Here is a 57671-nt window from a genome sequence, read left to right on the forward strand (position 1 = left end):
ACGACACCTGGTTGGCGATCGAGGACCGGTTGGCCAGCACGACCTGGTGGTTGCCGCGCGCGGACTCGGTGGCCGCCAGCACCGCGTAGTCGTCCCACATCACGCCGACGAACACGCCGACGTCGTGGCCCTGCCCGCCGAACGCAGGCGCCGGGAGCCGCGACGGCGGGTAGCCCGCGTCCTCCAGCGCCGACCAGGCGGTCTCCAGGAACAGCCGCTCCTGCGGGTCCATCGTGCGCGCCTGCGCGGGTGCGATCTGGAAGAACAGCGAGTCGAAGGAGTCCACGTCGGACAGGAACCCGCCCCACCGGCCGTAGCTGCGGCCGGGGGTCCGCGGGTCGGCGGCGTAGAGCGCTTCGGCGTCCCACCGGTCGGCGGGCACCGTGCTCACGCAGTCGAGGCCCTGGGCCAGGTTCGCCCAGAACTCGCCGAGGTCGGCCGCCCGCGGGTACCGGCCGCTGATCCCGATCACCGCGATCGGCTCGTCGGCCTCCGGGCGGGGCCGCACCGGGTCCGCCACCACGGTGGCCGGACGGGCCGCCGAGGGCTGGGCGGTCGACGGCTGGGGGGCCGCCGGCTGGGCGGCCGTGTCGGCCCGCGCCCGCGGGAAGAGCGCGGCCACGGCGTCGGCGTGCTCGGCCAGCACGTGGTCGGCCAACTCGTCGACCGTGCGGCACTCGAAGAAGACCGTGCCGCGCAGGCCGGGGAAGTCCTTGCCCAGCAGCGAGGTGGTCTCCATCATGAGCACCGAGTCCAACCCGTACCCGTCCAGCGCGACTCGGCTGTCCAGCGTGCCCGACGGCAGCTTGAGCACCCCGGACAGCGCGCCGCGCAGGTGCGCCACCAGCCGCTCCCGCTGCGCACCGTCCGCCGTGGTGTCTGCGGCCGCCGCGATCGGGGCGGTGGGCTGGGCGGTGGTCGGGGCCTGCCCGGTCAGCGCCGCGTCGAGCACGGCCGGGTCGCCCCAGGCGGGCACCAGCCACGGGGTGTCGGCGCGCATCGCCAGGTCGTAGCAGGCCATGCCCTGCTCGGCGGTCAGCGCGGCCAGGTGGCTGTGCCGGGTGTACGCGGCCAGTTCGGCCGCGCTGACCAGCCCGTCGACCCCGCCGACCGACCACAGCGGCCAGGCCAGCGACAGCCCGCGGCCCGGCCGCGACCAGGTCTCGCGCAGCTCGGTGTAGCGGTCGGCGAACCGGTTGGCGGTCGCGTAGCTCACCGCGCCGAAGTCGCCGACCAGTGAGGACAGCGAGGAGAACACCACGAACGCGTCGAGGTCGTCCTCGGCGGTCAGCCGGTCGAGCGCGACCAGACCGCGGGTCTTGGCGGCGAGCACCCCGGCGAACCGGGCCCGGTCGCCGTCGGCGCGCCCGTCATCGGCCACGCCCGCCAGGTGGAAGACCGCGTTGAGCGACCCGAACCGCGCCCGCGCGGCGGCCAGCGCGGCCCCGAGCGAGTCGGCGTCGGTCACGTCCGCGCGCAGCGCCAGCACCTCGGTGCCCAGCTCCCGCTGCCACGCGGCGGCGCCCGCGTCCGGCTCGGACCGGTTGATGAGCACCAACCTGGCCCGGTGGGTGCGCACCAGGTGCTCGGCCAGCACCCGGCCGATGGCCCCCCGCCCGCCGGTGACCACGCAGACCGCGCCGTCGCGCACCGGCGACCCGGCACCGGCGAGGTCGGTCACGGGCCGCAGCCCCCGCACCTCGCGGCCGGTCGCCGTGCGCCGGACCTCCACACCGGCGATCCGGTCCGCGGCGGCCAGCTCGGCGGTGATCGCCGCGGCGACCTCGGCCACCGGCGCCGCGGGCAGCTCCAGCACGAGCAGCTCGAACCTGGGCGCCACCGCGGCGGTCGACTTGGCGAAACCGGCCAGCGCCGCCCACTCCGGGCGGTCCGCCCCGTGCGCGGCCACCACGCGCACCCGCCCGGCCAGCCGGCCGGTGCTGGTCGCGTGCAGCACGTCCGACATCGCGAGGGAGACGCGCTCCACGGCATCCGGGTCGAACCCGCCGACCAGGCCGTCGACGAACGCGACGTCCACGTCGTCCGCGCCGAGCCCGACGAGCACGCCCGCGAGCCCGTCGCCCAGCTCGGCGGTGACCACCCGCGAGCGGGTGCCGGAGAGCGCGGGCACCAGGCCGGGCAGGTCACCGACCACCACCAGGGGCACCGCCGACGGGGCGGGCTCAGCCGCGGCGGCGGCCCGCCAGACCGGGGCGTAGAGCAGCGCCCGGCCGGGGTCGGCCGCCGCGTCGGCGACGGGGGCCCTCGGGTCGCGGCCCGCGAAGTCGCGCAGCACCGCCAGCACCGAGCCGCGCTCGTCGGTGATCGTCACGTCGAACCGGCGGACCCCGGCGGTCTCGCCGACCAAGCGGGCGTGCGCGAGGCAGGTGCTGGGCAGCGGGGCCAGCAGTTCCAGCGACCCCAGGCTGAACGGCACCGCCAATTCACCGGCTCGGGGGGCGGTGGTCCGGTCGACCCAGTGGCAGGCGCGCAGGGCGCCGTCGAGCAGCGCGGGCGGCAGGTCGATCCCGGTCCGCGCACCGCTGAGCCGGACCAGCGCCTCGCCAGGACCGGTGCAGATCTCGTCGACCACCTGGAACGACGGGCCGTAGGCGAACCCGGCGGCGGCGTAGTCGGCGTAGGTCGCCGCCCGGTCGCGCAGCGGGGTCAGCCGCTGCTCGATCCGCGCCGGGTCCAGCACCAGCGGGCCGGAGTCCGCAGCGACGGCGACACCGCGGGCGTGCACGACCCGCTCCGCCGCACCGCCGACCGGCGAGCTGTGGACCTCGAAGGCGAGGCTGTCGCCCTGCGGGCGGAAGGACACGAACAGGTCCAGTCCGTCCTCGGTGGGCTCGACCGCCCGGCCCCACACGACCTCGCGCAGGGCGTGGCGGGTGCCCGGGTCGAGCAGCCCGGCGGCGACGCGGACGAACTCCAGCGTCGCCGCGCCCGCGAGCACCGGCCTGCCGTCGATGACGTGGTCGCGCAGCAGCGGGTCGGCCGCGGTGAGGGTCTTGCGCAGCCGTAGTTCGGTCACCGTGGACTCGTTGGCGTCGACCAGCGGGTGCAGCGCGGGGGCCGCGGCCACCGGGTCGGCCTTGAACGGGATCCAGTAGCTCTCGTCGGCGAACGGGTACAGCGGCGCGGCCACCCGGCGGCCGGTGGTCACCGCCCGCCAGTCGACGTCGCCGCCACCGAGCCAGTGCCGGGCCCGCTCGGCCAGGTCGCCGCCGCCCGCTACGTCCGGCAGCGGGCCGCCCTCGGCGAAGCGCGACAGCGCGGCGTGGATGTCCGCGCCGTTGTCGGCCAGCACGGCCAGCCGGGCGCCCATGGCCTCGCGGCCGACCCGGGTGGTGTGCGCGAGGTCGGCCAGCGGCACGTGCTCGGTGCTCAGGAAGCGGGCGGCCGCGGCGGCGTAGGCGCGCAGCCGGTCGTCGTCGCGCGCCGACAGCAGGAACAGCACCGGCTCGTCGGTCCGCTGCCGGGCGGCGGGCAGGTCGTGCCCCGGCTCCGGGGTCGGCGACTCGGCCAGCACCAGGTGCGCGTTGGCGCCGCCCGCGCCGAAGGAGCTGAGCCCGGCCAGGCGCGGACCCCTGGCCGCCCACTCGGCCGCGGTCTGCTGCACGCGGAACGGCGAACGGGTGAAGTCGATGTTCGGGTTGGTCGTGGCCGAGTGCAGCGACGGGACCAGGGTGCGGTGTCGGAACTGCAGCAGCACCTTGGTCAGCCCGGCGATGCCCGCCGCTGACTCCAGGTGGCCGATGTTGGACTTGACCGAACCGATCGGCCAGTGGCCCGGCTCGGCGGAGGCGGACCGGTAGGCGGCGGTCAGGCCGGTCAACTCGATCGGGTCGCCCAGCGCGGTGCCCGTGCCGTGCGCCTCGACGTAGGAGATGTCGGTGGGGCCGACCCCGGCCTCGGCCAGCGCCGAGGTGATCACCCGCTGCTGGGCGCGCGTGCTGGGCACGGTGTAGCCGTTGGTCTTGGCGCCGTGGTTGACGGCGCTGCCCAGGATGACGCCGTGCACCCGGTCGCCGTCGGCCAGCGCGGCGGCCAGCGGCTTGAGCAGCACCGCGCCGACGCCCTCGCCCGGCACGTACCCGTCGCCGCCCTCGCCGAACGCCCGGCAGCGGCCGTCGGAGGACAGGAACCGGCCCTGGGACAGGAACGCGTACTTGTACGGGTGCACCGAGACGTTGACGCCACCGGCGATCGCCAGGTCGGTCTCACCGCGGCGCAGGCTCTGGCAGGCCAGGTGGATCGCGGTCAGCGAGGACGAGCACATGGTGTCCAGCGCGATCGACGGCCCGGACAGGTCCAGCGCGTAGGACACCCGGTTGGCGATGGTGGCGAAGGACGAGCCCGTCAGCGGCCCGCCGTCGCCGAGGACGTCGGCGGCACCGTGGAACTGGTACTCGCCGTACATCACGCCCGCGTACACCCCGACCTGGCGGCCGGACAGGTCCGCGCGCCGGTAGCCCGCGTCCTCCAGCGCGTGCCAGGAGGTGAGCAGGAAGAGCCGCTCCTGCGGGTCCATCACCTCGGCCTGGCGCGGGGAGATGCCGAAGAACAGCGGGTCGAACCGGTCGACGTGGCGCAGGAACCCGCCCCAGCGGGTGTGCGCGCGGCCGGGGGTGGCCGGGTCCGGGTCGTACCAGCGGGTGTGGTCCCACCGGTCGGCCGGGATGTCGGTGACGCAGTCGCGGCCCGCGAGCAGGTTGGCCCAGAACTCGTCGAGGTCGTCGGCCCGCGGGTAGCGGCCCGCCACGCCGATCACCGCGATGGCGCCCTCGGTGGACCGATCGGCCCCGGTCTCCGGGGCGCCCGGGCGGGTGCGGGTGGTGGTGCGGGCGGGCCGGGACGTGGCGGGCGCCTGCTCGGCCGGGGTGCCGACCAGCTCGGCCGCGTGCTGCTCGGCGAAGTGGTCGGCCAGTTCGCCGAGGGTGGCGTACTCGAAGAACAGGGTCTTGGACAGGCCGGTGAACCGCTTGTCCAGCTCCCGGTTCAGCTTGGTGATCATCAGCGAGTCGATGCCGTAGCGCTCGAACGGCGCCTCCTCGGCGATCTCCGCCGGGTCCAGCCGGGTCTGCCCGGCCACCAGCCCGCGCAACATCCCCAGCGCCGTCGCCCGCGCTGACCCGCCGTCCGCGGCGTCCGCAGCGAACTCGGCGGGCTCGGTGCCCGTGGTGCTCCCGGTGGGGACCGCGACCGGCGCGGCCAGCGCCGCGGTGATCCGGGGCAGGTCGCCGTAGGCGGCCACGACCGCGCCCGGGACGCCGAGCACCCGGCCGAGCAGCGCCAGCCCGGCCGCGGTCGGCAGCACGCCGAACCCGGTCGCCGCGGCCACCTCCGCGGCGGCCTCGGCGGTCTGCGCCATGCCGCCCCCGGCCCACATCGGCCAGGCCACGGCGGTGATCCCGCGCTGCTCGGCCACTGCCTCCAGGTAGGCGTTCGCCGTGGCGTAGTCGGCCTGGCCCGCGCTGCCGAAGTGCGCGGCGATGGAGGAGAAGGCGACGAGGAAGTCCAGTTCGTCGTCGGCCGTGGCGGCGGTGAGCGCCCGCAGCCCGTCGACCTTGGGGGCCAGCACGGCGGCGAAGTCCTCGTCGGACTTGCCGAGCGTGAACGCGTCCCGCAGCACACCGGCGGCGTGCACCGCCCCGGTGATGGCCCCGAACTCGGCCCGAACCCCGTCCAGCACGGCGGCCACCGCCGCCGAGTCGGCCACGTCCGCACGACGGTAGGCGAGCCGCCCGTCCAGACCCTCTGGCCGCGCGGACCGGCCGACCAGCACGACGTGCGCGTCGGGGGCCTGCGCCAGCAGCCACGCCGCCACGACCCGGCCGAGCCCACCGGCCCCACCGGTGATCACGTACACCCCGCCCGCGCGGACGCGGACGGCCGCGGTCTCGGGGCCGACGGCCTCGAACGCGGGCACGGCGCGACCGGCCGCGCCGTAGCGGACCTCGACGTCGGTCCCCGGCCCGGCCAGCTCCTCGGCGAGCACCGACGGCGCCACCCCGTCGAGCCCCACGACCTGCACGGCCAGCAGCGGGTTCTCCGCCCGCACGGACCGCGCCAGGCCTGCCAGCGCCCGCCGCCGCGGCAGCGCCTCGCCGGAGTGCCGGTGCGCGAACAGCACCCGCACCGGGCTCGTCGGCCGCAGCCCCAGCAGCCGCCGCACGATCCGCAGCGCCTGCGCGGGCTCCGCCTCGTCGACCACCACGGCCGCGGGCAGCGCCTCGATCTCCGCGTCGAACCCGATCGCCCGCGCGCCCAGCGCCGAAGCCACCTCGGTGTCCGAGGACACCACGAGTGCCTCCGGCGCTCGACCGGCGGCGGTCAGCGGCGCCGGGGTCCAGCCGCGCACCAGCAGCGCCGAGCACGCCGACTCGCGCAGCACCCGCACCGCCAGGTCCCGCATCCTGGCCAGCACGTGCCCGGCGCAGTCCAGCACGGTCACCGACGCGTGCGCGGCCCGCTCGCCGAGCTGTCCCAGCGCCACGTGCACCCGGCAGGGACCGGTCACGGCCCCGTGCACGGTCAGCTCGCCCAGCGCGATCGGCAGGAACCCGGTCGCCGCCTCGCCGTAGTGGTGGGCCAGCAGCACCACCAGCGCGTGCAGGGCGCCGTCGAGCAGGGCCGGGTTCAGCAGCGCCCCGTCCAGCTCCGCCCCCTCGGGCAGCGCCAGGTGCGCCAGCGCCTCGGACCCGCCCAGCGCGACCTCGGTCAGCGCGCGCATCCGCAGCCCGTAGTCGAGCCCGCGCGCGCCGAGCAGCGCGTAGCAGTCGTCGTGGCCGAGGCTGTCGGTGCACCGTGCGGCCACTGCGGCGAGGTCCATCGGGCCTGGCCGCTCCGGGGCGGCGGGGCGCAGTTCACCGGTCGTGTGCACCGCGTCGCCCGCCACGACCTCGAAGCCCACCGCGTCCCCGTCGCGCCACAGCGACACCAAGGCCGTCCGCGGACCATCCGCGTAGGACAGCAGTTGCTCGAATGCCACCCCGCCCAGCGCGACCGGGCCGCCCAGCGACAGCTCGCCCGCCGCCCGCGCCATTTCCAGGTAGCCCACCGCGGGCATCACCGGCGCGCTGTCGACCCGGTGGTCGGCCAGGTAGAACTCCGACCCGGACCGGGTGCCGCGGAAGGCCAGGGTGTCCAGCGTGGAGATGTTCTCGTCGAGCATCGGGTGCGGGCCCGCGGCCACCGCCCGCCGCTCGTCCACCGGGCCGGTCATCCAGCACCGGCGGCCCTCGAACGGGTAGGTCGGCAGCGGCACCCGGCCGCGCTCCTCGTCGGCGTAGTACGCCGCCCAGTCGACCTCGGCGCCCGCGGCCCAGGCCAGCGCCAGCCCCGCCCACGGCCCGTCCGCCACGCCGATCGCCTGCCCGCGCACCGCGTCGCCCGCCGCGCGGACGGCGATCCGGGAGCCGGTGGCGGCGGTCGGCGGCTCCGTGCCCAGGTCCGCGACCGCCGCGGCCAGCGGCAGCACCCCGGCGACGCAGGCGGCGACCCGCGCGGCCACGCCGTCGCCGTGCGCGGCCACCGGCCGCACACCCCAGTGCCGCCACAGCCTGCCCAGCGCGTACTGCAACGCGAACACCTGGCCGCGCGTGCCCTGCCCGTCCGCCCCGGCGGCCAGCGCCGCGGCGTGGTGCTCGGCGAACACCGGCTCGGCGGCGCTCCACCCGGCGGCCAGCTCGGCGGCTCCGGAGACCTGCTCGGTGAAGGTGAACGACACCTCACCCGCCGCCTGGTGCGCAGGCGCGGCGGCCGCGCGCAGCGCCGCGGCCAGCGCGGTCCGGTCGGTGCCGGACACCGCGATCCGGAACTCGTGCGCCCGCCTGCCCACGGCCAGCGTGTAGGCCGCGTCCGGCAGCGGGGTCGTCGCGTCCGCGGCCAGGTGCTCGGCCAGCTCGCCCGCGGCGGTGGCCAGCGCGGTCGGCGTCCGGGCGGACACCACCAGCACCTGCGTCTCCCGGGAGCCGCCGCGCACGGCGGCCGGGGGCGCCTCCTGCAGGACCGCGTGCGCGTTGGTGCCGCCGATGCCGAACGAGCTGACCCCGGCGCGCAGCGGTCCGGCACCGGTCCACGGGCGGGTCTCGGTGCTCACCGCGAACGGGCTCGCGGCGAAGTCGATGGCCGGGTTGGGGGTGTGGAAGTTGACGGTCGGCACCAGCGACCGGTTCTTCAGCATCAGCACGGTCTTGATCACGCCCGCCACCCCGGCGGCGGCGTCGAGGTGGCCGATGTTGGACTTGACCGAGCCGATCGCGCAGAACCCGGTGTCCGCGGTGGCCACGCGGAACGCCCTGGTCAGCGCGGAGACCTCCACCGGGTCACCGAGCCGGGTGGCGGTGCCGTGCGCCTCGACGTGGCCGATGGTGCGCGGGTCCACACCGGACACGGCGTGCGCCTCCCGGATCACCGCGGCCTGTCCGGCGGCGCCCGGGGCGGCGAAGCTGACCTTGCCGGAGCCGTCGTTGTTGGTGGCCGTGCCCTTGATGACCGCGTGCACGGTGTCGCGGTCGGCGATGGCCTCGCGCAGCCGCTTGAGCACCAGCACACCGACACCGTTGCCCAGCACGGTGCCGCTGGCCCCTGCGTCGAAGGTGCGCGCGTACCCGTCCTCGGACAGGATCGCGCCCTCCTCGAAGAGGTATCCCTTGTCCTGCGGCAGCTTGACGGTGACCCCGCCCGCCAGCGCCATGTCGCACTCGCCGTTGACCAGGCCCTGGCAGGCCAGGTGGATGGCCACCAGGGAGGTCGAGCACGCGGTCTGCACCGTGTAGCTGGGCCCGCGCAGGTCGAGCTTGTAGGACAGCCGCGTGGCCAGGAAGTCCTTGTCGTTGCCGACCATGACCGCGAAGTGGTCGGACGTGGCGGTCTGGTCGACGTTGGGCAGCACCTGCTGCTGCAGGTAGGTGTTGATCGCCGCGCCCGCGTAGACGCTGATCAGCCCGTCGAAGCGGGCCGGGTCGTAGCCCGCGTGCTCCAGCGCGGCGTGCCCGGTGGTGAGCAGCACCCGGTGCTGCGGGTCGGTGAACTCCGCCTCGGCGGGGGTGAACTCGAAGTACCCGGTGTCGAACAGGTCGGCGCCCGGGATCACCCCGTGCGCGCGCACGTAGGCCGGGTCGTCCAGCAGCCGCGCGGGCACCCCGGCGGCGGCGAGCTCGTCCCGGCTGAACTGGGTGGTGCCCACCCGGCCCTCGCGCAGCAGGTCCCAGAACGCGTCGAGACCACCGGCGCCCGGGAACGCCCCGGCCATGCCGACGATCGCGATGTCCGTGTCCGCCACGGAGCCGGTGCCCGCGTCGGGCACCGGCTGCTCGCCCGTGTTGCTCACTGCGCTGATCTCTCCTAGTTCTGGGCCTTGGCGTCCTGACCGGGGGCGTCCTGACCGGTGTGCTGACCGGTGTCCTGATCCGCCGCGCGCCCGGCCGCGGCCCGCAGTCCGGCGAGGTCGGTGTCCGGAGCGGTGACCAGCGCGGCCAGCAGCCGCTCGAAGCACCGGACCAGGCGCAGCGCGGTACCGCGGGCGAACACGTCGGTGCTGTACTCCAGGTAGCCGCCCAACCCGGCCGGGGACTCCTGGACGACCAGGTTGAGCTCGTACTTGGTGCTGCCCGGGTCCGAGCGCAGCAGCCGCACGGCGAGGTCGCCGTCGGCGGCGGCGCCGTCGCCCGCCTGCGGAGCGGGCAGCAGGTTGAACATCACCTGGAACACCGGCGGGTGCGCCGGGTCCGGGGTGCCGACCAGGTCCTCGACCAGGTCGGCGAAGGGCAGGTCCCGGTGTTCCTGGGCGTCGGCCAGGCTGTGCCGGGCCTGGTCGAGCAGCTTGGTGAACGGCCGGTCGGCGGCCACGTCGAGGCGCACCGCGAGCAGGTTCGTGAAGTAGCCGACCACCCGGTCCCACGGCCCGTCCGGGCGGTTGGCCACCGCCGAGCCGATGACGAGTTCCCGGTCGTCCGCGCAACCGCCGAGCAGGGCGCCGAACGCGGCCAGCAGGGTCATGTACAGCGTGGCGCCGTGCTCGCGGCCCAGGGTGCGCAGCGCGTCGACCAGCGCGGCCGGGACGCCGAACGCCACGGTGGCGCCCTGGCCGGTGCGCACCGGCGGGCGCGGGTAGTCCGTGCGCAGGGTCGCCGCGGGCGCCAGGCCGCGGAGCTGCCCGCGCCAGTACTGCCGCTGCCGGTCCAGTTCCGCCGGGGTGGTGGTGGCCCGCTGCGCGCGGGCGTGGTCGGTGTGGTCGACGGTCAGCGCCGGCAGTTCCGGCCGCTCGCCCCGGCTCAGCGCCCGGTAGAGCACCAGCAGTTCGCCCAGCACGATGTTGACCGACCAACCGTCGAACACACCCCACGGCCGGGTCAGCACCGCGACGTGCTCGGTGTCGGACCTGGCCAGCAGGTGAACGCGCAGCACGAGGGTGTCCTCGGGGTGGAACGGGCGGCGGCGCTCGGCGGCCAGCCACTCGGCCACCGCCGCGTCGTCGGCGACCGCCAGCACCGGCACGGGCACCTCGCCGACCGGGTTGACCCGCTGGACCAGCTCGCCGCCGCGCTCGGGGTAGCTGGTGCGCAGCACCGGGTGCCGCTCGACCAGCGCCCGCACGGCGGCGGCGAAGGCCGCCCGGTCCAGCTCGCCGTCGACGGCGAAGGCCAACTGCACGTTCTCGTGCGCGCTGCCCAGGTGCGCGGGCCAGGTCCGGAACCACAGGTCCCGCTGCTGCAACGACAGCGGCGCGGTCTCGCCCGCCACGGGCTCCACGTCGACCACGGACCCGGTGGGCTCCGCGGATTCGGCGGATTCGACGGAGTCGACCGCGCGCTCGGCGGCGGGCTCGCGGTCCAACGAGCGTTGCACCGCGTCCGCGAGGTCGGCGACCGTGGCGCCGCTGAGCACCAGCGCCAGCGGTAGGTGCCCACCCAGCTCGTTGCGCACGCGCAGGGTCAGCCGGGTCGCCAGCAGCGAGTGCCCGCCCAGGTCCAGGAACCGGTCCCGCAGCCCGACCCGGCCGACCTCCAGCACCTCGGCCACCAGCCCGCACACCGCCCGCTGGACGCGGGTCTCGGGAGCCCGGTACTCCGCGCCCGCGAGGTCCTCGTCGGCCGGGGCGGGCAGCGCCCGCTTGTCGACCTTGCCGTTCGGGGTCACCGGCAGCTCGTCGAGCACCACGAACACGCTCGGCACCATGTACTCGGGCAGCCGCCCACCCAGGTGCGCGCGCAGCACCCCGGTCAGCTCGTGCTTGCCGTTGTCGGTGGTGCCACCGGCCCACTGCGCGCTCGGCGCCACGTAGGCGATGAGCGAACAGGCCGCTCCCGTGCCCCTGGGCACGACGACGGCGGTGCGCACGGCGGCGTGCTCGTGCAGCACGTTGGTGATCTCGCCCGGCTCCACCCGGAACCCGCGCACCTTGAGCTGGTCGTCGACCCGGCCCAGGTGCTCGATGAGCCCGTCGTGCCGCCACTTGACCAGGTCGCCGGTGCGGTACATGCGGGCGCCTGGGGTGAACGGGTTGGCCACGAACCGCTCGGCGGTCAGCTCCGGGCGGTTGAGGAACCCGCGCGCCACCTGCCCGCCCGCGATGTAGAGCTCACCGGCCACCCCGGTCGGCACCGGCCGCAGGGCGGCGTCGAGCACGTAGGCCTGGGTGTTGTGCACCGGGGCGCCGATCGGCACCCGCACCGCGCCCGGCTCCGGGGTGTACCAGCACCCCAGCGCCGCGCCGACCTCGGTCGGGCCGCAGATGTTGGACAGCGGCACGTCCGGGAACGCGGCGGTGAACCGCTCGGCCAGCTCCGCGGGCAGCGCCTCGCCGGTGGCCTCCAGCCGCTTGAGCGCCCGGCAGTCCCGCACCCCGGGCTCGGCCAGGAACACGGCCAGCATGGAGGGCACGAAGTCGACGTCGGTGACCCGCTCGTCGCGCATGACCTCGACCAGGTAGCCGGGGTCGCGCTGGCCGCCGGGCCGGGCGATGACGACCGCGCCGCCGACCTGCAGCGGCCAGAACAGCTCCTTGATCGAGACGTCGAAGCTGATCGAGGTCTTGAACAGGACCCGCTCGCCGTCGGTCATCCGGTAGAACGTCTGGTCCCAGTGCAGCCAGTTCATGCCGGCCCGGTGGGTGATCGCCACGCCCTTGGGCTTGCCGGTCGTGCCCGAGGTGTAGAGCACGTAGGCCAGGTGGTCCGGGTGCGCGGCCACGCCGGGGTCGGTGTCGGGTTCGGCGGCGGTGTCCGGCAGGTCGGTCAGCACCAGCAGCGGCTTGCCGTCCTCGACCATCCGGGCCACCCGGTCGTCGGGCAGCTCGATGTCCACCGGCAGGTAGGCCGCGCCGGACTTGAGCACGCCGTAGATGGCCGTCATCAGCTCGAACGACCGCGGCATCCGCACCGCGACCAGCGCGTCCGGGCCCGCCCCGCGCGCGATCAGCCAGTGCGCCAGCCGGTTGGCGTCGGCGTTGAGCTCGGCGTAGGTGCGGGTCTCGCCCTCGAACACCAGCGCCGTGCGGTCCGGGGTGCGGGCCACCTGCGCCTCGAACGCCGCGGCCAGGGTCGGCGCGGGCAGCTCCAGGTCGGTGTCGTTCCACTCGTGCAGCAGCCTGCGCAGCTCGTCGGCGGGCAGCACGCCCACCGCGGCCGCCGGGGTGGTGGTGCCGTCGGCGTCGGCCAGCGCGGTGGCGATGCCCGACAGCGCGGTCTCCACGTAGCCCGCGAGGGTCTCGCAGGCCACCGAGGTGTCCACCTGCAGGTCCAGCGACAGCTCGGTGCCGAAGTCGTCCAGCGACACCGACACCGGGTAGTTGATGCCGTCCGCCGCGGCCACGAACCGCACCCCGCCGTCGGTGGTGCCGATCGCCCCGGCCGCGCCGCGGCCGGGCTCGAAGTGGCGGAAGTTGCACACCGAGGTGAACAGCGGCGCGTCGCCGTCGAGCCCGCTGCTGCGCTGGGCCAGGCCGAGCGGGCTCTGCTCGCGCGCCACCAGTTCGCGCAGCGCGGTGTCCACGGCGGACACCAGTTCGGCGACCGTGCGGCGGGACAGGTCCACCCGCACCGGCAGGGTGTTGATGAAGTTGCCCAGCATCCGCTCCACGCCCGGCACGCCCTGCAGGCGCCCGGAGAGCACCGTGCCGAACACGACGTCGAGCCTGCCGCTGGTGGCCGCGACCACCCTGGCCCACGCGGCGTGGAACAGCGCGGCGGGGGTGATCCGGAGCCGCCTGGCCTGCGTCCGCACCCGGTCGGTCAGCTCGGCGGGCAGGGCGCGGCGGAGCTGGTGCACGCCGCGCGTGCCGCCGCGCGCGTCGGTCAGCCCGAACGGCGTGGTGGGCTCGGTGACGTCGCCCAGGGTGGCGCGGAAGTACGCGGCGACCGCCGCCTCGTCGAGGTGGTGGCGGGTGTGCGCGACGAAGTCCCGGTACGGCGGCGGCTCGGGCAGCAGCTCGGCGCGGCCCGCCATGTGCACGGCCAGCTCGCCCATCGTCAGCCGCAGCGACGTGGCGTCCTCGATCAGGTGGTGCGCGTCGAGCAGCAGGTAGCGGCGTTCGGACCCGGTGTCGACGGCGGTGGTCAACCGCAGCAGCGGCGCCCGGTCCAGCGGCAGGTCCGACGGCTCGCGCAGCAGCGCCCGCGCCCCGTCCTCGCCGTCCACCTCGACCCGGCGCACCGGCAGCTCCACCCGGCGGTGGACCACCTGCACCGGCGTGGACAGCCCGGTGGTCAGCACGGCGGTGCGCATCACGTCGTGGCGGGCGATCACGGCGCGCAGCGCGTCGGCGAACCGCAGCGCGGCGGCCTCGTCGTCGGCGGCGTAGAGGGTCCGCACCCGGTACGGGTCGTGCTCCGGGTCGAGCAGGTGGTGGAAGAGGATCCCCTCCTGCGTCGACACCAGCGGGTAGATGTCCTGCACGTTGTCGGCGCCGCCGTCGACGGTGGCCACCACGGCGTCGATGTCGGCCTGCGTCAGCGCCACCAGGGGCAGCAGGTCCGGGGTGATCGGCGCGCCCGCCTCGACGCGGTTCGGCGGGACCTCGTAGTCACCGTGGTCCCCGCCCGCGTCGCCGGAGTCGATCGCCGCGGCCAGCGCGGCCAGCGTCGGCGCGCTGAACACCGCGCGCACCGACACCCGGCGGCCCGCGGCGCGCAGCCGGGCCACCAGCACGGTGATCAGCAGCGAGTGGCCGCTGAGGGCGAAGAAGTTGTCCTCGGCGCTGATCCGCGCCGCGTCGAAGCCGAGCAGCTCCGCCCACAGGTCGGCCAGCAGCCGTTCGGTGTCGGTGCGCGGGGCGACGTGGACGCGCTCGGCGAAGTCCTCGAGGTCCGGGGCGGGCAGCGCCCGGCGGTCCAGCTTGCCGTGCGCGGTCACCGGCAGCGCGTCGAGCACGACGATCGCGCCCGGCACCATGTACTCGGGCAGGCCGCTCCTGAGGTGCGCCAGCAGCGCGACCCGGTCCAGCCCGTCCCCGGCGGGCACCGCGTAGGCCACCAGCCGGTGGTTGCCCGGCTGGTCCTCGCGCACCACCACGGCGGCGGCGCCGACCTCGGGGCGCTCGGTGAGCCGGTGCTCGACCTCGCCCAGCTCGATCCGGAACCCGCGCAGCTTCACCTGGTCGTCGACCCGGCCCAGGTACTCCAGGGTGCCGTCGGGCAGCCACCGGGCCAGGTCGCCGGTGCGGTACAGGCGCGCGCCGGGCTCGTCGTCGAACGGGTTGGGCACGAACCGGTCGCGGGTCAGCTCCGGCTCGTGCAGGTAGCCGCGGGCCAGGCCGTCGCCCGCGATGTGGAGCTGCCCCACGCACCCGATGCCCTGCGGCCGCTGGGCGTCGTCGAGGACGTAGAGCTGGATGTTCTGGATCGGGCGGCCGATCGGCACCAGCTGGGGCGCGGGGTCGGCGGGTACCGCCCAGTGGCTGACGTCGACGGCGGCCTCGGTGGGCCCGTAGAGGTTGTGCAGCGGGGCGGTGTGGCGGGCGTAGTGGCGCGCGCACAGCTCCGGCGGCAGCGCCTCACCGCTGCAGAACACCCGCCGCACGCTCGCGCACCCGGCCCAGCCCGGCTCATCCACGACCGACCGCAACATCGAGGGCACGAAGTGCAGGGTGGTCACACCGAACCGCCGGACCGCGGCGACGACCTCGGCCGGGTCCTTGTGCGCGTCGGCGGGCAGCACGGCCAGCCGGGCGCCGGACACCAGCGGCCAGAAGAACTCCCACACCGACACGTCGAAGCTGTACGGGGTCTTCTGCAACACCACGTCGGCGTCGGTCAGCCCGTACTCGTTCTGCATCCACTCGACGCGGTTGACCGCCGCGCGGTGCTCGATCATCACGCCCTTGGGCCTGCCGGTCGACCCGGAGGTGTGGATGACGTAGGCCAGGTTCCGCGAGTGCAGGTCCGGGTCGTCGACGCGCTCCTCGCGCTGGCCCTCGGCGTCCGCGCCGTCCACCGTTCGGACCGCGCCGCCGCCGTCGACGGTGAGCACGTGCTCGGCGGCCGCGAACGGCTCGACGTCGGTGCCCGGCTGGGTCAGCACGACCCGGACACCGGAGTCCGCGAGCAGGTGGCCGATGCGGGCGGGCGGGTAGGACGGCTCGACCGGCAGGTAGGCGCCACCGGCCTTGAGGATGCCGTAGATCGCGGCGACCATCTCCACCGAGCGGCGCACCGCCAGCCCGACCGGCTGGTCCGGGCCGACCCCCCGGTGTCGCAGGGCGTGCGCGATCCGGTTGGCCCAGGCGTCCAACTCGCCGTAGGTGACCGAGCGCTCGTCGTCGACCAGCGCCACCCGGTCCGGGTGGGCGTCCACCCGGTCCTCGAACAACTGGTGCAGGCACCGGTCGTGCGAGTACGGGCGGCGGGTGTCGTTCCACGCGCGCACGACCCGCTCGCGCTCGGCGTCGTCGAGCACGTCCAGTGCGGACACCCGGGCCGCCGGGTCCGCCGCGACGGCCGCCAGCAGCCGGGTGTAGTGCCCGGTGAACCGATCGATGGTCTCCGGGTCGTACAGGTCGGTGTTGTACTCGACGGTGCCCAGCAGCCCGTCCGGGGTCTCGCGCAGGTCCAGGGTCAGGTCGAACTTGGTCACCTCGGCGTCGACCGGGATCTCCGAGACCCGCACCCCGCCGACCTCGGCCGTGTCGCCGGACTGACCACCCTGCAACACGAACATCGTCTGGAACACGGGGGAGTGGCTCAGGCCGCGCTCCAGGCCGAGCCCGTCGACCACCGCCTCGAACGGCACGTCCTGGTTGTCGTACGCGGCCAGCGCGGTCGCCTTCACCTGCGCGAGCAGGTCGGTGAACACCGGGTCGCCGGTCAGGTCGGCGCGCATCACCAGGGTGTTGGCGAAGAAGCCGACGAGGTCTTCGACGTCGTGCTGGTTGCGGTTGGCCACCACGGTGCCCACCGCGATGTCGGCGCTGCCGGTGCGCCGGTTGAGCAGCACCGCGTACGTCGACAGCAGCGTCATGTACAGCGTCGCACCGTGCTCGCGGGCCACGTCGTGCAGCCGGGTCAGCAGCTCGGCCGGGGCGCGGAAGGTGGACCGGGCGCCGGTGTGGGTCTTGACCGCCGGGCGCTTGCGGTCCGGCGGCAGGGTCAGCCGGGCGTCGACGCCCGCCAGCTGCCTGGTCCAGTAGGCGACCTGCGCGGCGTACGCCCCGTCCGCCAGCCACTCGCCCTGGCGCCGGGCGTGTTCGGCGAAGGTGATCGGCAGCGGCGCCAGCGGGCTGTCCCGGCCCGCGGTCGCGGCCTCGTACAGGGCCACCAGGTCGCGCACGAGCACCCCGACGGACCAGCCGTCGGACACCCCGTGGTGCATCGTGACCAGCAGCGCGTGGTCCGCCTCGGACACCCGCAGCAGCTGGAGCCGGACCAGGGGGTCGTGCGCCAGGTCGAACGGCCGCGCCGCCTCCCGGGCGCACGCGTCGGCGAGCTCCGCCTCCGGCAGGTCGCGCTCCACCACCACGACATCGCCGCCGTCGCCGATCACCTGGTAGGGCACGCCGTCCCGGTCGGCGAAGCGGGTGCGCAGCGCGGGGTGCCGGTCGATGAGGCCGCGCAGCGCGCGCAGCAGGGCCGGGCGGTCGAGCGCGCCGCGCAGGCGCATCGCCAGCGGGATGTTGTAGGCGGCGCTGGACCCGTCGAGCTGGGCCAGGAACCACAGCCGCTGCTGGGTGAACGACAACCGCGCGGGCTCCTCGACGGTGCTGCCCACGGTGTCGGTGCTGTCGGTGCTGTCGGTGCTGTCGGTGCTGTCGGTGCTGTCGGCGGTGTCCGCCGTGGCGGACGGGTCCGGGGTGGAACCGACCACCGCGAGCGGGGGTAGCTCGATGCCCCGCTTGCGCAGCAGCGCGACGAGGGCGTGGCGGCGCCGCTCGGGCAGCGACCGGATCCGCGCGAGCAGGTCCGGCACGTCCTGGGTGGTGGTCATCGTGGTCCTCTTCCGCCTAGTTCGTCAGGCCCAGGGCATCGAGCTCGTCATCGCTGAGCCGCTCGATGAGCTCGATGCCGTCGAGGATCCGGTCCACGTCCATCCCCACGGCGTCCCGCTCCGCGGTGGCCGCGTCGAGCAGCGCGGCCTGCTGGACCAGCCGTGGCGCGTCGAACACCTGCTGCACCGCCAGCTCCACCCCGGCCCGCCTGCCCAGCAGGTTGATCAGGCGGGTGGCCAGCAGCGAGTTCCCGCCGAGGGCGAAGAAGTCGCTCGTCGGCCCCAGCAGCGCCGGGTCGACCTGGAGCAGGTCCACCCACGCCGACCGGACGACGTCCTCCGCGCTCTCACCGGCGCCCCGGCCGAGGACGGTCGCCTCGTCGTCGCGGCTGTCCGCCCGCGGCGCGTGGGTGACCACGTCGACCCAGTACCTGCCGTTGTCGAACGCGGTGGGCGGCAGCGGCAGCAGTTCGCGGTGGCCGTCGTGCAGACCGGCCCACGGCACCCGCACCCCGCGCACCCACAGCTCGGCGAGTTTCTCCAGGTCCCGGTCGGCGACCAGGCCCGCCAGGAACACCTCGCCGCGCGACCCGCCGAGCAGCGATGCCAGCGGGCCGATGTCGTCCTCGGCGTCGCCCTCGAACAGCGGCGCGGGCAACGCCCCGTCCGCCGCGGCCGACGGCAGGCCGAGGTGGTGGGCCAGCGCGGTCACCAGCTCGCGGGTGGAGCCCGCGACCACGGCCAGCCGCCGCGGCAGTGCCTCGCGGCCCAGTTGCGTGGTGTACGCGAGGTCGGTGAGGTCCACCTCGCCCGCGGTGCTCAGGTGGTCGTGCAGCTGCCGGGCGGCCGTGCGCAGGCGCTCGGCCGTCAGCGCGGACACGACCACCAGGTGCGCCCCGCCTGCCTGGCGGGCCGCGGCGGCCACCGCGATCGGCGGCGGCGCCTCGACCACCAGGCTCACGTGGCTGCCGCCCGCCGCCACCGAGTTGATCAGCGCCCGGCGCGGGGCGCCGCCACGGGACCGCCAGCCGGTCACCTCCTCGCACAGCGCCACCGGGGCGCCGTCGAGGTCCAGCGCCGGGTTCGGGGTGCCGGTGCCGACCAGCGGGGCCAGCTCACCGTGCCGCAGTTGCAGCACCACCTTGGTCAACTGGGCGATACCGGAGGCGGCCTCCGGGTGGCCCAGGTTCGACTTGACCGTGCCCACCGGCACCGGCGCGGACGGGTCACCCGCGGCGAAGACCTCGCGCAGCGCCCGCAGCTCGATCTCGTCGGACAGCGGGGTGCCGTTGGCGGCGGCCTCGACGTAGCCGATGGTGTCGGCCGTGACCCCGGCCCGTTCCAGCGCCCGCCGCATCACACCGACCTGCGTGCGGTGGCTGGGCGCCAGGAAGGCCCCACCCCGGCCCGCGTGCGCCGACGCGGTGCCGCGGATGACCGCGAGCACGGTGTCGCCGTCGCGCAGGGCGGCGGCCAGCGGCTTGAGCAGCACCGCGCCGACGGCCTCGGCGGGCAGGTAGCCGTCGCCGTCGCGGAAGCTGCGGCTGCCCGCGTGCGTGCCCAGCAGCCGCATCTCGGCCAGCGCGGCGTGCTTGTCCGGGTGGATGGTCAGGTTGACCCCGCCCGCCACCGCCAGCTCGCTCTCCCCGCTGAGCAGGTCGGCGCAGGCGATGTGGATGGCGGTGGTGGACGACGCGCACATGCTGTCCACCGCCAGGCTCGGCCCCTCCAGGCCGAAGAAGTGCGACACCCGGTTGGCGATCAGGTTGAAGGACGCCGAGGAGGTCAGCGCGGCGAGCACCGGGTCGACCGCGCCGTCGGCCCGGTACATCTGGTACGCGGCGCCCACGTAGACCCCGACCCGCCTGCCGTAGCGGCGTTCGATGACCTCCCGGGTCACCCCGCTGCCCTCCAGCAGGTGCCACACCACCTGGAGGAACAACCGCTGCTGCGGGTCCATCGCCGAGGCCTCGCGGGGCGAGATGCCGAAGAACAGCGGGTCGAACTCGGCCACGCCGTCGAGGAACGCGCCGATGGCGCCCGCCCCGACCTGCTCCGCGCGCTCGGCGGGCACCTCGGTCACGCAGTCCGTGCCCGACCGCAGCACTTCCCAGAAGCCGTCCAGGTCGGCCGCCCCGGGGTAGCGGCCGGTGATGCCGATGATCGCGATCTCGGTGCCGCCGTCGGGCCGCTGCGTGCTCCCGGCCAGGGCCGGGGCGGGTGCGGGTGTGGTGTCCGCGGTGGTCACCGGGGTCGCGGTGACGCCCAGCAGGTCGCGCAGGGCCGGGGCGTGGTCGGTGGCCAGGAAGCCCGCCACCTCGCGGATCGTGGGCAGCTCGAACAGCAGCGTGCGCGGCAGCGGGCCGAAGGACTTCTCCAGCTCGGTGATCAGGTTGACCGCGAGCACGGAGTCCAGGCCGTACTTCTCCAGCGCGGTGTCCGGGTCGACCCGTTCCGGGCGCAGCTTGAGCGCCGCCGCCAGCACCCTGCGCAGGTGGCTGACCGCCCGGTCCGCCAACGACTCCGCGCCTGCGGCGGGCACCGGGACCGCACCGGGCACCGCGGGTGCGGTGGTCAGTCGGGAGAGCAACGCGTCGCGGTCGCCGACGAGCGCCACCAGCCTGCCGCCGAGGTCCGCGGCCAGCGCCTGGCGCAGCACCGCGAGCCCGCGGGTGGTGTCCAGCGGCGCGAGGCCGAGGTCGCGGAGCTGACGGCGCACCGTGTCGTCACCCATGCCGCCCGCGTCCCACAGCGGCCAGCCGATCGAGACCGCGCGTCCCCGCCCGGTGCGCTGCGCGGCGAAGGCGTCGAGGTAGCCGTTGCCCGCCGCGTAGTCGGCCTGCCCGTGGTTGCCGAACGCGCCCGCGATGGAGGAGAAGCAGGCGAACAGCTCCAGCGGCTGATCGGCGGTGGCCCGGTCGAGCACCGCCGCGGCCACCTTGGGCGCGAGCACCCGGTCGAACTCGTCGGTGCCCTTGCGCAGGATCAGGTTGTCCTGGATGACTCCGGCGCTGTGCAGGACGCCGGTCAGCGGGCCGTACGCGGCGGTGACGTCGCGGACCAGCCGCCGCACCGCGTCCGGGTCGGTGATGTCGGCGCCGCGGTAGTCGACCCGCAGCCCGGCCGCCCGCAGCTCGGCCACGGCGGCGTCGGCCCGCGCGGACCGGCCGGTGAGCACCACGGTCGCGCCCGGCGCTTCGGCGGCGATGTCGCGCGCCACGACCAGCCCGAGTGCGCCCGCCCCGCCGGTGATCAGGTACACGCCGTCGCGGCGCCACGGGCTCGGTGCGGCGACGGGGGAGACCTCGACCAGCCCGGCGGTCTCCCGCACACCGCCGCGGTAGCGGATCTCCTGGTCGGTGGTGGCCGCGTCCTCGGAGAGCCGGATCAGGTCGTCGACCCGCTCGCAGTCGATGAGCTGGGTGCGCAGCCCCGGGTTCTCCAGGGCGACCGTCTTGAGCAGGGCGGAGAGCCCGGCCAACGTGGCATCGGTGCCCAACAGCACCACCTGCACCAGGCCCTGCTGGCGCGATCCGCGCTCCAAGAGCCCCTTGGCCAGCCCGAACACCTGCCGTGCCACGTCGGCGTAGCGGGCGTCGGTGGTCGCGCCGGACGGCTCGACCACGACCGCGCCACCCGGCAGCGCGGACCGCTGCTCGGCGGTCGGCGTGCCCACCACGATCACGTGCCGGTCCGCCGGGACGTCCGCGGCGGCGGTGCCGGGGTTCGCCGTCCACGTGGGGCGCAGCAGCACCAGGTCGTGGTCGGCGCGGTCCGGGGCCGGGGCGGCGGGGATGGTGAGGTCCAGGTCGAGCCAGCAGCGCTCCCGGGCGAACGGGTAGCCCGGCAGGCTGACCCGACGCAGCGGGCCCTCGGCCACGCCGTCCCAGTCGACCGCCGCGCCGGACACCCACAGCCGCAGCAGCGGGTCCGCGACACCGCGCTCGACCCACTCGGCGAGCGCGGCGTCCACCGACGGCGCGGCGCCGCGGCCGGACAGGACACTGCCGCGGCGCCACGAACCGGGCCTGCCCGCGGCGAAGCGGGCCAGTTCCCCCCGCGCCTCGGCGACCGTCGAGGCGGCGAACGCCAGCCGCTCCTCCAGCTCCATCCGCCCGACCTGGAGCGTCCACGCCACATCGGCCAGGTCGGCGTCGGCCAGCTCGCCGAGCCTGCCGTGCAGGCGCCCGGCCAGCTCCGCCAACTGCGGCGCGCTCTTGGCCGAGAGCACCAGCAGCGCGGGCCGGTCGGTGCGCCGCTCGGGTCGCGCCGCCGCCTCGTGCTCGGCGATGACCACGTGCGCGTTCGACCCGCCGCCGCCGAAGCTGGACACACCGGCCAACCGGGGCGCGGTCCGACCGTCCACGGTGGGCCGCCGCCACGGGCCCAGCTCGCGCTGCACCCGCAGCGGCGTGCGGTCGAAGTCGATGTGCGGGTTCAGGGTCTCGGAGTGCAGGCTCGGCACCAGTTCCCGGTGCCGCAGCTGCAACAGCACCTTGGTGACCCCGGCGATGCCCGCGGCGCTCTCCAGGTGGCCGATGTTGGACTTCACCGACCCGATCGCGCACTCGTCCGGCCGGGCACCGGCGGTGCCGAACGCCTTCTGCAACCCGGTGACCTCGATCGGGTCGCCCAGCGAGGTCCCGGTGCCGTGCGCCTCCAGGTAGCTCAGCGCACGCGGGTCCAGGGCCGCCGCGGCGAACGCGTCCGCCACCACCGCCCCCTGGGCGACCGGGGTGGGAACCGAGTACCCGGTGGTCCGCCCGCCGTGGTTGACCGCGGTACCCCTGATGACGCCGTGGATCTGGTCCCCGTCGAGCACGGCCCTGGCCAGTGGCTTGAGCAGCACCGCGCCCACGCCCTCGCCCGGCACGTAGCCGTCGCCGCCCTCGCCGAAGCTGCGGCAGCGGCCGTCGGAGGACAGGAAGTGCCGCTTGCTGAGCACCAGGTGCTTGTTCGGGTGCGGGGTCAGGTTGACCCCACCGGCGATCGCCGCCGCGCACTGCCCGGTGCGGATGGCCTCGCAGGCCAGGTGGATGGAGGTCAGCGAGGAGGAGCACATGGTGTCCACGGCCAGGCTCGGGCCGTGGAAGTCGTAGAAGTACGAGACCCGGTTGGCCACGGTGGACGCGCTGCCCCACAGCGCCACGTCCTGTCCGAGTGCCTGCGCCTGCGCGCCGTAGAGCTGGTACTCCTGGTACATCACGCCGACGAACACGCCAACGTCGCCCTGGGCGGAGAGCCGTTCGCCGGTGTAGCCGGCGTCCTCGAGGGTGTGGTGCGCGGTTTGCAGGAACAGCCGCTCCTGCGGGTCGAGGTGCTCGGCCTCCAGCAGCGAGATCTGGAAGAACAGCGGGTCGAACAGGTCGATGTCGTCGACGAACCCGCCCCAGCGGCCCGCCTCGGGGTAGCGGCGGTGGTCCCAGCGCCCGGCGGGCACCTCCCGGACGCTGTCGCGGCCCGCGCGCAGGTTCTGCCAGAACTCTTCGAGATCGGCGGCCTCGGGGTAGCGGCCCGCGACGCCGACGATGGCGATGTCACCGTCGCGCGGGTCGCCCGGCCGGGTGATCGCGGGTTCCGCGGCCCGCGGTGCCGGGGTGTCCGCCGCCGCCCGGGGCGGCTCCTGGCGCAGGACGCGGGTGCTCAGCCCTTCGAGGTCGACGCAGACCGTGCCCGTCGCGTCGAGGATCGTGATGTCCAGGGCGGAGGTGGTGGCCGTGCCCGCCCCGGCGCCGTGCCGGATCCAGGCGTAGGCGGTGGTCGTGGTGGCCGCCGGGGCTCGGACACCGCGCACCGCGAAGGGCAGGCCGAGGCTGGTGGCCTCCTGGCCCGCCCGCTCGGTCGGCAGCCAGAGCCCGATGGTGGCCTGGAGCGCGCCGTCGACCACGCTCGGGTGCGAGTGGTAGCCGCTCTGCTCGGCGGCCGCGGGTAACCGCAGCTCGGCGAGCACCTGCGGTCTGCCGGTCCGGTCGGTGCCCACACCGACGGTGACCACGGACCGCTGCGACGGGCCGTAGCGCAGGCCGAGGCGGTCGTAGCGGGCGTAGACCTCGGTGCCCGCGAAAGTCGTGGCGGAGCAGGCGGCCCGGAGCTCGTCGATGCTCGGGGTGCTCGGGTGGGTGTCGTCGGCGAGGTGCGCGCGCCCCTGGCAGCACAGGGTTTCCCCGCCGTCGGCGTCGACGCTGTGGATGGTGAACTCGCCGGTCGGGTGGACGGCCGTGACCAGCTTGAGGCCGGTCGGGGTGGCCGTCGCCGGGCGGACCCAGGCCACATCGGCCAGCCGCACGCCACCGCCGAACACCTCGGCGGCGGCGGCCCGCGCCAGCTCCAGGTGCGCGACCCCGGGCAGCACCCGGTCGTCGCGCACGCGGTGGTCGGCCAACACCGGCTCGGCCCCGGCGAACACCGATTCGTACCGGGCTCCCCGGTCGTCGTCGGGCAGGCGGCGGTGCAGCAGCGGGTGCGCCGCCGCCGCGACCGGGGCCGGGGTGGTGCCGGTGAGGTGGGCGGCGATCGCGTGGGCCGTGCGGTGGTCGGTGATGGCGGTGGCGGCCACCGCCAGGCCGAGTCGTTCGTTGAGCCGGTCGGCCAGGTGCGCGGCACCGCTCCAGTCCAGCCCGTACTCGCCCAGGTCCTCGTCCGGGTCCACTTCCGACGCGGGTACCGACAGCAGCGCCGCCGTCTCGTCCACGATCGCGCCCAGCACGTCCGCCCGATCGGCGGGCGCGCCCACCGGTTCGGGGGCGGCCGGGGCGGCGGGAGCGGCGGGGGTGGCTGTTTCGGTGGTGCTGGGGTGTTCGGTCCGCAGCCAGGCGGCGAGCTCGGCGATGGTGCGGTGTTCGAACATGATCGTCGGGGACAGCGAGAGCGAGTAGGTGTCCTCGACGTCGGCGACGAGGGAGAGCAGGTTGGCGGAGGTGAGGCCGAGTTCGTAGAACCCGCCCTCCGGATCCACGACGTCCACCGAGGTGTCCAGGCGGGCGGCGACCAGTCCGCGCAGGACCTCGGCCACGTCCCGACCCTCGACCGGGGCGGCGGCGACGGTGGGGGCGGTGGGCGCGGCGGTGGCGCGGACGTCGAGGGCGGAACCCATGCGGATGCGCTTGGCCACGAACTGGCCCACCTCCGCGACCCGCACGCCCTCGGCGTTGTAGAACTCGATGCGCAGCCGCACCAACTCGTCGTCGCGGTGGACGGAATCGGCGGGGACGCGGACGTAGCAGCGGTCGCCGAGCGAACCGATCGCGCGGAACGACTCGAACACCAGTGGCAGGAACAGGCCGGGGCCCTCGTCGTCGCCGTCGTGCATCATGCCGATGCCGATGCCGCCGCCGAGCAGGCCCGCCTCGAACAGCGCGGGGTGGAACAGGAAGCGGTCGGTGCTGTCGCGGAACTCCGGCGCCAGCGCCAGCTCCGCCACCCAGTCGCCGGGCCGGTGGTGCACTGTCCCGCCGATCTTCATGATCCCGGAGTGGAGCAGCTCGTGCTCGCGGCACCACCCGTAGATCTCGGTCATGGTGGTCGCCCCGGTGGCGCCGGTCAGCGGCAGCGCGAGCCGCTCCGGGTAGTCCGGCACGGGGGAGACCTCGGCGGTGGCCACCGCGTGCAGGACCGACTCGCTGTCCCGCTCGCGCCTGCTGCCGACCTCCACCCGCAGGTCGCCTGCCGGGGTGCGGCGCCCGGCGACGGTGACCAGCACCAGTTCGCCGGTCTCCGCCACCAGCGGCGCCAGGATCCGCAGGTTGCGCAGCGAGGTGTGCGCCATGGCGTGCCCGTGCCGGGCCAGCACCTGCAACAGGAGGTCGACGTAGCCGACCCCCGGGAGCAGGGGCCGCCCGAATACCACGTGGCCGCGCAGTAGCGGATTGTCCGCGGTGATCTCGAAGGATTCGGTGAACACGAGCGAGTCGGTCATCTGGTATCCGTCTTGGCACGAGTCGGAACCGGACGGTGCGCCCGGTCCGCGCGGAATGGGGAGGACTGGCTGGGGTGGGACGCCCGGGGGAGCGGGCGCACCCGGATCACCAGGAGGTGAGCGAGAAGCGATCGGTCAAGGCGCGCGCGTCGATCGCGAACGCCCTGATCTGCTCGGCCTTGGTGACCATCTTCTCGTCACCGGTCGCCTTGGCGATGTCTACCAGCCAGGTGTAGGTCTGCGCCGGGTGTACTTCGTAGAGGAAGTGCACCTTGGAGAGCATGAACAGGACGTCGCGGAAGTTGTCGCGCTCCAGCACGTTGGCCAGCGAAAGAATGCGATCGCGGGTCTCCGAGGTGAACGGCTTGCGTGGCACGAACTCAGGCTCGCCACCTGGGCTGTAGACCGTCGGGTCGGCGAAGATCTCCTTCTCGTCGAATGGGCCGTCGAATGCGAAATCGACACAGAGTGACTGCCTCGACAATTCAGATAGGTTTACCGCTGAATGCTCGGATGCCGCGTCCAGGAACCAGATCTCGCCGGGGCGGAACCGCACCACGGTGTCCTCGTTCGAGTGATAGGCGCGCGGGCTCTCCTCCAATACCATGAACGTGCGGAAATACAAGTCCGCATTCCGGTCGAGTTCGACGAAGTCGCGGTGCGGGATCACGACCGCGTTCTTCAGGTTGCGCGTGCGGGCCATCTGCAGGTGCGCGGTGTTGAACACGGAGGTGACGATCTCGCTGAGGTAAGGGGTCCGCGCGGTGTGCTCGGTGGCCACCGCACCCCCCTCGATGTCGCGGTAGAGCCGGTCGTCGGCCTGGCCGGAGGCGTTCCACAGCGGGATGTTCTTCCAGTACCCGTTGCTGAACTCGTCGTACTCCTCCTGCACGACGGGCACGGTCTCCAGGTAGTCGAGGTCGAGTTTGAGTCTCTGCTGATCGAGTTCGATCTTTCCCAGGATGTGGGAGCGCATTAGCACAGTCTCCAAATCGATGGAAGTCCTCAGACGTGGCCGAGGGTGGCCGAAAGAAGCGGGAACACCCATTCAGGGCGCTATACACCACAAGACCGGGTCACGCCGGTCGGATCCGCGACGACGCCGCCGCGCGTTGTCCGCCGTGTCCGCTGAAGGCGGCCCCAGCTCCGCCATGCGAGAATCTAACGCGTTCCCCCCTCGACGGAACATGCGCTGACCGCTGTCCCCACGTCTTGACTGTGGAGATAGCGGCGAATGCTATTCGGTGTCGTGATCAAAAACTACCAGCGTGTAAGCGGTTATGGACTAAAGATCGCGACGGTGTGATACATGCCACACGGCGGAGATTTTACGCCAATAAGGGTTGACCTGTGTGCGAACTCTTGAAAGGGCGGACCGGTCACGCACAGCGCGGGTACGGTTACGGATTGTGCGGGTCTTTATTCGCACTCCGTGTATGTGGTGGGGAAATTCCTTCCGCATGGTGAGTTTGCCGAGATAAGCGGAATGTCGGGTTTCGTGCGAAGGCGGGCCGAGTCGGGGGACTGCCCGGCCCCGTCGGAGCTCCACTGGGCTGACCCGCGGCCGTCCGACCGGGAGGAGCGGGACGCGGCGCCGATGGCGCGCGGCGACCCGCGCCGAGGTCGGGGCGATGATCGACTCGGCGGCGGTCGCCGGAGCGGCGTCCGCCGACATCGCCGAGCCGGAGCCGTGGCGTGCGGTGGCGGGTTGGGTGCGCGAAGGGAACCGGGGCGAGTGCCACGCTGGCGCGGTGGTGGGCATGAGGAGGTCCGGTTGTTCCACGCGGCGGCTGGTGGCCCGGCGAGTTGACGTCTCCGGTGCCGAGGCTTCGGGTGACCAGCGCTGTGGCCAGGTACACCGTCGACAGGAGGCGGATGGCGGTGATGGGGAGGCCCGCGGCGGATCGGGCGGTCGGGGAGTCGTTGTTTCCATGACGTCGATGGGCGCGGAGGGAACCCCGGCTGCGATCAGGCGGCTCATTGTGACCAGGTGCGCGGTCGGTCCCTGGCACTGGGCGGCTGGTCCGAAGAGGACGCGGCGGATGTGGCCTGAGCCGCCTGGCTCGACGCCGAGGGGCGTCGTGCGGCCGAGCAGTACTCCAGGGCGGCCGACGGACTCGGCTCCGAACGGGACGGACCCGGTGCGTTTGGTGGGGAATGCACGTGCTGGAGCGGCCGGGGCGGAGCAACCGCGAGCACCTCCACCCGCACGATTCGAAAAGCACGCCCCTGCCGGGGAAGCACTTTTACCGGCTCGCAGGTCAGGGCCATCGAGTTGGTTATCGGCACCCGCACAGGCGTCACCGCCACGGCGCGATTGGGAGAAACCGCTTTGTACCCAAGCCTTTCGCCTCGCTTTGGCGTCCGTCGAAATGCTGGTGAAATGGCGATGGTCGAATCCGAGCGGGTTGTGATGGGCGCACCGTCACGGGTGACTCACGGTGGTTGGTCGAGCACGGTCCGACCTGCCCGATTCGCTGGCCAGGGCCACCCTGGTGCTGCGGCGCGGGGCGAGCGGGAGTTGGCGTTCGACTGGCTGATCGGGTGGCTCGTGGCGGAGGACGTGCCGCTGACGCCCGTGTACCCCGGCGGCCGGCGGCTGCGTTCGGCGATTTCCTTGCCCGCGAGTCGGAGCCGCTGACCGTGGCCCGGCCGCGCGGCCAGGTCCGGTGGGGGACGAACTGCCGCAAGGGAAACGGGATCCGGTGGTCGAGGCGACCACCTGGCTCGGTCCACTCGGCTGCCGGTGGTGGCGGTCGCACGCGGGTTCGACCACGCTGTGTCGGTCCACTTGCACCACCGGGCCGCCGGGAGTGACCTGCGGGGCGTGGTCGAAGAGCTATTCGACTGGGTCCAGGCGTACCGGACCCGGTGTCAGCGTGGTTCCTCCGCAACGCCGAGCGGGTGGTGGCCCGGTTCGACGACGTCCGCTTGGTCGAGCGGTTGGCCGAGCCGCGGTGACCGCCCGCTGTCGGTGCTTGGGCGCGATCGTGGGTGTGGTGTTTCGGTTGGCATATCTGGTGTTTGTGCTCGAAAGTCTCGAGTCCCATCGAGTCGGACTCCGGACATCGTGTAGGGCGACTCCGAGCCGTGGTCGGGGCGAGTTAGATGTCGTTGTCTGCCGGCTGGGTGTCGGGGTCTTGGGTCGCGTGGGGGAGGGCGACCAGGGTCAGGATGGTGTCGGCGTTGGTGCCGGATCGGGCGTAGAGGCGTAGTTCGGTGTTGTTGTCCCGGTGCAGCGCGGTGAGCCGGTGCAGCGCGGCGACTCCCGCGCTGGCGAGGTGGGTCACGCCGGTCAGGTCGATGGTCAGCGACCGCGCGCCGGTGGATCCGGTGAGGATTTGGTGTTCCACTGTGGACGCGGTGGTGGCGTCGATAGGGCCGTCGACGCGGATTCTTGGTGTGGTGGTTGGTTGTTCCAGTACCAGAAGTGGAGCGGACTGCGGTGCGTGGGTCGGTGCGCGAAATGTGGTGTCGTCGGCGGTGATCAGTTTTGCCGGTCTGGTCAGCCGCAGGCCGATGGTGGCGGTGGTGCCGTGTTCGTCGTGCTCGACGCGCAGGGTGGCTACCAGTTTCCTGGTCATGTGCAGGCCGATGCCGCGGTCCGCGGAGGGGCGTGGTTCGCGCCAGCGGCCCTGGTCGGTGACGCGCATCGAGAGCACGCCGGTGTCGGAGAGTTCTCCGGTGACGGTGAAGCTGTGCGGGTCGGGTGAGTCGATGTGGGCGTGTTCGGTGGCGTTCGCGGCCAGTTCGATCACCGCGTGCCGCACCGCGTCGCTGTCGGGTTGGTCCACGTCCGCTTCGGCCAGCCACTCGTCGACGGCGCGGCGCAGCGCGGGGAGGGAGTCGTGGGTCGCGAGCACGGTGCGGCCGAAGGGTTTCGGTGGCTTTGTGAGCTGGGCGGCCAGCAGGGTGATGTCGTCGGTGTGGCCGGTGACCCTGGTCAGCAGCTCGACCGTCTGCGTGCAGGCCCGTTCGACGGCGAGCGCGACGTCGCCCCGCATGACGCGGTCGGCGGTGGCGTCCGCGGCGACCCGTGCCAGCTCGACCGTGCTCTCCGCGACTTCCCGCCCGGGGCGCTCCAGGATGCCGTCGCTGTAGAGCAGCACCAGGTCACCCGGCTTGAGGCGCTCGTCGCCGACCGCGTTGGGCCCGCGGTGTGCGCCGACACCCAGGGGGCCGGTCCCGGTCGGTGCGAGGAACCGTGCCTCGCCGTCGGCGGGCACGACCAGCGGCGGCGGATGCCCGGCGGTGCTGTAGTGGAGTTCGCCGGTGCGGGGGTTGAGGATCACCACGCAGACGGTCGCGGCGTGGGAGCCGCGGATGCGGTCGGTGGCCGCGTCGACGGCCTGAAGCGCGGCGAGGACGTCACCGGTGGCGGCCAGGCGGTCGGCCAGCAGCACGCGCAACTGGCCCATGGTGGCTGATGCGGCGACGCCGTGGCCGACGACGTCGCCCACCACCAAGGCGATCCGGCCGTCGTCCAGGGGGATGGCGTCGAACCAGTCGCCGCCCGCGGGCTCGCTCAGTGGCGTCGACCGCGTTGATCGTGACCCCGACGACGGTGCCTTCGGCGTCGTGGCGCGGGAAGACGGTGAAGTCGATGAAGGTCTCGACCCGGCCCAGCTCGTCGTGGTCGTAGTGCGCTCGCAGCTCGCGCACCGACGCGGGTTCGCCGGTCCGGTAGGTGCGCTCGAAGATCTGGAAGATCTGCTGCTCGACGATCCCGCCGAACACCTCCAGGATCGGGAGCCCGATCACGTTCTGCCGTCCCGAGTGCTCCCGGTACGCCGCCGTGGTGGCGACCAGCCGCAGCTCCGGGCCGCCCAACGCCAGCACCAACAGCGGCATCTGGTCGAACACGTCTCGCACCTCGACCGGCTTGCCCACCAGCCGGTCGAGGGCCTCGTCACCGTCGCCGTGGTCCGACACCTGACCCGGACCCTTCCGCTTGGCGTCGCCGTCGGTGAATCGTTACCCTCCCAACACATCGGCAAAACGACACACTTCGGCGGTGCGGTACCGGGTGTGTGAGAGTGGCCTTGTGGCGCATCTCCCCTCGCGGACCGGGCGGTCGCTGGTGTTGACCCTGCCGCCGGACGTGGGCGACTCGGACCAGGCCGGGCTGCACCGGATGTTGGCCGATGCCCGCGGCCTCCTGACCGCGCGAACGTCGGTGGTGCTCGACGCCCGGGCCGTCGGGGTGGTGTCCGCGCGGATGGCGCGAACCGTGGTGGCGTTCGCCGAGGTGGGCGTCGCCCGGGGGATCCGCTGCGCGGTCGTGCTCCAGCCCGGTGCCGCGGCGCGGGTGGCCCTGGACCTGGCCGACCCGAAGACCCTGGTGGCCGTGTACGGCCGGGTCGAGGAGGCGATCGGCGGGTCCGAGGCCCCCGCCGAGGCGCCGTCGGCCGACATCGTGGACCCGGAGGTCGCCGAGCAGGTGCTCAGCGACAGCTATGCGACCGTGCGGATCAGGGCTCGCGGTGCGCGGTGCGGGATGTGGATGACGTCGGTGCCCGTCGGCGGGGTCCGGCTCGACGGCGTGGGGTTCCGGATGGGGTTCGACGCCGAGGTCGCCCCGCTGGGCAAGTACGTGTTCAGCGAGCTGGAATCCGGCCGGGTCGCGTGCGGCGCCGGGGGCGCGTGGCGGCGGTACGGGGCCGGGGACGTGTTCCTGCCCGCGCAGCCCGACCTGCCGTACCGCGCGGCGGTCGACGACGGGGTGTTCCGGGTGGCCGTGATCGAACCCGCGACGCTCGAACACGTCGCGCGCACCGAGTCCGACCGGTCGGGACCGATCCGGGTCACCGGCCACGAAGCCGTCTCCGCCGCGGCCGCGGCGTACTGGCGGTCGACCTGCCGCCACCTGCGCGACGACCTGCTCGCCAACCCCGAGGTGCTGGCGCACCCCCTGGTCGTGGGCAACGCGGCGCGGCTGCTGGCGGCCGCCGCGCTGGCCACGTTCGCCAACACCGCGCGCACCGACCCCACGATCGAGGACCGCCACGACGCCACCCCCCGGACGCTGCGCACCGCGATCGCGTACATCGAGGCCCACGCCGACCAGGACATCAGCGTCGCCGACATCGCCTGCTCTGCCTGGGTCACCGTCCGCGCCGTGCAGCTGGCCTTCCGCCGCCACCTCGACACCACCCCGATGGCGTACCTGCGCCGCGTCCGACTCGACCACGTGCGCGCCGAGCTGCGCGCCGCGGTCCCGGGCCAGGAAACCGTCACGGGCATCGCCGCGCGCTGGGGATTCAGCAGACCGGGCGCGTTCGCCGCCTACTACCGAGAAGTCTTCGACGAACTCCCCTCGCACACGCTGCGGAACAACTGACCCCGCCCGGCCTCGCTTTGCCACCTTCCAGTCGTCATGGCGAGCGACGACCTGAGCACGGCCAGGGCACCGGAATTGCCGCCCGCAGGCTGGGATCCGCGCCTGTCGAGCGCCCTTAACGTCTACTTGCGACATTCGAAGGGCCCTGCCACCGCGGATGACATGGGGCGGGAGACCGCGGCCGGGCTCGGCCTCCTGTGGAGGAAACCATTTCACCTCTGGCGCGTGCAGCGCTTTCGCGGTCTGCCGGCAACACCCGGGAGAGAATGCTGTGGAGCGGTTCAGCCCGGTATAGCCCGCGGGCGACCACTATCCAGGAGCAACCAGGTCACCGATGTCGGCGACCGTCCCGGTGTCTCGAGCCAAGGCTGCGAGGCGTGCGTCCACGGTGATCAAAGCATCTGCCTGGAGTGTGGCGACCGCGATGTACCCGGCGTCCCTGAGCGTGTCCCTGCCGTGCCTGCGGGCGATCCGCCACGCGGTGCGGCACGACACCCGGTCACCCAGAAGCCGTATTTTCGTCTCGGTGATCCGATCGTGTGCCTTCATGGCTGCTGCCCCGGTGCGCGTGCCCGCACTGACATCGCGCAAGGAGTGGCCATAGCAGCCGTCGCACAGGGTGGTGCGGGCGACGTCGAACCCGCCGCCGGGTTGGCTGAACGCGGCGATGACCGCGTGCGGGCCGGTGTTGGTCTTGCAGCCGGTGCGGGTGGCGGCGACCGGGCGGCCGGTGGAGTCGGGCATCGGGATCACGACGTCGCGCAGATCGCCGAGAATGTCTGGTCTCACCATGTCTGACGCTCTGCGCACAGATTTCCGACGATCGCAAAGCCTCTACGCCGATCGTGAATACGGACGGATGGCCCTACTGGACGCGAGGCGCGTGATAAACGATCATTGTCCGGTAGCTTGATCCACAGCAGCGGGGTGGCGGCCCGACCGGCGGTCGCCGCGCCACTCACGCGCGTTACCCGGTAGGTCGGGGAGGCCGGTTCATGGTCGCGACGGTGACGGAGCCGCAGACCCGGCGGACAGGGGCCAGCGGCGGGAAGACCGTGCGCACGTCGGTCGACTCCTTCCTCGACTCGCTGAGGGTGAAGACGAATCCGAATACGCCGCGCGCCTACAACGGCGTGCTCGACCGGGTCGCCGCACCCGTCCGGCTCGGCACGTGACCACCGATGCGCCGGTGGTTCGGCGCCTCGGCACGTCCGGCACGTCGGCGGGGACCGGTCACCCGAGATGAGGTCACATGGGCAACGCCGAGGCCGATCCGAACCCTTCGCTTCCGATGTCCCGCCGGACCCTGTTGCAGGGAACCGGGCTCGCCCTGGGCGGCACGGTCCTGGTCGGCGGGACCGCCGACGCGCACCCACCGGGCGTTCCGGTCCCGGGCCCCGGCAGCCCGGTGCGCCCGATCCCGGTGCCTGAGCAGGTTCCGGCTACCCAGGGCTTGTTCCAGGTGCCCGGGGCGCGGCTGTGGTACTGGGACACCGGCGGGCACGGTGAGCCGGTGGTTCTGCTGCACGCTCTGAGCGGCAGTGGCGAGAGCTGGCCGTACCAGCAGTCGTACCTCGCCCGGGCGGGGTACCGGGTCATCGGCTACTCGCGTCGGGGGTACGCCAACTCGCCGGTGCAGGACCCGAACGACCCGAGGACCGGCATCGAGGACCTGCACGACCTCGTGGACTTCCTGGGCGTCGGGAGGTTTCACGTCGTCGGCGTCGCCGGTGGCGGCTGGTACGCGATGGACTACGCGCTCAACCACCCGGACCGGGTGCGCAGCCTGGTGATCGGCGCGTGCGTGCTCCAGGTCCAGGAGCAGGATTACCAGGACATGGTGGGGCGGTTGCGGTCGCCCGAGGTCGACGCGCTGCCCATCCACTTCCGGGAGTTGGGCCCGTCCTACCGCGCGACCGACCCGGACGGTGTGGCCAGGTGGCTGGACATCCACCACCGGGCCGGGCCCGACGGGATCATCCAGCCCAGGGCGACCTCGCTGGACTGGGCCGTGATCGCACGGCTCACCGTGCCCACCCTGCTGCTGTGGGGGGACGCCGACCCGCACACCGCACCGCCGGTGCAGCGTCTGCTGGCCGGGCACTTCCGCAGGGTGAGCACCGTGGTGGCCAACGAGTGCGGGCACAACGTCCACTGGGAACGGTCGGACGTGGTCAACCCCGTGCTGCTGAACTTCTTCCGGACCAACCGGCACTGACCACCCGGACCACGGGGTGAACGGCCTATGCCGCACCCGCGCGGCCGCGAACCGCACCGTCTGCTCAAGCACCTCACCTGGACCACCCGGCGGCACGTGTGCCGCCGGGTGGCCGGGTTCAGCGGTGCGCGGGCCAGAGGAACGCGCGGTTGGCGTAGCCGCTGCCGTTCTGGACCATGGCGAAGCCGAGGACCGAGCCGCGTTCGTTGATCTCGCGGGGGTAGGTGCTCCCGGCACCGGGAACGGGTTCGAGCGGGGTGATCTTGCCCCGAGCGCTCCAGACCGCCACGCTGTGGCCGTTGGCGCTGCCCACCGATTCGCCGGAGTCGTTGATGTCGGCCGCGGTGCTCGCCCCGGGGAGGGCGGGCAGCCGGGTCGGGACTCCGACACGGTCCCAGGTGACGGCGGTCGGGACACCGTCCTTGTAGGAGTAGCCCGCGATGACGCCGCGGTCGTTGACGGCCTGGGGAACGAGCAGGGCGCCCTCTTCCAGCGGGGCGAGGCGGGTGAGGGCGTTGCCGTGGGCCAGGTCCCAGCGGACGAAGTAGCCATCCGCGTTGGGGTTGAACACATAACCGAACGCGGCGGTCGCGGATGCGCTGTAGACGGTCACCCGGGTGGCGCCGTCGGGCACGGGCAGCGGGGTCGCCGCGCCGGATCGGTTCCAGCGGACGGGAACCACCGTGGTCTCGCCGGGGGAGTCGGTGGAGGAGGAACCGATGATGGTGCCGTCGTCGAGCAGTGACACCCCGCTGGTGTTGGTGTGGCCGGGCAACGGGGGCAGCAGGGCGGCTCGGCCGTTGTCCCAGCGGACCGAGCGGAATCGCCTACCGGAGGTGAAAACCTCCCCCATGACGACACCGCGCTCGTTGACGGCCTCGGCCTCCGCGTTCGCGTAACCGGGGACGGTGAGTTCGGTGCGATTGCCGTCGCGGTCCCAGGTGAGCGGGCGAACGGCGTAGTCCGGCCCGTACGCGTAGCCTACGGTCAGCCCCGCGTCGTTGATGGCGGTCGCCTGCGCACCCGGGAAGCCCTCGAGCGAGGGCAGCACCGTGAGCCTGCCGCGACGGTCCCACCGCGCCGGGGCCTGCCACCCGTTCGACTCCACCGCGCCCACCGAGACATCCGACGAGTTCACGTCGAACGAGACGCTCTCGTTCGCTCCGCCCCGAGCCAGCTCGACCGGCGCGCTCGTCCCCGCGGCGCTCGGCTGCGCGACGGCGACGAGCAGCGTTGCCGTCAGCGTTCCGATTACGCCTGCTGTCAAAGATTTTCTTGGCATTCATGCCTCCCCTGTAGTTCCCTCCGACTACAGTGTGGCGCGCGCCCAGGAGAGGAAACAGCGCCCATTCGGGGAATGCGGCAGTCGCGCATTTCACCGCACGCCTCCTCAGAGGAGACGTTTGGGTGCAAGGCAGGTTGCCTCGGGTTGCTGGCTTTTTCCGCGCCGTGAGAGTCATTTGTCATCAGGCGGTGGCCTAGGCGGCAGCAGCGGAGCTCGGCCAGCACGATCGCCCGAGCCGACAACGCGGTGAACCGCACCGGCACCTCGCCACCCTCTTCTCTTCCCATGCCGTCCGGTGAGTGGCGGACGTTGCGCCCCAACTCGCCATGACGGCCCAGCCTTGACCCGTTCTGGCGACGATCGAGTGACGTTGGGAGCCTGGTGGACGGGTTTGTCCACATCTCCCACCCCGATCCCGTGTGGCGGCCGGAGCCCGCGTTCCTGGTGGTCGTCGAGCCGGCCTCGTGCGACATCAACGGCTGGCACGAGCACGCGGGATCGATGGTCAGCCGGGTTGCGGAAGCTGGCCACCTGATGGACTCCACCGCCGGCCGCCAAATGGCCTTGACGAGGATCGGCGAAGAGTCCGATGGTTGCCCGGTGATGATTCGACGTGAGCTTCCCGATGATGTTGAGGTGATCCGCGCGGTCACGGCCGCCGCGTTCCGTGGCGTCGCGCATAGCGCACCGCCGGTGGAGCCGGGTGGGGATCCGGGCGAAGCGACCCTGGTCTCGCGGTTGCGCGAGGATGCCGGTTGGGTTGCGCGGCTGTCGTTGGTCGCGGTCGAGGACGACGTCGTGGTCGGCCACGTCGTCGCTACACGTGCCCATGTGGATGCGCGGCCCGCTCTTGGTCTCGGGCCGTTGAGCGTTCTCCCACACCGGCAGCGAGCCGGTGTCGGGACTGCCCTGATGCACGCCGTTCTGGGTGCCGCCGACGCGCTCGGCGAGCCTCTGGTCGGGCTGGTGGGCGACCCTGGCTTCTACCACCGATTCGGCTTCGTCCCCTCCCGGTCGATGGAGATAGTCGCGCCGGACCCATCGTGGGGTGACTACTTCCAGGTCCGGCCCCTCACCCAGTACGACGGTGTGACCGGCTGCTTCTCCTATGCCAGCCCATTCGACCTGCTGTGAGCGAGGCAGTCGCGGCCTCGGGTCATCCGTTGCGGTGAGGCGAATGTCCCAGCGCACGGAAACGGGTTGCGGACTGTCCACTCCAGACTTGAGTGGCACGGCGGAGACGCCCGGCCCGGACCGAGTCCACGGCGACAGGAGCGTGGTACGGCCGGGCTGGGCGCTCGTCCCCGGAATCGCGCTACGAGTAGGCGGGCACGTCCCAGTCACCGCAGCTGTAGTCGCCGCCCTGCTCGGTCAGGCACTCCTTGACCTCGAACGGGTCCCACTGGTCCACGTTGTTGCGGTTGTAGCTGAACGTCCTGGAGTTCGTGTCGTCCTTCCCCGAGGAACTCACGCTGAGCGGTGCCGAGAAGCCACCGGTGATGTAGCGCCAGCGGAAGTAGCCGCGGGCGCCGTGGCTGTCGGTCTTCGTGTCGGTGACGGTGACCGTGACCTCCAGGTTGCCGTTGACGAACGTCGCCGTGCCGCGCTCCCACACCCCGACCACGTCGGCCTGCGTGCCGGTGGCGTTCCAGCCCGACGCCAGGTTCCAGCCCGTCGCGGCTTGCGCGGCGGGCGACGCGAGCGTCGACCCGGCGGTCAGCGCGACGGCCGCGGCGCCCGCGGTGATCAGTCGGTTTACCACAACACCCATCGGAATCATCCCCCTGTTCGCGGCGGATCCCCGCCTCACCACTGACTCTGCCCGCCCGGTGGGTGGTTCACCTTGTCGGTTCGCGCAACGCCCTTGGCGAAACGCGCGAAGCGGCCTCCGCGCGGTACTCGGCAGGCGTCACCCCGTAGGCCCGGCGGAAGTTCCGGCTGAAGTGCGCGGGATCGACCAGTCCCCACCGGGCGGCCACCCGGTGGACGGGGATTCCGGCCAGGAGGGGGTCCCCGAGGTCTCGACGGCAGCGTTCGAGCCGTCGGCGGCGGATCCAGTCGGCCGGACTCGTGCCGTCGGCGGCGAACAGCTGTTGCAGTCCCCGCAGGGAGATGTGGTGCGCCGCCGCGACCGCCGCGGGCGTCAACGCCCGCTCCGCGAGGTGTCGCTCGACGTACTCGTCGATCGTCATCCGCAACGCCCTTCGCCTGCTCTCCGGCGTCAGCGCCCGCTCGGCGCGCACCGGGATCGCGAGCGTCGCGGCCAGCAGGTCGACGGTGACCGAGGCCAGCGCGGGCACGTCGTCGGCCGTGAACTCGTCGGCGCGGCCGGTGAGGTCCACCAGCCACCGCGCGAAGGCGGCGCCGATCCCGCCCCGACCGCTGAACGGCACCGCGGTGAGATCGCTGACCAGGTTCGCGGGTACGGGCAACCGCGTCCTCGGCACCTGGACCAAGAGCACCGAACCGCCCGGCGGGCAGGACCGCCTGGCGGACAGCGGCCGCGAGGTGTCGTAGAGCGTGAACTCGCTGCCGCCCAACACCGCTTCCCGGTCTGCCTGCCCGATGCGAGCGGTGCCGTCGAGCACCAGGTTGACCTGGTATGCCTCGGGGTCTGATCGGCGGATCAACTTCGCGGGTCTGCTCACCTGGACGGAGGGGAACGTCAACGCCGACACCACCAACTCGTCGAGCACGAGTGTGCGCATCGTGGCGCGGAAGTCGGCCTCCTCGGGGCTCCGCACGAACGTCGGGGTCAACGAGCGCGCACCCAGCTCGACCCAGCTGTCGAACCGGTCCTCCGGCGCGAACTCCTCGGTGCTGAACTCACTGAACACGACTCCCCCAAGTCAGGTGTCCCTCGCGGACCAGCGCGCTCGTCCGCTGACGACGAGCACCCAGGCAACTGCCACCGGCGGCGGAGCGCACGTCCCGGCCGACCGGTCAGTCCGGCGGCCCGACAGGTGATCGGGCCGCCGGCGCAGGTCACACGAGATCAGCAGGCGACGACGCTGCCCCAGTCGGTGAGGTACTCGTCGAGGATCCAGCCGACCTGGTTGGTGCGCGCGTTCCTGAGGTAGGTCCAGGTGCCGCCGTCACCACTGGCCCAGCAGTAGTAGTCGAGGTTGTCGGTTGGTTCGGCCCAGTTGGGGTGTGCGCACGTCTCCGACGGACCCGTGAACAGCGAGTGCCTCGTCCGGAGCGCGGTGTGGTTGGGCTTGTTGTCCTTGTCCGGTGCGGAGACACCGCAGGCCGCTTGGCTGGTGTCCCCGCTCGAGGTGGTTGCCTCCGCCGAGGTGGCAACCGCCATCCCGATCGTCACCACCATGGTCGCGACGACCGTAGTCTTTCTGAACATCGGGAATTCCTCCGTGATCACACTGGAGCGGAACAGGATTGCTCGTCGCGCGGAACTCGGATGTCATTTCCGAGCCGCTGTCGGGCGACGGGTCGGGGCGTCGCCGGACCCGTCGGTTCCAGCCTGGCGAAGCGTTGGTCGTGCGGCCAGTGATCCGGGCTGTCCCGGACAGCGGTGCCACGTCCGGCCTGGTCGGCGGGACTTGTCCGGTTGCTCGGACAGCCCTGTCCGTCCCCCGAATGCGCGGCCCGACGGGCCGCCCCTCGGCCCGAACGCGACCTACCGGCGTTCGATGTGAAAACTCTGGTCCGCGCCACCGGTGCAGGTTTCTTGGGCGATTTCCGTATCCGGGGCGATGGTGTCGTAGCGCACGCCGAGGCACAATCGGGTCTCAGCGGGCCGCAAACGATAGGTGTCGGGGATGCCCGAGTCGGCGAGTTCCAACCGGAACAGCTGTGCGGAGTTCTCGCCCTTGCAGCCGTCCTGGGGTTCGATGAGGTTGGCCGCCACGCCGCCGGTGATCACGGTGAGGCAGCCCTGTCCGTGCACCGGGTGGTCCCACATGACGCGGTAGAGGTCGTCGTGGGCGCGTTGGAGCAGCGTGCGCGGCGGTTCCGCGTCAGCGCACGGACGCAGCGCGGCTATCTCGCTCGGGTAGCGGCCCGTGCGGTCGTGCCCCTCGCCGACGCAGAGGGTGTCCGCCTGAGCCGGGTGGATCCGTACCCACCCTGTCACCGGCGCCACCGCGGGTCCCCCGGACAAGGGTCGGATGGGTTCGTCGGCCGATCGCGACGGGGACGTGTCCAGCAGGTGCACCACGAAGACCAGGATCGCCACGATGGTCGCCGCCGCGGCGCCCACCGTCGACCAGTTCCGGCGCGCCCTGGGTGGCTCCGTGTCGGCGGGTGCGTCATCGGCCACGTCGTCAGCGGGTTCGGCCGGTTCCGCGGTCCCGCCGCGCGCGATCCGTGCCCAGGTCGCCAGCCAGGTCTCGATCTCCGCCTCGCCACCGCCGCAGGCCCGCACGAAGGCGGCCACGACCTCCATCCTCGGCAACGACTGCCGCCGCAGCGCGTCGGCGATCGTGCTGCGCGGCAGCGGCAAGCCCTGCTCCGCCGCGTTGTCGGCCAGCTGCCGGTAGGTCAACCCCGACCGGACCTTCAGCTGCTCCATCGCGCGGACGAACTCCACGGGCGAGCGTGCCGATTCCACCTCGGATCCCCTGCCGAGCCCCATGGGCCACAGGCTACCAATGACCCGGTACGCCCTACGGTGTGCCGATCGCGTCGACCTCGAACATCGCGCTGGGCGGATGCGGTGGCTTTCCCAGGGGATCCCGGCTTGGATGCGGTCGCGGAGTGGGGGGTTGTCCGAAGCGATCACCACGTTGCTCGCGGGCTCGGCGGGTGCGCCGAACTGGCTCTCGGCCGAGACCCGCCAGGAACAGGCTCACGGGGTAGCGGTGGGTCAGGTCTGGCGACCCGGTCGCCGACCTCGCAGGCACCCTCGACCTGGTCGGCCCGGCTACGGGCCCACCTGGTAGTGCCGTGCGGCCTGCGCGGCCGATAGCGCGAACGGGTAGAACGACACGAACGCCATGCTGCCCCACCAGTGGGCCAGCGTCTGGTTCGTGCCGTAGCCGTTGGTGAAGCCGTTGGTGTTCTCGTAGCCGATGCGGAAGTAGGCGGTCATGGCGGCGGGGTGGGCGCCCGCTTGCTGCATCAGCAGCGCCCCGTCGAGGTAGACCTTGATGCCGTAGGACGCGTCGTGCACCGCGATGACGTTGTGCCAGCCGCCGTCGCTGTAGGCGAATGGGCTCACCAGTTCGTAGGTCGTGGACGTGCCCTGGACCAGGAACAGGAGGTCACCGGTGTTGTTGAGGGCGAGGAGGTTCGTCTTGGCCGGCGACTGGCCGGTTTGCGTGCTGCCGAAACCGCAGATGACGCCCTGGTTGTTGTAGGTGTTGAACCAGGCCTCCTGGCTGGTGCTGCTGCCCGGGGCGATGCTGTAGGTGCCCGGCGTCGACACCCAGTGCGTCTGGTCCAGGTTCGCGTACCAGTCGGGCTCCCGCACGCACGGGTACTCGGTCTGGTTCTGCGACTGCCTGCCGCCCTGGTACGTGCCGTTCGCGTGGTTGGCGCTCTCGTCGTTGGCGACCACGCCCGTCGACTCGTTCAGCGGGTAGAGCCGGGTGGCGCCGTCGGCCAGCGGTACCGAATGGCACGTCGGCCCGGCGGAGGTGATCGTGTCGTTGGTGTTGTTGACGCGGGCGATGAAGGCGCTGATCGTGGTCGTCGTGCCGAGGTAGGCGACCAGGGCGAGCACCCCGAACAGCGCCATCAACCTCCGTTTGGTCACGCGGTCGAGTATCCTTGCCCGTCGCCGGGGAAACCGTCGGGCGCACTATTGCCCGCACCGTTCACCCGAACGAGACTGCGGCGGCGCCCACTCGACGAACTTCGGCAGTCCCGGGAATGGCCAAGTCGACGATGATGGCCGGGAGCGCGGTCAATGATCGAATTGCCGGACTGCTGGTTGCCGGACGCGCCAGACAGGTGCCCGAACTCCTCTCCGGCCAGCAGTGGTGGCGATATGGCGACTCGGTGGATGTTGCTACGTGTGGGTGGTTGACCTCACCCGGTCGAGGTGTGCCACAACACCCAGCGCAGGTCGATGGAGTTGATCTCCGCTGGTCCTTCCGCCTTGACCGCAGCGGCACGAAGTAGCCGAATGCCCCTTCGTCGGTGCGGAAGCAGTAGACGCGCGTCGCCTTCACTTGGTCGGACGGTAGGGCGAATCGCCAGCTCTCGGTTGGCAATGACGCGCAACTCACCCGGCGTTGATTCCGCAGTGTGCCGGTCGGTCGGCCAACTACGAGTGGTTCTGCGCGTACCAGTACGAGGACTACACCGGTATGTGGAGTTGCGGGTACTGCTTCATTCCGTGGAACAGCATGGGTTCCTTCCAGAACTGCCAGACCGCGGGCACGGTGCCGACCGTGTACTTCGACGACGGCACCAACCAGAACCTGGCGGCCCCACGCGTGGTCAGCCGAGGTCGCGAGGGGCGCGGAGGGCGGCGGCGGCTTCGTCCAGGTCCGTGATCGCCAGTAGGCGGCGTTCTACGGGGCCGATGGCTTCCGGGGGAAGGGTTTCGGTGGGGGTGAGTTGGCGGAAGTCGAGGGTTGTCGCGTTGTGCCAGGCGGTGGGGCGGTCGGTGGGGGAGGGGTGGACCACGGTCGCCGGTCGGGAGTGGAGGCCGGGGGTGTTGGCGCCGGGGGACACCGCTTCGGCGGCTTGGTGGGTGAGCCAGGCGGGGAGCGGGGTCGCGCCCGCGAGGGTGACCCGGGTTTGGAAGACGCGGTCGGTGTAGCGGTGCACCGCGTCGGTGAGGACTTCGGTGGCGGCCACGGCGAACTGGTCCGGTGGGCGGGGTTTGCCGAAGACGCCGCCGGTGGGGGACGGGCCGGTGCGCGCCAGGTAGTCGAGTTCGATGGCGCGGGCGGCGAGGTTCGCGCGGAGTCCCTCGCCCACGCGGAAGGGGAGGAGGCCGACGGAGAGCAGGATCGGGGTCGGGCTCGAGGCCAAAGTGGACCACAGTCGGGTCCAGGTCTCGGCGGGGGCCGCGCGCCACGGGGTGACGGCTGCCAGCCACGGGTTGGGGGAATCGCCGCGGGTGGTGCGGGAGGCGGTGATGGTTTTGCCGATTTCGACGACATCGGCGGTGTTGGGGTGGAACGGGCTGAGGGTCCAGCGTAGTTCGTCGTCGTTGTCGACGGGGTGGCCGAGCAGGGGTGCCGGGAGGGCTTGGCGCAGTGTTGCGGTCAGTGCTGCCGCGGTGTCTGCTGTGGACGCTCGGGTGAGCAGGTAGGTGCTGATGTGGTTGGACTGCGGGTGGGTCAGGTGTCGGAGCTCGAAGCGGGCGGCGTGTGGGGCGCCCACCTCCCACAGGTAGCGCACCCAGGAAGGGGCGGCGAGGTGTTCCGCCGGTTCCGGCGTGCTGTTGAACACCACCGTGCCGACCGAACCGGCCTGCATGAGCTGGCCCGCGGAACCCGTGAACTGGTTGACGGTCTCGCCGGGAGAGGTGGGCGGGGCGGCGGGGTGTTGCGCCGCCGCGGCGGCGCGGGTGACGCGCAATCCCGCCACCGCGCCGCCGTCCGCGGTCCACGCGACCGCTGGTGGGTGTTCCACTACTGTCCCCGGGTCGGCATGGTCTGGTCGCCGGGTCCGCCCGGGTCGCCCGGTGCCCGGTGCTGGCCGGACTGCTGCGGCCGCGGAGCGGGCGGCGGCGCGGGAACGGGCGGTGCCGAGTGGACGGGCATCTGGTGGCTCCCCGTCTGCTGGGGCACGTGCGACGCCCAACCGGCGCCCGTCGGCGTCTCGCCGGGGAGGTCCTCGATCGGCGGGAGGCCGTTCGGGAAGCCGTAGTTCTCCGGCACCTCGACCCGCTCGATGGCCACGTACATGCCCTCGCGGCACAGCGCGTGGATCACCTCGCGCATCGCTCTCGGGCGCTGGGTGCGCAGCATCTGGCCGATGTCGGAGAGCCTGCCCGTCATCCGGGCGACGAGGTCGAGCCAGAAGCGGACGACGAGGTTCACGCCGCGGCGGTGGCGGTACATGACCCAGCCGAGGTACAGGCTCGTGCCGTAGGCGAACACCGTCACGTAGGCCCGGTAGGAGCCGTCGATGAGGACGAGGCGGTTGGCGACCGAGCCGAAGCCGGTGCGGTTGCGCGTGGTCTCCACCGACTGGATCGGCAGTTTCCGCTCGGCGATCTTGCCGTTCATCATGCGGTACACCGCGTCCGCCGCGGCGCCGCGGTCGGCGAGCACCACGTGCCATTCACCGAGCGGTTCGGCGACCCTGCTGAGCAGGAAAGCCGCGAACCACAACGGCACCATGAGGCTGTAGCCGACGGTGCTGTCGATGCTCGTCAGGATGGCCGTGGGCAGGATCATGATCAGGAACGACTTGATGAACAGCCGGAACAGACTCCGGCCGAGCACGGTCTCGTCGAAATAGGTCTCGACCTGACCGTGTCGGAGGATCTTGTTCTGGTAGACGGCGTCCGGGTCTCCGCCCTGCCAGTGGGGCAGGTACGCCGGATTCGACATGGGACTCCTTCGAGGAGTGGATGGCGAGTCGGCCGGTGGTCGACATATCGCAGATCGCCACCGCGCCCGCGCTCGTTAACCGGCGTCCACGAATTGTCCATTCCGGTGATTTCATGGCAGGCGATTCGGGAAAGCGTTCCGGCCGAGCCGATTGCGCGATGTGGTGCGGCACCCGGACCACCACCCGATCCCGCCGCGACCGAAAGGGACGCGCCTAGTGGCCCGGGTGGCTCTCCGAACTCGGGACGGCCACGGGAACCGTGCGCATCATGGCGCCCGCGATGGCGGCGTTGCCGACGCGGTCCTGGGCGGCGGCGACGGCCGACGCGGTGGGGGACGGCGTGGTTTTGTTGTGGCCGTTCATGGCGGTGTGGGCGGCTTGGGCGTTGCCGATGACGGCGGGGACCAGGACCAGTGGTCGCTTGCCGTGGTCGGACGCGGCGGCCGTGCGGAGTTCCTGTGCCGTCACCGGTACGGCCGGGCGGTGCTGCGGCGGCGGGAAGTCGTGCATCAGGACCCCCTTGTCCCGTTGTCGGTCAGCAGTCCGGCGTAGGGGCCAAGTTCGCTGGGGCGGAACAGGCGGGCCTCCCGCTGGAACTGCCGGGACACGCCGCGGACCAGGTGGCGCATGGTGATGGTGGGGGAGCCGTGGTCGGCGGCGGCGAGGGCGGCCGAGCGGGCCGCGGCGGCGATGCCCGCGCCGGTCATGTCGAGGCGGCGGAGGGCGTCGAGGTCCACGTCGGCGGCCAGGGGGGCGGCGGGCGGGAACGCCTGCCGCCAGAGGCGGTGGCGCTCGTCGGTGCCCGGGCGGGGGAAGTGCACGACGAAGTGGAACCGGCGGGTGAAGGCCGGGTCGATGTTCTCCTTGAGGTTGCTGGTCAGCACGACCAGGCCGTCGCTGGCCTCCAGGCGCTGCAGGAGGTAGCCGACCTCGAGGTTGGCGTAGCGGTCGGTGCCGTGCTTGACCTCGCCGCGCTTGCCGAACAGGGCGTCGGCCTCGTCGAACAGCAGGACGGCGCGGGTGTCCTCGGCCTGCCGGAAGACGGCCTCGATGTTCTTCTCCGTTTCGCCGACCCACTTGGAGACCACCTGCGCGAGGTCGACCTTCAGCAACTCCAGGCCCAGCATGCCGGAGACCACTTCCGCGGTCATCGTCTTGCCGGTTCCGGGTTCGCCGGTGAACAGCGCCTTCACCCCACACGATGGCGACCGGTGCGCGAAACCCCACGACTCGGCCACCCGCGGCCACGCGCGGCACGCCGAGACGATCTCCTCGACCTGGTGCAGCTGGGCGGCGGGGAGCACGAGGTCCTCGACGGTCCGCCGCGGGGTGATCGACTGGACGGCGCCGCTGGTGCGGCCCCGCGTCACCGTGGCGATGGCGGGTTCGACGTGCTCGGCGGCGGGGTGCTCGTCCCCCGAGAGCCGGGCGTCGGCCGCCGCCACGGCCGCGACCGCGCGCAGGTCACCGGCGGTCATGCGGTACCTGGCGGCGAGGTCGTCGAGGACTTCCCCGGCCAGCAGCGGGAAGGTGGCGGTCCACATGGTCTGGCGCTGCTCGAACGTCGGGGCGGGGAGGGTGAGTTCGGCGTACGCGCGGTCGGCCAGCAGTGCGGGCGGTCGCCACGGGACCAGGCCGGTGAGGCACAGCGGGACCCGCGAGTGGAGGTACGCCCCGGTGAACTCCGGTGGGTCGTCGGTGTCGAGCCAGAGGATCGCGTCGAGGGCGGCGGCCGTGCGGAGGTCGGCCGCCGGGTCGCCGGTCCGCCGCCGCAACGGCCGCCCCGCCGCGTGGGCCAGCGCCAGGGCCGCGTCGAGCTGGCCGTCGGCGGGACAACCCCACAGGCCGACGACGTCGAGGTCGCCGCGGGCCAGGGCCTGGCCGAGCGCGGTCAGCCGGGTCGAGTCGAGGTGCGGCGTGGGAATCCGTCCGGCCGGTGGGGTGACCTCGCCCGGGTCGTGGCCGAGCAACCCCACGTCACCGCCCCAGCCGAGCAGGAACTCGAAGACCCCGGCACCGAGGAACAGCTCCTGGGCCTGCTCCACCGGCGACTCGCCGTGCGGGCGCAGGAGGCCGTAGCGGCGGAGCCGACCGGTCGGACCCAACGCGCGGCGGACGGCCAGGCGGGTCGCGGGGGTGTCCGCGAGCACCGCGACCAGCAGCTCCACGGACGGCGCGTGGCGGTTCAGGTTGTCCACCACGTAGGCGAAGATCCGCTCGTAGCCCGGGTCCAGTTCGGGGGCCGCGCAGAGCAGCAGGGCGTCCTGCTCGGACCTGGTCAGGCCGAAGCGGTCCGCCAGGGAGTCCAGGGGCAGGGTGGTGCCCCGCGTCGTGGCCAGGCGCCGCAGGTGCCGTTCGGACTCGGGTTCGTCGGGGGGTGGCGTCGGCGGCTCGGTCATGGCCTCGGCCGTGGCGTCCACGTGGGACAGCAGGACCGCCACCTGTTCGTCCGTGACGCAGAACGGCGTCAGGTCGGGGCGGGTGAGCGCCGCTGCCGCCCTCGCCTGCCGGTCGACGGCCACCCGCAGCGCCAGGTGCAGCTCCGCCAGTCGGACGCGCAGGTGCTCCGCGGCCAAGTCGCCCATGTCAGCCACCGGAGAAGGTCAGGGTCCGGCCACCGAGCCAGACCACGTCGGGCACGTCCACCAGCGCGCCGCCGCGCAGCAGGTCCGCGTGGCGGCGGCCCAGCGGCAGCCGCACCCGCACCGCCTCGTCGGTGAACCGCACCGTGGCCTCGAGGTCGGCGAACCTGGTCAGCGCGGTCGCCGGGTGGGGTGTCTCGGTTTCCCGCCACAGCGTCCAGGCGAGCACACCGAGGGACAGCGCCGCCGCCAGCCCGGTACCGCGCTCCAGCGCATCCCCCGGCCGGGCGAACAGGGCCCGCGTCAGCTCGTCGAGCCGTTCGGCGTGCCGGGGGAACTCCGCGACGACCCGCGACCCGGGCGCACCGGACACCCACAGCGGCGCGGGACGCGGCAGGCGGGTCAGCGGGTCGCCGCGCAGCGGGCGGACGTCGGTGACCAGCGGGACCCCCGCCTCCGCCAGCTCCCGCAGGCAGGACGTCGGCAGCGGGCTGTCGCAGACCACCACGGCGGGTCGCCCGCAGGCCTCCCAGTACGGCAGCAGGTCTACCGCCCGCGCGGTCCACGCGACCGGGAACAGGCCCTGCGCGTCGACCAGCAGCAGACCGCCGTCGACCCCCGCGACCAGCAGCGGGTCGACGGGATCGTGGCCGCGGCACACCGCCAGCGCCAGCACCCCGTCGAGCACCGGCAGCGCGGGGCCCACGCGCCGGGCGAAGTCGCCGAGATCGGGCACGGAGTCGAGGCAGGCGAACACCGCCGCGTCGGCCGAGCCGCCCAACACCCGGCGAGCCAGGGCCGCCGCGAACAGCGGCGTCTGGTGGAGCAGCCCGACGGAGGCCAGCGCCGGACCGACCGCGTCGAGGTAACCGGTCCGCGCCAGCGGACCCACCAGCAGGAACGGCAGCGCCGCGCACTCCCGAGTCGTTTCCCCGGCAGGCGACGCGCTCGTCTGGACAACGCGCTCGACGTCCGCCGACGAGACGTGCGGCGCGGATGCCACCCGCGGGAGAGACCGCACCAGCTCCCTGAGTTCGACGAGGGTCGCCACCGGCGACGATGGCTCCGGGATCCAGCCACGGCGAGCCACTTCGGCGGCCAACGCGCCGATCACCTCGCCACGTGGCCGCTCACCGGGACCGTCGAGGGAGGCGGCCAGGCACACCCGGAGCGTCTCGTCCGGCAGCAGCGCCAGCAACGCCGCGAGCTCCCCCCGCTCGGCGAGCTCACCGAAAAGCGTGACGGGGGAGAGCGCCGTGTCCGACACCGAGGCCCGCACCGCGACCTGGGTGTCCGAAGTGGACGACGAACCCGTCCACTCCTCCCGGGCCACCTCGCGGGGCTCCGGGACCACGCTCGCGCCGGGGTCGACGGCGAACTCGACGGACGGCACGCCACCGCTCCCGCGCGACCGCCCCCAGACGACGGACAACCGCACCGGCTCGCTGATCTCCACGTCCGGCCCCTCGCCGTCGAGATGGTCGGCGAACTGCCCGGCCAGCAGCTCCGGCAACGCGTCCACGACCAACCGCACGATGCCGCGCGGGTCCGGACCCCAGCTCCACCCACCGCGCCGGACCACGCGCACCACGCAGTTGCGCACGATGGTCTCGCCCGCGATGGGCGCGCTCACTTCTGCTTCACCGCCTCCAGGACGCCCGCCCAGCCCGCGACCAGCGCCAGCACGCCGCGGGACTGGCCGCTGGGCACCGTCGCCGCGAAGTCCGCGCTGGTCTTCCCCGCCGGGATGGTGCTGTGCTGGAGGATCGAGTCGCCGGAGACCAGCGCCACCACCGCGATGGCCTTGACCGGGTCGGCGACCGGCACCGTCACGACGAGGCGGTCGGCCGTGAACGCGACGGTCACCCCGGTCCGCAGCCGCGCCAGTGCCGGTTTCGGGTCCGCGTTCGGTACCTGCTCGACCGCGTAGACCAGCGGGTCGTCGAACACCTTGGGCTCGTCGTCGACGGTGTGGGAGTCCATGTCCTTGGCGTCCAGGGTCAGTTCCACGACCTCGGTGGGGGACAGGGACACCCGCAGGCCCAGCTCGGACCCCACGAGCGCCGCGACGTCGGCGGATGGGGTCGCGCCGACGGCGCCGACCGCGCCCACGACGTGCCCGGTGGCGCGCACGTATGCCACGTACAGGCTCATTGGGCACCGCCCGCCGCCGCGACCGTCGCCAGGACCAGGTAGTCGACCGCGCCGGACTCGTCGACGACCTCGCCGGGCGCCGCGATCGGGTCGTAGGAACGGATCCGGCACCGGACCCGCCGCTCACCGTCCACAGTGGCCTCAATCGGCGACCACAGTCCCGTCGGGCTCGGCGGTACCCGCGGTGTGAGGTACACGTGCAGCGCCACCCGGCCGTCGGCGACCTCCTGCGGCGCCACCCCGGCGGGCAGCGGCAGCAGCGTGCCGTCGGTGGCGGTGCCGGACGCGACGAGCACGCTGCCCGCCGAGATCCGCCCGGAGAAGCTCCCCGCGATGGTCAGGTTCCCGTTGGCCGCCACCGTCATCAGCGGGCTGATCGCGCCACTTCCCTGGTACAGCCCGTAAACCAGGCTCGGCGGGTCCTCCCCGGACAACACCAGCGCGGGTTGGCCCTCCTGGACCGCGGTGCGGGTGCGCAGCGAGAGCGTCCCCGACCGCGCGGCCACGGTGTCCGCCCGCACTCCCGCGTACCGCACGCTGACGCCGCGCGCGGTGCTCGCCACGGCCGTGAAGTGCCCGTCGGTCCACCGGACGTACCCCAGCAGCACCCACCACACGACCGGCGGCTCGGCGGGCGGGGCGCCGACCGGCGACGGCTGCTGCTCCTCGACCAGCCGCTCGTCCCCCAACCGCCCGAACCGGATCTGGAAGGACTCGGCCACCCTGGTCGGCGCGGACGCGGAGCCGCAGGACACCGCTCCGGTGCCGGTCTGGGGCCGGTCGACCGCGATGAGGAAGACCGGGTACGGCTCGGCCGTCGGCTGGTCGGCGCCGTTGACCTCGGTGAACTCGGCCTCCGACAGCACGACCGGCGCGGGTACCACGATCTCGCGCCCGGTCCCGTCCACCGCCAGCCCCGCCGCCGCGCTCACCTCGACGAACCGCGCGCCGGTGGCCGGGTCGGTCCGGCTCTCGGTGCGCAGCCCGAGCCCGTCGGCGATGCCCCAGTCGTGCAGGGCGCGGGCGTGGCGGGCGGCGGCGGCACGGGCGTGCTCGACGGTGGCCGCCAAGTCCGCCGCGGCGAGCACCTGCCCCTCGCTGAACGCGGGACGCAACGGCGCGGTCATCCGGACTCACCGCCCGACTGCGGTTTGCGGCTCGACGACCGGGGCGGTCGCCGCGTCCGGGGCTTGCCCTCACCGGACTCGCCCTCGGCGGCCGGTGCCCGCTCCAGTTCCGCCAGCCGGTCCTCGAGCCGCTCGGGCAGTTCCGTGCGCACCTGCGTGACCTGGTCGCGGGCGGTGTCCAGTTGGGCCCGCAGGGCGTCCACCGTCCTGGTCAGCTCGTTCACCTGCCAGCGCAGCGCGCCCATCTCGCGCAGGCTGTCGGTCACCTCGCTCGGCACCGAGTACACCTGCTCGTGCAACGTCTTCGGCAGGGTCTCACCCGCCTCGAGGGTCACCAGCCTGCTCCACATGTCCTCGACGTCACCGGTCCACTTCCACTGGTCGAGCAGGCCCACTACGTAGGCCGACCGGACCGGGCCGGTCGACGGCACGACCGGGGGCCGGTAGACCGGCGTCGGTTGGCAGCAGAGCCGTTCGGCGAGCCCGCGCAGCGGCGCCAGCTTGAACAGCCACTCGCCGTACGCGGAACCGCCGGGCAGCACCTGCTCGCGGGTCGCGGAGCACACCCGGACGACCTCGCAGCCGTCGAGCGTCAGGTGCGCGAGCAGCACGTCGGTGTCGGTGCAGTTGGTGCACGGCGGGTTCAGCGTCGCGCACATCGCGTCGATGATGAAGCGCCGCACCGCCGTGGTGAGCCGCGCCGCGGCCTCCGCCAACTGCCCCAGCTCGGTCAGGGTCAGCTGCCTGCCGCTGTCCGGTTCCGGGGTCGGCACCGGCTGCGGGACGGTGGTCGCGCGGACGTAGTCGCGCAACGCGCAGTCCGCGACACCGGGCGCCTTGTCGAGTCGGTTCAGCAGCCATTCCCGGATCCGCGCGAGGTCCGACCGGAACTCGGCGTTCAGCACGTTGTCGATCGGCGTGCCCAGGGCGACCAACCGCACCTCGATGAGCGCGTCGGCGTCCGGGTTCGCGATCCGCGCCTTGGCCTCGGCGGTGACCGCGGCGGCGGGGGAGCGGCGCAGCCGGTCCGGCCAGACCTGCTCGTGGTCGGTCTGGGCGAGCCGGTCGCACGCCGCCGCGATCGCCCGCCGGGCGTCGGCGATGTCGTCGAGGGTGGGCTTGTCCTTGTCGCCGTCGGCGTAGGTGTCGTGGCGGGCCACGGCACTGGCCAGCGCGCGCACCCGCTCGGTCGCCTCCCGCGCGACCGGTGGGGTGAAGGTCGTCTCCGCGTTGTCCCGCAACCAGGCCAGGCTCTGGGTGTAGCGGTCGCGGTCGTCGGCGGTGAACTCGACGGGCTGGGTCGACGCGGACCCGGTGATGTGCATCGGGTCCAGGTAGAACCCGAGCCGTCGGCAGAGCAGGCGGATCTCCTCGTACGCGCCGGGTGTGCCGACACTGGCCAGCAACCGGGTGACCGGGTTGTACCGGTGGTCGTCGGCCGTGTCGCACTTGACGACGAACCGGAACCCCTCCTGGATCCGCGACGGCACGCACCCCGGTGTCGGGCAGGGTTCCTCGGTGCTGAACGGGGCGACCGGCGCGATCGGGGTCTCCTCGTAGCGGATGTAGAGCCCGTAGTGGCGCTGGTCGTCGTCGCACGGGTCGCCGCAGTCGACGCCGGACGCGGTGATCCGAGCCTCGCGCACGAGCGCTTGGACGTCCACCTTCTCCTGGCAGGACACCACGATGTCGTTGCCGCAGCAGTCGAGCGCGTGACCGGGACGCACCACGACGGTCCCGCCGCCGCACGGGTCGCAGCCGACCTCCAGCCCGCACACGACACCCGGCCCCAGCACGGTCCGGTTGTGCAGGCGGTCTTTCCCGGCCACGTAGTCGACCAGCAGGCCGAGGTCGTCCTCCGTGAGCAGTTGGCCCGCGAAGAACCGCGGTCGGACGAACGCGGCCGGGTGAGCGGAGGTCCCGCCGCACCCGCACCCGCAGTCTGCCTGGGTCATCGGCGCTCCTCGGTGATGTAGAACCAGCTCTCGAAGGTGCCGCCGCCCGCGCCGGTGCCCGACGTCCACGGCCCGATGCCCGACGGCGGCAACAGGCAGCCCACGGGCTCCGGTTCGGGGTGGTCGCCTTCCGCACAGGTCACGTACGGCACCTTCCCGCCGACGTTGGTGCCGTCGACCGGTCGGCAGCAGCGGTCGAGGATGAACGCCGAGCGCACGGTGATCAGCACCCGGTCGCCGTCCTGCAGGGTTTCGCGGGTGGTCTGCCGGTAGCGGAAGTGCGTGGTGAACTCCCCGCCGCCGGTGGGTTCCTCGAACGCGCCGCCCATGTACCAGGTGTCGGCGTTGCGGCCCGCGCCGCCCTCGATCACCTGGATGTCGACCACGCCGGGGCGCAGGGTGTCCACCCGGACGTCGTCGGAGAACCGGACGACGAGCCCGCCGGTGTCCTTCTGCGTGCCGAGCAGCTCCTTGGCCTCGTCGACGGTGTAGGTGTGGCCGTGGACCCAGTTGATCCCGGTGATCACCGTCGGCACGAACGGGCCGAAGGGCCTGCGGATGTTCAGGTGGATCCGCTCGGCGGGCACCGGCTGGGCGAAGTCGACCTCATCGATGCGGGCCAGCCACAGCGTCTTGTGCTCGCACGACGAGCAGCAGCAGGTCTCGCACCGCCGGTCCTCGGGCGGCTCGTGCGTGGTCACCCTGACCCGGTAGCACTCCTCGGTGTAGCCGGACTCGCAGTCCGAGGTGTCCCCGCAGGCGCTGGTGAACACGGTCCTGGTCGGCTCGACCGGGCGCTCGGCGTACTCGACGCCGATCCACACCGTGGCCGGTTCGTCGGTGCGCTCGTCGGCGGGCAGCGCGGCCCACAGGTCGATGGCGCAGCCGCCGCGCACGACGACCTCGTTGCCGTCGCAGTCCACCCCGAGGCCCGGGGTGATCCGGACCAGGGCCGCGTGCCGGTTCGGGGGACCGCCCTCGTCGTCGTGGTCGTCGCAGTCCTCCGGCGCCACGGGCTCGACGAACAGCCCGCACACCACGCCGTAGCCGAGCAGGCAGCGCACCCGCAGCTTCAGCTTCTCCCGGAAGTACTCCTGCTCGCGCTGGAAGTCCCGCGCGGTGAGCAGTTGGCCGTGGAAGTACCGCAGCCTGCGGAACGGCGGGGCCTCGAACCCCCCGTGCTCGGCGGCCGGCGTCGCCGCCCGCGTCGTAACCTCGGTCATCTCTGTCTGTCCTCTCAAGACACCAGCGTGTGGACCCCGACGGCGGCGGCGACGCCGACCTCGACCCCGTGGCGCGCGCCCCGTGGGCCGGGCCGCAGCACCGCGTCGTGGTTGAGCCGCACCGGACGGGGACCGCCCAGCACGGCGGGCGGCAGCGGGACGAACGCGGTGTCCACCCCGACCACCGACTTGGCGCCGACCACGAACCCCGCCCCGCCGACCCGCACCGACCCGATCGCGTGCGCGGGCGCCTGCCGGTTCACCAGGCGCCGCACCGCGTCCTCGTCGACCGGGCCGGGCACCAGCACCCGGAACCGGTGGGCGTGTTCGGTGAGCGGGTCGGTGTCGGGGTCGCCGAACGCGCGCAGCGGCGCGGCGCCGAGGGCGGAGCCGCCGAGTCGGAACCGGCTCGTGGAGCGGCTGAACAGCCGGACCGACCCCAGGCCCCGCGCCGTCGCCGGTGCCGCCGCGGCGCGCACCTGCGCCCAGTGCCGCTCGTTCGCGAGTTCGTCGATCACCGGGCGGACGCCGAAGACGATGTCGACGGCCTCCGACAGCGCCGCCCTCGTCCCGCGCCCGCGGTAGAGGCGCGGGGCGGCGGCGATCAGTGCGCGACGGGTCGCCGCGTCCCAGCCCGCCTCGAAGGACAGGCCCAGCAGCCCAGCCAGCCACGGCAGCGCGTCATCGGGGACGCCGCCCGCGTCGAGCAGGGCGGGGTAGCGCTCGACCACGCGGTCGATCTCGGCGAGGGTGGCGTCGAACAGCGACAGGAACCGCTCGGTGAAGTCGTCGGCGACGGGGTCCTGGCGGAACGCGCCGGGCAGCAGGTCGGCGCTGGTCGAGCGCGGGAAGTCGAGCCGGACGCGGTGCAGGACCGGGGTGGCGGTGGTGTCGCCGGAGAGCCGGGCGCGGAGCGTGAGGTACCGGCCCGGTGGCTGGTCGACGAGGAAGTCGGTGCTCCCGGGCGGCGCCTGCTGCCAGTCGGAGTCGGCGAACCGGCCGTCCTCCGAGACCACGACCGCGATCGCCACCGCGGTACCGGCGGGCACGTCCGCCTCGACCCGGACGCGGTGCCAGCGGCACCGGGAGATGCCGCTGTCGACGAGGGTCGTGGTGAACTCGCCGTCGGCGACGTAGCGGCCGGGCGCGGGTGGCGGGACGGGCCGCGGCTCGCCTTCCCAGTCGTAGCAGGAGGTCACGTCGCCGTCGGGGGTCTTCTCGGTGAGGCAGAACCCGTTGTCGTCGGCGGCGACCAGCGTGCTCGGCGGCAGCGCCGCCGCCAGTTCGTCCAGTGTGGACTCTTCGAACCGGCGGCGACCGCGGTGGATCCGCAGCACGCCGTTGTTGTTGGTGAGCAGCCAGATCGTCCGGTCCGGGCCGACGCGCACGCCGATGATCTCACCGTCGACGCCGGTGCGGATCACTCCGCACGGGCTGCCGTCGGGACCGAATCGCCAGAGGTCACCGCTGCCCTCGCGGGTCACCAGCACCGACTCGTCCGGCCCCAGTGCCACGAGCCGCGCGCGGGCCGGCTCGCTCACCGCGACCAAGTGGTCGCCTTCGTTGCGCCACAACAGGACCCGGCCGGAGTCGACGACGGCGACCCGGTGTCCGCGCGCCGCCACGGCCACCGGCTCGCACAGCGGCCGGGGATCGCAGTACGCGGGCCAGACCGACGGCCAGCGGCCCTCGGCGCAGGTGTCCCGACGCAGCAACCGCTTTCCCGAGATCAGGTACCAGGCGCGCGGTTGGCATCCCGGCGCCAGGCGGGGGTCCGGGAACCACGGCAGCAGGTCGGCACGACTCGGGCCCTCGGGCGCGGGACCGGCGTTCGCCAGCCGCACCCCCGCCGGGTCGGCGAACCCGACGAGGTCGCGGACCCGGTCCTGGTCCTGGTCCCACCCGACGAGGTCGTCGAGCAGGCGGAACGTCCCCTCCACCGGTCCACAGGTCATGACGGCTCCACGGGGATCAGCAGCGGGCGCTCCGGCCAGACCAGGGCGGTCGGCGGGATCGCGTGATCGGCGCACCGGGGCAGTCGCAGCCCGTCGGCGATGATGGTGAGACCAGGTACGGCGAGGACACCGTCGACCGACAGCAGCACGCGCACCAGGGCGGAGTGCCGGACGGTCCCCCCGAAGGGCCACCCGGCGCCGTCCTCACCGCCGCGCAGGGGGTCGAGGTAGCCGACGACCGCCTCGCCCGCCCGCGCCAGCACGGCCGCCCGCTCCTGGTCGGGGTCGAGCACGACCTGGGACTCGACGGCGATCCGCTGGAACGCCGCCCCACCGGTCACCACGGTGATCCCGGCGGGGGCGACCTCGCGGGTCAGGTAGTCGGCGACCGCGCGCAAGGTCGCGGCGGTCGGCACCGGCGGCTCGCCGGAGTCGTCGAGCGGCGGCACGACCAGCACCCCGACCACACCCGGCACGGGTTTGCCCGGGTAGCCCGGGTGCAGGCCCGGCACGCCGTGCGCGCGGGCGATCGAGGCACCCGGCGCGCGCAGGGCCAGCGGGCCGTAGTCGGCGGGCGCGACGGCCCGTCCGCCGGAGCGCAGTTCGCCGGCACCGCGCCGCGCGGCGTCCGCGTCGGGCTCGGCGTCGGTGCCGCCGGTGGCGGGGAACGGGTTGTTGACCCGGGTGACGAACGGCAGCGCGGTGACCACGCTGTTGATCGCGCCCGCGGCCACGGCGCCCGCCGCGCCGCCGCCCACGCGGTACCGCCGCGCGCGCACGTTGCGGAAGCCCTGCGGCACGGGCGCGCCGTTGACCCCGTCGCCGAAAGTGACCTCCCCGGTCGCGTAGTCCACGACGAACACGCGGTCGTCCGGGCCGTAGGCGGCCAGGCTCGCGACCTCCTGCCAGGCGGTGGCCTGGCCCGCGGTGGTACCGAAGAGGTCCGCGCCCGGGTCGTCGTCGACCTCGATCACGACACTGCCCGCCAGGATCGGCACCTGCGACAGCCGCATGCGCCGCCCGCCGGTCGGCCGCTGGTCCTGGATCGGCTCCAGGGGCTCGTCGAAGACCGTGCGCGCGGCCGTGGCGGACACCAGGTTCAGGCGCAGCCCCGAGACCGCGGGTGGCGCCTCGGCGAAGGTGCCGTGCGCGACCCGCAGCCGCAGCCACCGCAGCACCGGGCCGGGTCGGGCGACCGGGGGACGGCCGGGATCCCAGGTGCGCGGCACGCGCAGCTCGATGGTCCCGCTCGTGCGGAGCCCGCCGGTCTGGTCCCGCACGACGTCCGCCGCCACGAACTGCCCGCCGTCGAGCACGTCCCAGCGCAGCGACGGCGCGGGCGAGCCTGGAAGCGGCGTGAGCCCACCGGACTCGGCCGGTGTGGGCGGGACGTCCGTGACCACGAAACCCAGGGTCAGCGAGGGGAAGGGGTTGGCCGTGCCCGCGAGACCGAGCCACAGGGCGCTGCCAGGCAGGGGATCGGGGCCGAACGGGGGGAACGGGCGGCTGGGCCCGTTCGGCCCGAGCGGCACCGGTTCCAGTGCGCCGCCCGCGCGCTGCGTGGCGATGGCCCCGAGGGTGGCGGGGGTCGCGAACAGGTCCTGGTCGGTCTCGTAGACGATCGGGCCGTCGGGTCCCGAGGCGGAGGTCTGGAAACCCGCGGGCACCAGCACGGACGCGCCGTCGGGCGGGGTGACGGTGAACTCCAGCAACGCCGCCGCCGCGGTCGCCGGGCGCCTGCGCACACCGGCGGTGGACAGGTGCTCCGCGAGGACCTTCTCCGGCAGCCGGTTCACCCGGGTCAGCACGGGCTCGGTCTCGGTGCCGAACAGCCGGACCAGGGCCACGCCCGCGTCCTGGCGGTCCGGGTTGGTCCAGTCCGGGGTGTAGCCGGGGATCCGGTCGCGCACCGCGGCGCGCACCGCCTCCTGGGTGGCGTCCACCAGCTCCGGCACCGCGACGGCGCCCGGTCCGTCGACGACGTGCCCTTCCTCGGCGGTGTCCCGCCCCCACCACACGTCGGTCACGACAACCCCTCCCCGGTCTCGACGGCGGGCACGACCCGGGTGCGGACCTCCCGCGCCACCGGGAGCTCGCCGGGGCGCAGCGGTGTGTCGAGGCAGGACTCGCCGGGCGCGTTCCCGTCCAGGCCGATCGCGACGGCCACGACCTCAGCGAGGTCGCCCAGGGCCCGCTGGGCCGCGCGCAGCAGCGCGGAGGGCCGCAGCGGTTCGCCGAAAGGCCAGCCGGTCTCGTCGACACCGCCGACCAGCGGGTCGAGGAACCGGCGCAGCGCGGCGCCGACCACGGCGGACACCCGGGGGCGGTCGGCGGGGTTGCCCGCCAAGTCGACCCGTATCCGGACGTCCCGGTAGGCCGGTGCGCGCACGAACACCTCGGCGGTGAGCAACCGCGCCTTGTCGAGCCGGTCGCAGACCTCGTGGAGCGTGCCGGGGTCGGGGACCGGCGCGTGGACGAAGTCCGGTGCGTCGAAGTCGGCGCGGGGGACCGCCGGGACGACGTGCACGGTCACCGCGCCCGGCACCCGCGCGCACGGGAACCCGGGGTGCTCCCCGAGCGCGGCGTAGGCCCGGCCGATGGACACACCGGGGGTGGTGACAGCCAGGGTGACGTGGTCCTCGGCGGTGACCGCGCGGCTCACCTCGCGCAGCGCGCCCGCCGCCCGGTCGCGGGCCTGCGCCGGGGTTTCCGGGTCGGTGCCGTCCGCGGCCCGAACGGGGTTGGCGCCGCGCACCGGGAGAGTGGAGGTCACGGGCAGCCAGTTGGTGGTGAGGCCACCATTGCCCTCACGACCGCCGCCGATGGTGTAGTCGACGCAGGCCTGCTCGCTGGGGTGTGGGATTCGGGCGGTGAGCCCGTCGCCGAACACGAGCGCGCCGTCGCCGCGGTCGACCAGGAAGACCCGGTCGCGGGACGAGCCGAACGTGAAGTCCACTGTGGACGACCACCGGTCGGTCGCCAGCCAGAGGGTGGCGTCGAGGAGACGTCCGG

At 73.3% G+C, this 57671-nt stretch carries 29 protein-coding genes (2 of these 29 only partly in view); 4 read left to right on the forward strand and 25 right to left on the reverse strand.

All coding sequences use genetic code 11. The annotated features are described in order from the left end of the window. The 6 genes from CLV40_RS16855 to CLV40_RS38940 form a co-directional block, all read right to left on the reverse strand. Positions 1-9340, reverse strand: the 5' portion of a protein-coding gene (locus CLV40_RS16855) for an SDR family NAD(P)-dependent oxidoreductase (RefSeq protein WP_219824006.1). The gene continues 5102 nt to the left of window position 1, outside the view; the window shows 9340 of its 14442 coding nt (coding positions 1-9340); its start codon is at positions 9338-9340; the stop codon falls past the left edge of the window. Between the two features lie 14 nt (positions 9341-9354). Then, positions 9355-17427, reverse strand: a complete 8073-nt coding sequence (locus CLV40_RS16860; protein ID WP_104479874.1) for an amino acid adenylation domain-containing protein — start codon at positions 17425-17427, stop codon at positions 9355-9357. Between the two features lie 16 nt (positions 17428-17443). After that, positions 17444-25342: an SDR family NAD(P)-dependent oxidoreductase gene (locus tag CLV40_RS16865; RefSeq protein WP_104479875.1), complete on the reverse strand. Its 7899-nt coding sequence runs from the start codon at positions 25340-25342 to the stop codon at positions 17444-17446. A gap of 106 nt (positions 25343-25448) precedes the next feature. Then, positions 25449-26318 carry an aspartyl/asparaginyl beta-hydroxylase domain-containing protein gene (locus CLV40_RS16870; RefSeq protein ID WP_104479876.1) on the reverse strand — a complete coding sequence of 290 codons (870 nt, stop codon included), beginning with the start codon at positions 26316-26318 and terminating at the stop codon, positions 25449-25451. A gap of 2128 nt (positions 26319-28446) precedes the next feature. Further along, positions 28447-29805 (reverse strand): SpoIIE family protein phosphatase, encoded by a 1359-nt coding sequence (locus CLV40_RS16875; RefSeq protein WP_342752272.1) that lies wholly within the window; start codon positions 29803-29805, stop codon positions 28447-28449. Further along, positions 29711-30274, reverse strand: coding sequence for a PAS domain-containing protein (locus CLV40_RS38940; RefSeq protein WP_219824008.1), 564 nt, complete (start codon positions 30272-30274; stop codon positions 29711-29713). Before CLV40_RS38940 ends, CLV40_RS16875 begins: the two co-directional genes overlap by 95 nt. A 112-nt stretch (positions 30275-30386) precedes the next feature. Between CLV40_RS38940 and CLV40_RS16880 the strand changes: the two genes are divergently transcribed. Then, positions 30387-31682, forward strand: coding sequence for a helix-turn-helix transcriptional regulator (locus CLV40_RS16880; protein ID WP_146108069.1), 1296 nt, complete (start codon positions 30387-30389; stop codon positions 31680-31682). Positions 31683-31991: 309 nt separating this feature from the next. Here the strand turns inward: CLV40_RS16880 and CLV40_RS16885 are convergent, their stop codons facing one another. Further along, positions 31992-32492 (reverse strand): PIN domain-containing protein, encoded by a 501-nt coding sequence (locus tag CLV40_RS16885; RefSeq protein ID WP_146108070.1) that lies wholly within the window; start codon positions 32490-32492, stop codon positions 31992-31994. 197 nt (positions 32493-32689) lie between these two features. On the opposite strand from CLV40_RS16885, the gene CLV40_RS38060 reads away from it, so the two are divergent. Together CLV40_RS38060 and CLV40_RS16895 are read left to right on the forward strand one after the other, a co-directional pair. Then, entirely contained in the window at positions 32690-32857 is a 168-nt protein-coding gene (locus tag CLV40_RS38060; protein WP_181043554.1) for a hypothetical protein, read from the forward strand. 116 nt (positions 32858-32973) lie between these two features. After that, entirely contained in the window at positions 32974-33900 is a 927-nt protein-coding gene (locus CLV40_RS16895; RefSeq protein ID WP_245931338.1) for an alpha/beta fold hydrolase, read from the forward strand. Between the two features lie 118 nt (positions 33901-34018). On the opposite strand, the gene CLV40_RS16900 is transcribed toward CLV40_RS16895, so the two are convergent. Next, positions 34019-35167 carry a hypothetical protein gene (locus CLV40_RS16900; protein ID WP_146108071.1) on the reverse strand — a complete coding sequence of 383 codons (1149 nt, stop codon included), beginning with the start codon at positions 35165-35167 and terminating at the stop codon, positions 34019-34021. Between the two features lie 399 nt (positions 35168-35566). On the opposite strand from CLV40_RS16900, the gene CLV40_RS16905 reads away from it, so the two are divergent. After that, a complete protein-coding gene (locus tag CLV40_RS16905; RefSeq protein WP_245931339.1) occupies positions 35567-36319 on the forward strand; it encodes a GNAT family N-acetyltransferase in 753 nt (250 codons plus the stop codon). A 181-nt stretch (positions 36320-36500) separates the two neighbouring features. Here the strand turns inward: CLV40_RS16905 and CLV40_RS16910 are convergent, their stop codons facing one another. The 17 genes from CLV40_RS16910 to CLV40_RS16990 all read right to left on the reverse strand — a co-directional run. Then, a complete protein-coding gene (locus CLV40_RS16910) occupies positions 36501-36956 on the reverse strand; it encodes a hypothetical protein (RefSeq protein WP_104479882.1) in 456 nt (151 codons plus the stop codon). Between the two features lie 67 nt (positions 36957-37023). Further along, positions 37024-38022: an AraC-like ligand-binding domain-containing protein gene (locus tag CLV40_RS16915; RefSeq protein WP_104479883.1), complete on the reverse strand. Its 999-nt coding sequence runs from the start codon at positions 38020-38022 to the stop codon at positions 37024-37026. 158 nt (positions 38023-38180) lie between these two features. Continuing rightward, positions 38181-38543: a hypothetical protein gene (locus CLV40_RS16920; protein ID WP_146108072.1), complete on the reverse strand. Its 363-nt coding sequence runs from the start codon at positions 38541-38543 to the stop codon at positions 38181-38183. Between the two features lie 279 nt (positions 38544-38822). Next, the gene (locus tag CLV40_RS16925; RefSeq protein WP_146108073.1) at positions 38823-39755 is read right to left on the reverse strand and encodes an XRE family transcriptional regulator; all 933 of its coding nucleotides are present in this window, start codon (positions 39753-39755) and stop codon (positions 38823-38825) included. 312 nt (positions 39756-40067) lie between these two features. Beyond that, the gene (locus CLV40_RS16930; RefSeq protein ID WP_146108074.1) at positions 40068-40901 is read right to left on the reverse strand and encodes a LamG domain-containing protein; all 834 of its coding nucleotides are present in this window, start codon (positions 40899-40901) and stop codon (positions 40068-40070) included. A gap of 689 nt (positions 40902-41590) precedes the next feature. Further along, the gene (locus CLV40_RS16935; RefSeq protein WP_104479887.1) at positions 41591-42736 is read right to left on the reverse strand and encodes a hypothetical protein; all 1146 of its coding nucleotides are present in this window, start codon (positions 42734-42736) and stop codon (positions 41591-41593) included. After that, positions 42736-43662, reverse strand: coding sequence for a hypothetical protein (locus CLV40_RS16940; RefSeq protein WP_104479888.1), 927 nt, complete (start codon positions 43660-43662; stop codon positions 42736-42738). Before CLV40_RS16940 ends, CLV40_RS16935 begins: the two co-directional genes overlap by 1 nt. Positions 43663-43876: 214 nt before the next feature. Next, positions 43877-44173 carry a hypothetical protein gene (locus tag CLV40_RS16945; protein WP_104479889.1) on the reverse strand — a complete coding sequence of 99 codons (297 nt, stop codon included), beginning with the start codon at positions 44171-44173 and terminating at the stop codon, positions 43877-43879. After that, complete coding sequence (locus CLV40_RS16950) at positions 44173-46248, reverse strand: ATP-binding protein (RefSeq protein ID WP_104479890.1); 2076 nt, start codon at positions 46246-46248, stop codon at positions 44173-44175. The genes CLV40_RS16945 and CLV40_RS16950 overlap by 1 nt, the downstream gene beginning before the upstream one ends. 1 nt (position 46249) lies before the next feature. Further along, positions 46250-47878, reverse strand: coding sequence for a hypothetical protein (locus CLV40_RS16955; RefSeq protein WP_104479891.1), 1629 nt, complete (start codon positions 47876-47878; stop codon positions 46250-46252). Beyond that, complete coding sequence (locus tag CLV40_RS16960) at positions 47875-48399, reverse strand: hypothetical protein (RefSeq protein ID WP_104479892.1); 525 nt, start codon at positions 48397-48399, stop codon at positions 47875-47877. Before CLV40_RS16960 ends, CLV40_RS16955 begins: the two co-directional genes overlap by 4 nt. Continuing rightward, positions 48396-49526, reverse strand: coding sequence for a hypothetical protein (locus tag CLV40_RS16965; RefSeq protein WP_104479893.1), 1131 nt, complete (start codon positions 49524-49526; stop codon positions 48396-48398). The genes CLV40_RS16960 and CLV40_RS16965 overlap by 4 nt, the downstream gene beginning before the upstream one ends. Beyond that, positions 49523-51481, reverse strand: coding sequence for a hypothetical protein (locus CLV40_RS16970; protein ID WP_104479894.1), 1959 nt, complete (start codon positions 51479-51481; stop codon positions 49523-49525). Before CLV40_RS16970 ends, CLV40_RS16965 begins: the two co-directional genes overlap by 4 nt. Beyond that, positions 51478-52704, reverse strand: a complete 1227-nt coding sequence (locus CLV40_RS16975; protein WP_104479895.1) for a hypothetical protein — start codon at positions 52702-52704, stop codon at positions 51478-51480. Before CLV40_RS16975 ends, CLV40_RS16970 begins: the two co-directional genes overlap by 4 nt. Before the next feature lie 14 nt (positions 52705-52718). Then, a complete protein-coding gene (locus CLV40_RS16980) occupies positions 52719-54659 on the reverse strand; it encodes a phage tail protein (protein WP_104479896.1) in 1941 nt (646 codons plus the stop codon). Continuing rightward, a complete protein-coding gene (locus CLV40_RS16985; RefSeq protein WP_104479897.1) occupies positions 54656-56686 on the reverse strand; it encodes a putative baseplate assembly protein in 2031 nt (676 codons plus the stop codon). The genes CLV40_RS16980 and CLV40_RS16985 overlap by 4 nt, the downstream gene beginning before the upstream one ends. Continuing rightward, positions 56683-57671: the 3' portion of a putative baseplate assembly protein gene (locus CLV40_RS16990; RefSeq protein WP_104479898.1), read on the reverse strand. It continues 931 nt past the right edge of the window; only the last 989 of its 1920 coding nucleotides appear in the window; its start codon lies off the right edge, out of view — the gene reads right to left on this strand; the stop codon is at positions 56683-56685. The genes CLV40_RS16985 and CLV40_RS16990 overlap by 4 nt, the downstream gene beginning before the upstream one ends.

Source organism: Actinokineospora auranticolor (assembly GCF_002934265.1).
GTDB classification, from domain to species: Bacteria; Actinomycetota; Actinomycetes; order Mycobacteriales; family Pseudonocardiaceae; genus Actinokineospora; species Actinokineospora auranticolor.

Coding starts and splice junctions, on each gene's coding strand:
- CLV40_RS16860 (WP_104479874.1), bottom strand. CDS start 17,427: ATGACCACCACCCAGGACGTGCCGGACCTGCTCGCGCGGATCCGGTCG.
- CLV40_RS16865 (WP_104479875.1), bottom strand. CDS start 25,342: ATGACCGACTCGCTCGTGTTCACCGAATCCTTCGAGATCACCGCGGAC.
- CLV40_RS16870 (WP_104479876.1), bottom strand. CDS start 26,318: ATGCGCTCCCACATCCTGGGAAAGATCGAACTCGATCAGCAGAGACTC.
- CLV40_RS16895 (WP_245931338.1), top strand. CDS start 32,974: ATGTCCCGCCGGACCCTGTTGCAGGGAACCGGGCTCGCCCTGGGCGGC.
- CLV40_RS16910 (WP_104479882.1), bottom strand. CDS start 36,956: ATGGGTGTTGTGGTAAACCGACTGATCACCGCGGGCGCCGCGGCCGTC.
- CLV40_RS16920 (WP_146108072.1), bottom strand. CDS start 38,543: ATGTTCAGAAAGACTACGGTCGTCGCGACCATGGTGGTGACGATCGGG.
- CLV40_RS16940 (WP_104479888.1), bottom strand. CDS start 43,662: ATGTCGAATCCGGCGTACCTGCCCCACTGGCAGGGCGGAGACCCGGAC.
- CLV40_RS16945 (WP_104479889.1), bottom strand. CDS start 44,173: ATGCACGACTTCCCGCCGCCGCAGCACCGCCCGGCCGTACCGGTGACG.
- CLV40_RS16950 (WP_104479890.1), bottom strand. CDS start 46,248: ATGGGCGACTTGGCCGCGGAGCACCTGCGCGTCCGACTGGCGGAGCTG.
- CLV40_RS16960 (WP_104479892.1), bottom strand. CDS start 48,399: ATGAGCCTGTACGTGGCATACGTGCGCGCCACCGGGCACGTCGTGGGC.
- CLV40_RS16965 (WP_104479893.1), bottom strand. CDS start 49,526: ATGACCGCGCCGTTGCGTCCCGCGTTCAGCGAGGGGCAGGTGCTCGCC.
- CLV40_RS16970 (WP_104479894.1), bottom strand. CDS start 51,481: ATGACCCAGGCAGACTGCGGGTGCGGGTGCGGCGGGACCTCCGCTCAC.
- CLV40_RS16975 (WP_104479895.1), bottom strand. CDS start 52,704: ATGACCGAGGTTACGACGCGGGCGGCGACGCCGGCCGCCGAGCACGGG.
- CLV40_RS16980 (WP_104479896.1), bottom strand. CDS start 54,659: ATGACCTGTGGACCGGTGGAGGGGACGTTCCGCCTGCTCGACGACCTC.